This window comes from Leifsonia sp. NPDC058248, assembly GCF_042881905.1.
Lineage (GTDB): Bacteria > Actinomycetota > Actinomycetes > Actinomycetales > Microbacteriaceae > Leifsonia.
Genome location: NZ_JBHVXB010000009.1, coordinates 78,427 through 133,673, shown reverse-complemented (window position 1 = coordinate 133,673; position 55,247 = coordinate 78,427). Strand labels below are relative to the sequence as shown.

The 55,247-nt window shown below is 68.1% G+C and carries 55 protein-coding genes and 1 tRNA gene; 34 read left to right on the top strand and 22 right to left on the bottom strand.

Features of this window, described 5'->3' with window-relative positions; genetic code table 11:
• Window positions 1-182: 182 nt before the first annotated feature.
• The 4 genes from ACFVV5_RS15445 to ACFVV5_RS15430 form a co-directional block, all read right to left on the bottom strand.
• Window positions 183-701, bottom strand: coding sequence for a DUF2127 domain-containing protein (locus tag ACFVV5_RS15445; RefSeq protein ID WP_387245852.1), 519 nt, complete (start codon window positions 699-701; stop codon window positions 183-185).
• 46 nt (window positions 702-747) lie between these two features.
• Window positions 748-2,361: a phospholipase D family protein gene (locus tag ACFVV5_RS15440; protein WP_387245850.1), complete on the bottom strand. Its 1,614-nt coding sequence runs from the start codon at window positions 2,359-2,361 to the stop codon at window positions 748-750.
• An 82-nt stretch (window positions 2,362-2,443) separates the two neighbouring features.
• A complete protein-coding gene (locus ACFVV5_RS15435; protein WP_387245848.1) occupies window positions 2,444-2,647 on the bottom strand; it encodes a hypothetical protein in 204 nt (67 codons plus the stop codon).
• Between the two features lie 29 nt (window positions 2,648-2,676).
• Complete coding sequence (locus tag ACFVV5_RS15430; RefSeq protein ID WP_387245846.1) at window positions 2,677-3,108, bottom strand: VOC family protein; 432 nt, start codon at window positions 3,106-3,108, stop codon at window positions 2,677-2,679.
• Window positions 3,109-3,126: 18 nt separating this feature from the next.
• Here ACFVV5_RS15430 and ppk2 point away from each other — a divergent pair, with 18 nt between their 5' ends.
• The 3 genes from ppk2 to ACFVV5_RS15415 all read left to right on the top strand — a co-directional run bounded on the left by ppk2 (window position 3,127) and on the right by ACFVV5_RS15415 (window position 5,085).
• Window positions 3,127-4,032, top strand: coding sequence for a polyphosphate kinase 2 (ppk2, locus tag ACFVV5_RS15425; RefSeq protein ID WP_387245844.1), 906 nt, complete (start codon window positions 3,127-3,129; stop codon window positions 4,030-4,032).
• 137 nt (window positions 4,033-4,169) lie between these two features.
• A complete protein-coding gene (locus ACFVV5_RS15420; protein WP_387245842.1) occupies window positions 4,170-4,910 on the top strand; it encodes a DUF2510 domain-containing protein in 741 nt (246 codons plus the stop codon).
• Window positions 4,911-4,994: 84 nt separating this feature from the next.
• Window positions 4,995-5,085, top strand: a tRNA-Ser gene (locus tag ACFVV5_RS15415).
• 61 nt (window positions 5,086-5,146) lie between these two features.
• Here ACFVV5_RS15415 and ACFVV5_RS15410 read toward each other — a convergent pair.
• Window positions 5,147-5,695, bottom strand: coding sequence for a TetR/AcrR family transcriptional regulator (locus ACFVV5_RS15410; protein ID WP_387245840.1), 549 nt, complete (start codon window positions 5,693-5,695; stop codon window positions 5,147-5,149).
• A 108-nt stretch (window positions 5,696-5,803) separates the two neighbouring features.
• Between ACFVV5_RS15410 and ACFVV5_RS15405 the strand changes: the two genes are divergently transcribed.
• The 11 genes from ACFVV5_RS15405 to ACFVV5_RS15355 all read left to right on the top strand — a co-directional run bounded on the left by ACFVV5_RS15405 (window position 5,804) and on the right by ACFVV5_RS15355 (window position 17,518).
• On the top strand, window positions 5,804-7,078 hold the full coding sequence (locus ACFVV5_RS15405; protein WP_387245838.1) for an MFS transporter: 1,275 nt from the start codon (window positions 5,804-5,806) through the stop codon (window positions 7,076-7,078).
• 17 nt (window positions 7,079-7,095) lie between these two features.
• Window positions 7,096-8,694: a beta-N-acetylhexosaminidase gene (locus ACFVV5_RS15400; RefSeq protein ID WP_387245836.1), complete on the top strand. Its 1,599-nt coding sequence runs from the start codon at window positions 7,096-7,098 to the stop codon at window positions 8,692-8,694.
• Window positions 8,695-8,703: 9 nt separating this feature from the next.
• The gene (locus tag ACFVV5_RS15395; protein WP_387245834.1) at window positions 8,704-9,597 is read left to right on the top strand and encodes an ROK family protein; all 894 of its coding nucleotides are present in this window, start codon (window positions 8,704-8,706) and stop codon (window positions 9,595-9,597) included.
• Window positions 9,598-9,829: 232 nt separating this feature from the next.
• Window positions 9,830-10,240 carry an ester cyclase gene (locus tag ACFVV5_RS15390; RefSeq protein ID WP_387245832.1) on the top strand — a complete coding sequence of 137 codons (411 nt, stop codon included), beginning with the start codon at window positions 9,830-9,832 and terminating at the stop codon, window positions 10,238-10,240.
• 304 nt (window positions 10,241-10,544) lie between these two features.
• Window positions 10,545-11,009, top strand: coding sequence for a DUF1801 domain-containing protein (locus ACFVV5_RS15385; protein WP_387245830.1), 465 nt, complete (start codon window positions 10,545-10,547; stop codon window positions 11,007-11,009).
• Window positions 11,010-11,046: 37 nt separating this feature from the next.
• On the top strand, window positions 11,047-12,201 hold the full coding sequence (locus ACFVV5_RS15380) for an acyl-CoA dehydrogenase family protein (protein ID WP_387245955.1): 1,155 nt from the start codon (window positions 11,047-11,049) through the stop codon (window positions 12,199-12,201).
• Between the two features lie 46 nt (window positions 12,202-12,247).
• Window positions 12,248-13,030: an electron transfer flavoprotein subunit beta/FixA family protein gene (locus ACFVV5_RS15375; protein WP_387245828.1), complete on the top strand. Its 783-nt coding sequence runs from the start codon at window positions 12,248-12,250 to the stop codon at window positions 13,028-13,030.
• Window positions 13,031-13,032: 2 nt separating this feature from the next.
• On the top strand, window positions 13,033-14,016 hold the full coding sequence (locus ACFVV5_RS15370; RefSeq protein WP_387245826.1) for an electron transfer flavoprotein subunit alpha/FixB family protein: 984 nt from the start codon (window positions 13,033-13,035) through the stop codon (window positions 14,014-14,016).
• Window positions 14,017-14,019: 3 nt separating this feature from the next.
• Window positions 14,020-15,267, top strand: coding sequence for a cytochrome b/b6 domain-containing protein (locus tag ACFVV5_RS15365; protein ID WP_387245824.1), 1,248 nt, complete (start codon window positions 14,020-14,022; stop codon window positions 15,265-15,267).
• A 2-nt stretch (window positions 15,268-15,269) separates the two neighbouring features.
• Entirely contained in the window at window positions 15,270-17,057 is a 1,788-nt protein-coding gene (locus tag ACFVV5_RS15360; RefSeq protein WP_387245822.1) for an acyl-CoA dehydrogenase, read from the top strand.
• A gap of 53 nt (window positions 17,058-17,110) precedes the next feature.
• The gene (locus tag ACFVV5_RS15355) at window positions 17,111-17,518 is read left to right on the top strand and encodes a nitroreductase/quinone reductase family protein (protein ID WP_387245820.1); all 408 of its coding nucleotides are present in this window, start codon (window positions 17,111-17,113) and stop codon (window positions 17,516-17,518) included.
• A gap of 15 nt (window positions 17,519-17,533) precedes the next feature.
• On the opposite strand, the gene ACFVV5_RS15350 is transcribed toward ACFVV5_RS15355, so the two are convergent.
• On the bottom strand, window positions 17,534-17,746 hold the full coding sequence (locus ACFVV5_RS15350; RefSeq protein WP_387245818.1) for a hypothetical protein: 213 nt from the start codon (window positions 17,744-17,746) through the stop codon (window positions 17,534-17,536).
• 367 nt (window positions 17,747-18,113) lie between these two features.
• Between ACFVV5_RS15350 and ACFVV5_RS15345 the strand changes: the two genes are divergently transcribed.
• The 3 genes from ACFVV5_RS15345 to ACFVV5_RS15335 all read left to right on the top strand — a co-directional run bounded on the left by ACFVV5_RS15345 (window position 18,114) and on the right by ACFVV5_RS15335 (window position 20,224).
• Window positions 18,114-18,842 (top strand): hemerythrin domain-containing protein, encoded by a 729-nt coding sequence (locus ACFVV5_RS15345; RefSeq protein ID WP_387245816.1) that lies wholly within the window; start codon window positions 18,114-18,116, stop codon window positions 18,840-18,842.
• A gap of 72 nt (window positions 18,843-18,914) precedes the next feature.
• Window positions 18,915-19,331, top strand: a complete 417-nt coding sequence (locus tag ACFVV5_RS15340; RefSeq protein WP_387245814.1) for a hypothetical protein — start codon at window positions 18,915-18,917, stop codon at window positions 19,329-19,331.
• Between the two features lie 8 nt (window positions 19,332-19,339).
• Window positions 19,340-20,224, top strand: a complete 885-nt coding sequence (locus ACFVV5_RS15335; RefSeq protein WP_387245812.1) for a fructose bisphosphate aldolase — start codon at window positions 19,340-19,342, stop codon at window positions 20,222-20,224.
• Between the two features lie 12 nt (window positions 20,225-20,236).
• Here ACFVV5_RS15335 and ACFVV5_RS15330 read toward each other — a convergent pair whose 3' ends face one another.
• From ACFVV5_RS15330 to ACFVV5_RS15320, 3 genes are all read right to left on the bottom strand, one after another.
• Window positions 20,237-20,878 (bottom strand): winged helix-turn-helix transcriptional regulator, encoded by a 642-nt coding sequence (locus tag ACFVV5_RS15330; protein ID WP_387245810.1) that lies wholly within the window; start codon window positions 20,876-20,878, stop codon window positions 20,237-20,239.
• Window positions 20,879-20,883: 5 nt separating this feature from the next.
• Window positions 20,884-21,318 carry a VOC family protein gene (locus ACFVV5_RS15325; protein ID WP_387245808.1) on the bottom strand — a complete coding sequence of 145 codons (435 nt, stop codon included), beginning with the start codon at window positions 21,316-21,318 and terminating at the stop codon, window positions 20,884-20,886.
• Between the two features lie 187 nt (window positions 21,319-21,505).
• Entirely contained in the window at window positions 21,506-24,379 is a 2,874-nt protein-coding gene (locus ACFVV5_RS15320; RefSeq protein ID WP_387245806.1) for an alkaline phosphatase family protein, read from the bottom strand.
• 238 nt (window positions 24,380-24,617) lie between these two features.
• On the opposite strand from ACFVV5_RS15320, the gene ACFVV5_RS15315 reads away from it, so the two are divergent.
• The 3 genes from ACFVV5_RS15315 (at window position 24,618) to ACFVV5_RS15305 (ending at window position 29,408) form a co-directional block, all read left to right on the top strand.
• Window positions 24,618-27,368 carry a glucosidase gene (locus tag ACFVV5_RS15315; protein ID WP_387245804.1) on the top strand — a complete coding sequence of 917 codons (2,751 nt, stop codon included), beginning with the start codon at window positions 24,618-24,620 and terminating at the stop codon, window positions 27,366-27,368.
• A complete protein-coding gene (locus ACFVV5_RS15310) occupies window positions 27,365-28,876 on the top strand; it encodes an alpha-amylase family glycosyl hydrolase (RefSeq protein ID WP_387245802.1) in 1,512 nt (503 codons plus the stop codon). The genes ACFVV5_RS15315 and ACFVV5_RS15310 overlap by 4 nt, the downstream gene beginning before the upstream one ends.
• A gap of 130 nt (window positions 28,877-29,006) precedes the next feature.
• Window positions 29,007-29,408: a hypothetical protein gene (locus tag ACFVV5_RS15305; protein ID WP_387245800.1), complete on the top strand. Its 402-nt coding sequence runs from the start codon at window positions 29,007-29,009 to the stop codon at window positions 29,406-29,408.
• Here ACFVV5_RS15305 and ACFVV5_RS15300 read toward each other — a convergent pair.
• Window positions 29,405-30,097, bottom strand: coding sequence for an ABC transporter ATP-binding protein (locus ACFVV5_RS15300; RefSeq protein WP_387245798.1), 693 nt, complete (start codon window positions 30,095-30,097; stop codon window positions 29,405-29,407). The genes ACFVV5_RS15305 and ACFVV5_RS15300 overlap by 4 nt on opposite strands.
• Window positions 30,094-31,161: an FtsX-like permease family protein gene (locus ACFVV5_RS15295; protein WP_387245796.1), complete on the bottom strand. Its 1,068-nt coding sequence runs from the start codon at window positions 31,159-31,161 to the stop codon at window positions 30,094-30,096. Before ACFVV5_RS15295 ends, ACFVV5_RS15300 begins: the two co-directional genes overlap by 4 nt.
• A gap of 166 nt (window positions 31,162-31,327) precedes the next feature.
• Here ACFVV5_RS15295 and ACFVV5_RS15290 point away from each other — a divergent pair, with 166 nt between their 5' ends.
• Both ACFVV5_RS15290 and ACFVV5_RS15285 read left to right on the top strand, forming a co-directional pair.
• Window positions 31,328-32,515, top strand: a complete 1,188-nt coding sequence (locus ACFVV5_RS15290) for a sensor histidine kinase (protein ID WP_387245794.1) — start codon at window positions 31,328-31,330, stop codon at window positions 32,513-32,515.
• Window positions 32,512-33,138: a response regulator gene (locus ACFVV5_RS15285; RefSeq protein ID WP_387245792.1), complete on the top strand. Its 627-nt coding sequence runs from the start codon at window positions 32,512-32,514 to the stop codon at window positions 33,136-33,138. The genes ACFVV5_RS15290 and ACFVV5_RS15285 overlap by 4 nt, the downstream gene beginning before the upstream one ends.
• A 35-nt stretch (window positions 33,139-33,173) precedes the next feature.
• On the opposite strand, the gene ACFVV5_RS15280 is transcribed toward ACFVV5_RS15285, so the two are convergent.
• The 5 genes from ACFVV5_RS15280 to ACFVV5_RS15260 are packed head-to-tail and all read right to left on the bottom strand — an operon-like array spanning window position 33,174 to window position 36,404.
• Window positions 33,174-33,821 (bottom strand): class I SAM-dependent methyltransferase, encoded by a 648-nt coding sequence (locus ACFVV5_RS15280; RefSeq protein WP_387245790.1) that lies wholly within the window; start codon window positions 33,819-33,821, stop codon window positions 33,174-33,176.
• Between the two features lie 33 nt (window positions 33,822-33,854).
• A complete protein-coding gene (locus ACFVV5_RS15275; RefSeq protein ID WP_387245788.1) occupies window positions 33,855-34,292 on the bottom strand; it encodes a VOC family protein in 438 nt (145 codons plus the stop codon).
• A 5-nt stretch (window positions 34,293-34,297) separates the two neighbouring features.
• Entirely contained in the window at window positions 34,298-35,092 is a 795-nt protein-coding gene (locus ACFVV5_RS15270; protein ID WP_387245786.1) for an alpha/beta hydrolase, read from the bottom strand.
• Between the two features lie 45 nt (window positions 35,093-35,137).
• Window positions 35,138-35,527: a VOC family protein gene (locus tag ACFVV5_RS15265; RefSeq protein ID WP_387245784.1), complete on the bottom strand. Its 390-nt coding sequence runs from the start codon at window positions 35,525-35,527 to the stop codon at window positions 35,138-35,140.
• A gap of 40 nt (window positions 35,528-35,567) precedes the next feature.
• Entirely contained in the window at window positions 35,568-36,404 is an 837-nt protein-coding gene (locus tag ACFVV5_RS15260) for an undecaprenyl-diphosphate phosphatase (protein ID WP_387245782.1), read from the bottom strand.
• Window positions 36,405-36,568: 164 nt separating this feature from the next.
• On the opposite strand from ACFVV5_RS15260, the gene ACFVV5_RS15255 reads away from it, so the two are divergent.
• The 4 genes from ACFVV5_RS15255 (at window position 36,569) to ACFVV5_RS15240 (ending at window position 40,424) form a co-directional block, all read left to right on the top strand.
• Window positions 36,569-37,357 (top strand): hypothetical protein, encoded by a 789-nt coding sequence (locus tag ACFVV5_RS15255; RefSeq protein WP_387245780.1) that lies wholly within the window; start codon window positions 36,569-36,571, stop codon window positions 37,355-37,357.
• A gap of 74 nt (window positions 37,358-37,431) precedes the next feature.
• Window positions 37,432-38,613: a DegT/DnrJ/EryC1/StrS family aminotransferase gene (locus ACFVV5_RS15250; protein WP_387245778.1), complete on the top strand. Its 1,182-nt coding sequence runs from the start codon at window positions 37,432-37,434 to the stop codon at window positions 38,611-38,613.
• Window positions 38,603-39,262, top strand: a complete 660-nt coding sequence (locus tag ACFVV5_RS15245; RefSeq protein WP_387245775.1) for an acetyltransferase — start codon at window positions 38,603-38,605, stop codon at window positions 39,260-39,262. Before ACFVV5_RS15250 ends, ACFVV5_RS15245 begins: the two co-directional genes overlap by 11 nt.
• A 1-nt stretch (window position 39,263) precedes the next feature.
• On the top strand, window positions 39,264-40,424 hold the full coding sequence (locus ACFVV5_RS15240) for a TDP-N-acetylfucosamine:lipid II N-acetylfucosaminyltransferase (protein WP_387245773.1): 1,161 nt from the start codon (window positions 39,264-39,266) through the stop codon (window positions 40,422-40,424).
• Window positions 40,425-40,444: 20 nt separating this feature from the next.
• On the opposite strand, the gene ACFVV5_RS15235 is transcribed toward ACFVV5_RS15240, so the two are convergent.
• Entirely contained in the window at window positions 40,445-41,872 is a 1,428-nt protein-coding gene (locus ACFVV5_RS15235) for an MFS transporter (protein WP_387245771.1), read from the bottom strand.
• Window positions 41,873-42,151: 279 nt separating this feature from the next.
• Between ACFVV5_RS15235 and ACFVV5_RS15230 the strand changes: the two genes are divergently transcribed.
• Window positions 42,152-43,585: a protein kinase gene (locus ACFVV5_RS15230; protein ID WP_387245769.1), complete on the top strand. Its 1,434-nt coding sequence runs from the start codon at window positions 42,152-42,154 to the stop codon at window positions 43,583-43,585.
• 27 nt (window positions 43,586-43,612) lie between these two features.
• Here ACFVV5_RS15230 and ACFVV5_RS15225 read toward each other — a convergent pair whose 3' ends face one another.
• Together ACFVV5_RS15225 and ACFVV5_RS15220 are read right to left on the bottom strand one after the other, a co-directional pair.
• A complete protein-coding gene (locus ACFVV5_RS15225; RefSeq protein ID WP_387245767.1) occupies window positions 43,613-44,491 on the bottom strand; it encodes a hypothetical protein in 879 nt (292 codons plus the stop codon).
• Window positions 44,492-44,507: 16 nt separating this feature from the next.
• On the bottom strand, window positions 44,508-45,116 hold the full coding sequence (locus tag ACFVV5_RS15220) for an NADPH-dependent F420 reductase (RefSeq protein ID WP_387245766.1): 609 nt from the start codon (window positions 45,114-45,116) through the stop codon (window positions 44,508-44,510).
• A gap of 94 nt (window positions 45,117-45,210) precedes the next feature.
• Here ACFVV5_RS15220 and ACFVV5_RS15215 point away from each other — a divergent pair, with 94 nt between their 5' ends.
• Window positions 45,211-45,873, top strand: coding sequence for a histidine phosphatase family protein (locus tag ACFVV5_RS15215; protein ID WP_387245764.1), 663 nt, complete (start codon window positions 45,211-45,213; stop codon window positions 45,871-45,873).
• Between the two features lie 13 nt (window positions 45,874-45,886).
• Here ACFVV5_RS15215 and ACFVV5_RS15210 read toward each other — a convergent pair whose 3' ends face one another.
• Complete coding sequence (locus ACFVV5_RS15210; protein ID WP_387245762.1) at window positions 45,887-47,746, bottom strand: glycoside hydrolase family 15 protein; 1,860 nt, start codon at window positions 47,744-47,746, stop codon at window positions 45,887-45,889.
• Window positions 47,747-47,838: 92 nt separating this feature from the next.
• Between ACFVV5_RS15210 and ACFVV5_RS15205 the strand changes: the two genes are divergently transcribed.
• Entirely contained in the window at window positions 47,839-48,906 is a 1,068-nt protein-coding gene (locus tag ACFVV5_RS15205; protein ID WP_387245760.1) for an NAD(P)H-dependent flavin oxidoreductase, read from the top strand.
• A gap of 16 nt (window positions 48,907-48,922) precedes the next feature.
• Here ACFVV5_RS15205 and ACFVV5_RS15200 read toward each other — a convergent pair whose 3' ends face one another.
• On the bottom strand, window positions 48,923-49,663 hold the full coding sequence (locus ACFVV5_RS15200) for an SDR family NAD(P)-dependent oxidoreductase (protein ID WP_387245758.1): 741 nt from the start codon (window positions 49,661-49,663) through the stop codon (window positions 48,923-48,925).
• A gap of 53 nt (window positions 49,664-49,716) precedes the next feature.
• Between ACFVV5_RS15200 and ACFVV5_RS15195 the strand changes: the two genes are divergently transcribed.
• On the top strand, window positions 49,717-50,289 hold the full coding sequence (locus ACFVV5_RS15195; protein WP_387245756.1) for a GIY-YIG nuclease family protein: 573 nt from the start codon (window positions 49,717-49,719) through the stop codon (window positions 50,287-50,289).
• A gap of 28 nt (window positions 50,290-50,317) precedes the next feature.
• Window positions 50,318-51,202 (top strand): AraC family transcriptional regulator, encoded by an 885-nt coding sequence (locus tag ACFVV5_RS15190; protein ID WP_387245754.1) that lies wholly within the window; start codon window positions 50,318-50,320, stop codon window positions 51,200-51,202.
• Here ACFVV5_RS15190 and ACFVV5_RS15185 read toward each other — a convergent pair.
• A complete protein-coding gene (locus ACFVV5_RS15185) occupies window positions 51,185-52,468 on the bottom strand; it encodes an MFS transporter (protein ID WP_387245752.1) in 1,284 nt (427 codons plus the stop codon). The two genes, ACFVV5_RS15190 and ACFVV5_RS15185, sit on opposite strands and share 18 nt — an antisense overlap.
• A 142-nt stretch (window positions 52,469-52,610) precedes the next feature.
• Here ACFVV5_RS15185 and ACFVV5_RS15180 point away from each other — a divergent pair, with 142 nt between their 5' ends.
• From ACFVV5_RS15180 to ACFVV5_RS15170, 3 genes are all read left to right on the top strand, one after another.
• Window positions 52,611-53,300 carry a hypothetical protein gene (locus tag ACFVV5_RS15180; protein WP_387245750.1) on the top strand — a complete coding sequence of 230 codons (690 nt, stop codon included), beginning with the start codon at window positions 52,611-52,613 and terminating at the stop codon, window positions 53,298-53,300.
• A gap of 73 nt (window positions 53,301-53,373) precedes the next feature.
• The gene (locus ACFVV5_RS15175) at window positions 53,374-53,952 is read left to right on the top strand and encodes a DUF308 domain-containing protein (protein ID WP_387245748.1); all 579 of its coding nucleotides are present in this window, start codon (window positions 53,374-53,376) and stop codon (window positions 53,950-53,952) included.
• Between the two features lie 62 nt (window positions 53,953-54,014).
• On the top strand, window positions 54,015-55,127 hold the full coding sequence (locus ACFVV5_RS15170; protein ID WP_387245746.1) for an AI-2E family transporter: 1,113 nt from the start codon (window positions 54,015-54,017) through the stop codon (window positions 55,125-55,127).
• Window positions 55,128-55,247 lie beyond the last annotated feature (120 nt).

The following is a 55,247-nucleotide window of genomic DNA, read 5'->3' as shown; positions in this document are numbered from 1 at the left end:
CAAGAGGAATCCGGCTGCAGTGAATAGCAGTGGACCGGTGACGTTCCATTTCGCGAGCCGATCAGAGACGACGGACCAGCCCAATACGAGGAGCGCGATAACAGCTATCGCCAGGTCGCTCATCGCATCGCTCACCTTCTGGATCTGGAGCCTACGCGCTCGGCAGGGAGGCTCGCTTGCGGTCAGCTCTGAGCAGGGCGGCGGAAGACCCAGTCGAGGGTCCCGCGCCAGGTGTTGCGCAGTTCGCGGTTGCGTCGCCATTCGCGCCAGGTGAGCCAGATGATCACCGCGTCGAACACCGTGAGGACGGCCACGCCCAGGGACGGATGGGTGAACAGCTCGTAGACCTGGAAGACCAGGAACGCTCCGAGCGCGGCCATTGCCCACGGGTAAACGCGTCGCGTCCCGATCAGCAGGGCGACCACGATCGCGACCTTGACCACGCCGTGCATCAGCAGATACGCGGCGATGAACAACTCACCCCCAGCGTGGAGACGGGAGGCCCCGTGGATGATCAGGTTTGCGATGAGGTCGTGCGGATCCTCGGATAGTTCCTCGGCCGTCGCGGCATTGGCGGCTCCGAGCAGTTGGGCCGGGGTGACGAAGAGCAGCAGCGTTCCACCGATCACTTCGACGAGGCCGTCGAGGCCCTTGAACACGACGCCGACGAGGAAGACCAGGTCGAGGATGCGTTCTCTCATCTCGCTTTCCTCCCACGCCCGTCAATGGCTCGCTGCATCGGTGCGGCTAGAACCGGGTTGTGCCTCGTAGCCGGCGGGGGCGGCCGTCCGGGTCGATGAGGATGCGGTTGACGGGGTCGGCCCAGAGTCGTTGGATGCGTGAGACGGGTTCGGGAACGTGGTGGCGCACGCGACCGTCGGGTCGGGGTGAGTGGTGGGCGGTTTCGTGCCAGTGGTCGAGAGCGTCGGCGGCGGTGTTCCAGAGTTCGAGGCCGGCCGCGGGGTCGAGAAGCCGGGGGTCGTTCCGGTCCACGCTGAGGTGCTCGGCCCAGAGTCGGAGGCGGAGGTCGCGTGCGAGCCCGTCCTCGTGGTCGTCGCCGGCGCGTGTGCCGGATGGTTCCTGCGCGTGAGCGCTGGTGTCGATGACGGCGCAGGTGAGTTCGCTGTCGGTGGTCCACGATCGACGGTTGAAGTTGTCGGAGCCGCACGTGAGCCAGGTGTCGTCCACGATGCAGACCTTGGCGTGAACGTAGATCGGAGTTCCGGCGCTGTTCTCCAGGTTGAACACCCCGACTCGGTGCGGCGCGGTCTGGCGGAGCATCCGGAGCGCGCGCAGTTGCCCGATCCGGCTGGGCGGTCCTGCGAGGGGGCCGTTGGAGGCGGGGTAACGGGGCACCACGACGATCACGTTCAATGACGGGTTGCGTTCGAGGGCTTGGGCGATACCGGCGGCGACCTCTGTCGACCACATGTATTGGTCCTCGATATAGATCAGCGATCGGGCGCGGGCGAAGGCTTTCGCGTATGCGCGGGCGATACTGCGCTCACCCGTGGGAGCGAACGGGAACGGCGGTCGCTTGCGGCCGTAGGTTCGCAGCACCTGCACCGCGTGAGGGCCGATCGGTGGGGGTGGCGGGGCAGCCTCGGGGAGCGGCTTGGGATGGCGGGGCATGCGGGCCAGTCGTTGCTGCAGCATCCGGTAGGGCGTGCGTCTGTCGAGCGGGTTGGGGTCGTTCCATCGTTCAGCGAACGTGGCCAGCAGGTCGGCCACCACCGGGCCACGCAGCTCGAGTGTTGCGTCGTGCCACGGGGGTCGTCTCCCGTACCGGGGATCCATTTTCAGCGCTTGCGGGTCGCCCGCGTGGTCGGCGTCGTCTCGACGGCTGTGGCAAAGGTCGATCCCGCCGACGAAAGCGACATCGCCCGACGGGTCGTCATGGTGCCGGATGACGAAGAGTTTCTGGTGATGGGAGCCGAACTTGCGCACTCGCTGATCGAGCAGGGCCTCGCCACCGGCGTCGTTGATCCGACGACCGAGGTGCTCGTTCGATCGGCCGCTGATCGGGGCCGAGACGCGTTCTCCGTGGGACCTCCAGACAAGACCGCGCACCTCCACTCCCGCGTGGGCCAACTCTGCGAGCAGATCTCCGATCGACGGTCCGTCCTTCAACAGCCGCTCGTCGGCGTCGCCACGCCAGTCGGTGAACCAGACGCGGTCTCCGCGCTGCAGGCCCGACAGCTCCTGATGGAGCCGGGCGAAATAGGTCGCTCCATGGATCAGCGGCTTCACGAGGTTGCCCTCCGACCAGGACGGCGAACCGGCCTCGCCGGCCTGCACGTCTGTGGCCGGATTTCCCCGTTCGGCGCGGCTCAGGAACCACGCGCCCGAAGCATCATTCACGCGATGCACTCTACGGCAACAGCACTGGCCTACTCGGGCCAGGTCAGCGTGCCTCTGGCCGAGCCAGGGGGTGCGGCGCTGATCAGCGCGTTCGGCGGCGGCGGCGGACGATCGCGATCGCGATCAGCACCAACCCGATCAGGAGAACGATCGGACCCATGGTGGCCCACAGGGACGAACCGCTCATCGCCGAACCTCTCAGGACGTTGAGCCCCTGCAGGGTCCACACCAACCCGATCGCGGTCAGGATCACTCCGGGCACCAGAAACAGCCAGCTGCGCTTCACGATCTCACCTTACGTCCGTCGGCGACGCATCACTGCAGGCAGAACTCGTTTCCTTCCGGGTCCCGCATCATGATCGCAAATTCCTCGAACGGCCCCCATGACCCGCTGAGGGTCTTCTCCTCCGTCGCACCCAGGGCGACGAGCCGATCGCGTTCGGCCTCCAACTCGGCCTGGGAAGCGCGGCGGTCCTCGAACGGTGTGAGGTCGATGTGCATCCGGTTCCGCTGCCGCCGCTCGTGGTGGTACCGGGTGAAGTAGAAGCGCTGGTGATCCGGATTCTCGTCCCAGGCCTCCGCGCGCTCCGCGAGATCATCGTCGTCCAGTCCTGCCTCCCGCAATGCCGCCTCGTCTTCGGGAGACCACGCGGTCCACTCGGGGTAGCCCATGACAGCACACCAGAACCGGGCGAGCGCGGCGGGATCCTCGGCATGGAAGGTGATGTTGGCGATGCGAGGGGTCATAGGTAGAGAGTAGGAACCATGGCCGACGAGATACCGACGAACCTCCGCGAGTACATCGAATACCTGCGCGAGACCGGGTACACGGTGCAGGGCGGGCACACTCCCGATCCCGACCTGATCGACCCCGAGGGGAACCCGGTCTACACCTGGCAGGAGGGATACCCCTACTCGGAGCGGATGACCCGCGAACAGTACGAACTCGAGAAGTACCAGCTGCAGGTGGAGTTGCTGAAGTTCCAGTACTGGCTCGAGGACAACGACCGCCGCGCCGTCATCGTCTTCGAGGGTCGCGACGCGGCCGGCAAGGGAGGGACCATCAAACGGTTCACCGAGCACCTCAACCCGCGCACCTCCCGGGTGGTCGCGCTGTCGAAGCCGAACAGCCGTGAGCGGGGCGAGTGGTACTTCCAGCGGTACGTGCAGCATCTGCCGACTGTCGGCGAGATCGTGATGTTCGACCGCTCCTGGTACAACCGGGCGAATGTCGAGCGGGTGATGGGGTTCTGCACCGACGAGGAGTACGAGACCTTCATGACGCAGGCTCCCGCGTTCGAGAAGATGCTGATCGATTCGGGCATCCACCTCACGAAGTTCTGGTTCTCGGTGTCCCGCACGGAGCAGCGCACCCGCTTCGCCATGCGCCAGCTCGATCCGGTGCGGCGGTGGAAGCTCTCCCCGATGGACATCGCCTCACTCGACAGGTGGGACGACTACACGGCGGCCAAGGAGGAGATGTTCCGCCGCACCGACAAGCGACATGCGCCGTGGACGATCGTGCGCTCGAACGACAAGAAGCGCGCACGCGTCAATGCCATGCGCTACTTCCTGGGCCAGTTCGACTACGACGGCAAGGACCCGCTGGTCGCGAGACGCCCTGACCCGCTGATCGTCATGCGCGGCAAGCGCCTCGACGCAGACGAATAGGCGGACCGCCCGACCAGCGCGCCTGCCCGCCGGCGGTCCGAGGGCGACCGATAGGATGCTCGGAAGATCCAAAGGTCTCCGGCGTTACGATCGAGCCGAATGGTCGCCGCCGGCGACAAGAAGCGGAGGCGCGCGCGATGAGCAACACCGACGGACAGGTCCCGGCCGGCTGGTACGCCGACCCGGACAACACTCTGCAGCTGCGCTGGTGGGACGGCGCGCAATGGACGGAGCACTACGCTCCCAACCCGCGGCCGCCCGTGGCGCCGCCCGTGCCGCCGGCCCCGCAACCGACGCCGACGGCGCTCCCCGCCCAGCCGTACGTTGACACGACCGTGTACACCCAGGCCACCGCGGCGCCGGAGCGTCCGAAGCTCGCCGCCGACGCGCGGATCTACAACCCGTGGATCTGGCTGATCGTGGTGCTCCCGTTCCTGAGCATCCTGATCCTGCCGTTCTGGAACCCGCTGAGCGGTCTCTCGATCGTGCAGACCCCGGACGGTCAGTTCCGCGCGTTCGCCGAGCCCGGCTTCTTCGCCAGCCCGTTCTACTTCGTCCTCATCGCGGTCAGCTTCCTCGCGAACGTGCTCGTCGTGGTGTTCGCCTATCTCGACCACCGCGATCTCCTCCGCAAAGGGGTCGAGCGGCCCTTCCACTGGGCGTGGTCGTTCTTCACTTTCCTGTCGTCCGGCTTCCTGGTGTACGTGATCGGCCGCTCGGTCATCGTGCGCAAGGTGGCGCCCGGCAAGGGCCTCGCTCCGATCTGGCTGGCGATCGCGCTCTACGCCCTCTCGATCGTGATCGGGATCATCTGGGCATCCGCCATCTTCTCGTCGCTGGCCGGCCTGATGCACAACTACGGGGCCTCCGGGGTCTGACGCGCGCACCTGAGAATCAGGTGACCGGAGCAGCCGCACGCGTCCGTTATGATTGCTGTCGTGCGTCTGCAATCCGGGCGCTCAGGAGACGTCGCATAGTTCGGCCTAGTGCACCACCCTGCTAAGGTGGAGTGCCCTTTACAGGGCACCGTGGGTTCAAATCCCACCGTCTCCGCACTGAGGTTTTCGTCGCCATCGGCAGAGGATTGGGCCGTTAAGAGCGCAGGCGAGCCGAGCTAAACGCCTTCGAGACCGTGTTGCAGGACCGCGTAGATCGTCTTCGCTTCGACGGCGAAGTTGGGCTGATCGGGGTTCTGCGCGCGGTTGAGACGCATGCCGTCGAGAAGGTACCGGAGGAGTCGCAGGGCGGTCTCGGGGTCTGCGAACTCTTTTTCGAGAAGCGGCCGAAGTCTTTCGGTGACCTGCTCGTTTCGCTTCACGAACCATTCATGTGCCGGGTGGGTCGGGTCGAGAGCTTCCGTCTCGAGTGCATCGAACATCCGCTGGTCGTCGGGCCGCTCCGCGTAATAGTTGATCGCTGAGTCGATCACGTCGGCGAGCGTGAGGTCAGTCGCATCCCCTGCCCCGATGGCTGCGAGGTCGGTCTCGTCGCGGTGCTCGAGCACGGCCTCGAGGAGGCTGTCCAAGGTTGGGAAGTGGTGGATGAGCCCGGGTGCGCTCATCCCGCATTCACGCGCGACCTCGCGGAGGCTGAGGTCGCGGTATCCCTTGCGCACGATGAGGTCCTGCGCGGTCGACACGATCTCTTTCCTGCGTGCTTCCACGCTGAGTCGTCGAGCCACGTCGTCCCTTCCGCGGAGAATTTGCCTTTGCCAAGGGTATCCCTTACGCTCCCTATATCTTACACCTGTCAGATATAGAAAGGTTGTTCAATGTCGAACCCTGCCATCGCGGCGGAGCAGAGTCTGCTCCCCGACAAGGCGCCCAGGCGCGAGCGACTCACCGGACCGGTGCGACGCCTGGTCGGTTTCATCGTGCCCGTGTACGTGGGGGTGTACCTCGTCGTCGGCGCGGTGCCCAACATCCTGCTGCCACTGCAGGTGCAGGGCATCGATGAGACGCACAAGGCGGCCAATCTCGCGATCGTCACCGGCGTCGGCGCCTTCGTGGCAATGATCGCCAGCCCGATCGCAGGTCTGATCTCCGATCGCACGCGCAGTCGCTTCGGCCGGCGCGCCCCGTATCTGGTCTTCGGTTCCATTGCGACCGGCCTCGCCCTCGTGGGGATGGGCTTCGCCAACGGAGTCGCCCAGCTCGTCATCGCCTGGGCGATCGTGCAGCTGACCCTCAACTTCGTGATCAGTCCGTTGACCGCACTGATGCCCGACCGCGTGCCGACCGTCATCCGCGGCTTGTTCTCTTCACTCCTCGGCCTGGGAACGATGATCGGTGTCATCGCCGGCCAGGTCGCCGGTGCGTCGTTTGCGCAGAACATCCAGGCCGGCTACTTCATCCTCCCCGGCATCATGCTGGTGGTCATCGCCCTGTTCGTCGTCTTCTGCCCGGACCAGTCAACGCGCGACCAGGTGAACGAACCCTTCTCTCTGGGCGTGTTCCTGCGCACCTTCTGGGTGAGCCCCCGCAAGCACCGGGACTTCTTCTGGGGCTTCCTCGGCCGCATCCTCCTTTACACCGGATACTTCGCTGTCACCGGGTACCAGCTCTATGTGCTGCAGGACTACATCGGCCTCGGCTCGAAGGCCGCCGGAGTTGTCGCACTTCTCGGCATCGTGAACCTCCTCGGTGTGATCGTGACGATGAGCTTCTCCGGCCCGTTGTCCGACCGCCTCGGTCGTCGCAAGGTCTTCGTCATCGTCGCATCCGTCGTGATGGCTGTCGGTATGGCCATCCCGCTGGTCTCGCCGACTCTGATCGGCATGATCCTGTTCACGCTTGTGAGCAGCTTCGGGTTTGGCGCCTACATGTCCGTCGACGGCGCTCTGATGGCAGACCTGCTCCCGTCGGCGAACTCGTACGCCAAAGACCTCGGCGTGCTGAACATCGCCGCCACCCTCCCGCAGACAGTCGGCCCGTTCCTGAGCGGTGCGATCGTCGTCGTCGCCGGCTACGCCGCGTTGTTCCCCGTGGGTATTGCGCTGGCGCTTCTCGGCGCGCTCGCCATCCTCCCGATCAAGTCCGTCCGCTAGCCGTCAGGTCCTCCGTAATGCCTTCCCTCATTCCTCTGCCGCGGCGCGTCGACGCCGGTCAGGGCACATTCGCTTTGCGAACCGGCGATGCCGTGGTCGCGCCCAACGACCTCCTGTCACTGGCACAGCTGTTCGTTCGTGACGTCCTCGTCGACACGGAGCTGGGTCTGCGCCCCGCGCCGGTCGGCGAGAAGGGCGCGATCGAAATCGTCATCGACGGCTTCGGGCTCGAGGAGCTCCCGGCTCCGGCCGGCGTCCGCGCCGATGGTCGAGGGGATGCGGATGAGCGTTACGGACTGTCCGTCGCGGCGGACGGCATCCGGGTCTGGTCGCCGACCGCCGAGGGCATCCACCGTGGTCTCACGTCGCTGCGGCAGCTCATCGCCGCTGCGACGCGCGAGGACGAGGTGTGGGCGATCCCGGCCGTCAGCATCGTGGACGTTCCGCGCTTCGCCTGGCGGGGACTTTCGCTGGATGTGGCGCGCTGCTTCCATCCGGCCGAAACCGTACGCCGCGTGATCGACATGTGCTCGCTGTACAAGCTGAACGTCTTGCACCTTCACCTGACCGACGATCAGGCGTGGCGCATCCCGATCTCCGGCTGGCCGGAACTCACTCCCGGCCAGTCGGAGCACTACACCAACGAAGAACTCGACGAGCTCGTGGCCTACGCTGCCGCACGGTTCGTCACCGTGGTGCCCGAAGCAGACATGCCCGGCCACGTCTCGGCCGTGTTCACCGCGTACCCCGCGTTGCGCACCGCGCCGCCGGTGTTCGAGTCCACAGCCGTGCCGATCGGCACTCTGGACCCGGACCACGACCTCACGTGGCGTTTCGTCGAGGATGTCGTGACAGAACTGGCCGCTCGGTTTCCGACGAGCGCGCACCTCCACCTCGGCGGTGACGAAGCGTTCGGGATGCCCGATGAGGCCCACGCGCGCTTCGTCGACCGCGCCGCGCGTCTCGTCAAAGAGCGGGGTCGCCGCGTCATCGGCTGGCAGGAGATCTCGCGGGCCGACATCGGCGGCGACGACATCGTGCAGTACTGGATCGACCTCGGCGACCTCGGCGGCAACCTCGACTCCGAGGGAGCGATGGCGATGATGCCGCCCGAGTTCATGCCCGTCCTATTCGAGATGCTCGCCAAAGCCGAGGGTGACACCAGGCGGGCCATCGACAAGGGCGCATCGATTCTCGTGTCGCCTGCCAGCCGCGCCTACTTCGACCGACCACACGCCGCCGCATCCGCGGACCCCGAGCAGGAGGAGCGCCGCGCGCGCCTCGGCCTGCCCGTCTACCCGGCCGCGACGCTGCGCGACTTCATCGAGTGGGACCCCGTCGATGTCACCCCCGGCGTCGACGACGAGGAGCGACTCGTCGGCGTAGAGGCTGCCGTCTGGTGCGAGACCGTGCGCGACCGGGACGACCTCGAATTCCTCCTGCTGCCCCGGCTGCCCGGTGCAGCCGAAACCGCCTGGGCGGAACGGGGAGCCACAGACTGGGACGACTACGCCGGCCGGCTCGCCGACCAGTCCGCCGTGTGGCACAGCCGTGGCTGGACCTGGTTCCAGTCCTCCGAGATCGACTGGCGCCCCATCGCCGTCACCGTCGGGTAGGGCCGTCCCGTGAGAGTAGGACTCGACATCGGCGGCACCAAAGTGGACGCGGTGGCCGTGGATGACCGCGGCAGACCCGTCGAACGGATGCGCGTGCCCAGCGGCTTCGGACCGGTGGCGGTTATCGAGACCGCCGCCACCGCCGTCGCCGGCATCAGCGCGCTCACCGGAGTCCCCGTCAATCGGTTCGACTCCGTCGGCATCGGGATCCCCGGGATGGTGAACCGTGCATCAGGCCGCGTGGATCACGCGGTCAATCTCGGCATCGAACACCTCGAACTCGGAGCGGAGCTGATCGACCGACTGGGCATCGACGTTCGCATCGAGAACGACGTGCGAGCCGCTGCGCTCGGCGCGAGCAATTCTCTGGGTGGGCACGGCACGATGGCTTACCTCAACGTCGGCAGCGGTATGGCCGCAGCGATCGTCATGGATGGCCGCCTCTGGACGGGCGGCACCGGCATCGCCAGTGAGATCGGTCACCTTCCGGTCGACCCCGCGGGCGTGCTCTGCGGCTGCGGCCAGCGAGGCTGCCTCGAAACGGTCGCGAGCGGCTTCGGCGTTGCCCGCCAATGGCATGCCGGCGACCCACTGCCGGTCCGATCCGTATTCGACGCGGCGGACGCCGGCGATCCGAAAGCCTCCCGCATCAGAGCGGGTCTTGCGGAAGGAATCGCATCCGCCGTGCGCACACTCGTGCTGACCGTCGATGCGGACACCGTGGTCATCGGGGGAGGCGTGAGTCGCATAGGACAGCCGCTGCTCGCCGATATTCAGGGCGTGCTCACGCGTTGGGGCCGCGAAGCTCCCTTCCTCGGACGACTGGACCTGCCCGGTCGCGTCCAGTTGCTTACGGAAGGCTCCCCGGTCGCGGCCATCGGGGCCGCCCTCATCGAGCGCTGAGCGCCACGCGGAGCTCAGATTCGGCTGGATTCCGGGCTGAGGACGAACGGCTTTCGCGCCAAGGACACGCGATGGATTCGATGCACCCTCTTTTCGCCGGGGCCCAGGCCCGGTGGCCTCGGTAATCAGCTATGAATCAGCCGGGATGCGTGGACCGCGCGGGCCGCCTTCCGAGCCATCGGAGTAGACAGGAAGAGCGCCAGCTTGTGGCGCGTCGAAGGGAGTGACGATCATGCCAACCGAAATCGCCGAAGGCGGACAGGCCACGATCGATGCGATGCAGCGAATGCGGGACGCGTCGTTGCCCGAGGAGGAGCGTTTTACGTCGGACTTCACAGATCACGATCCTGCAGCCGGCCAACCCGTCGGCCCGACCGGGATGGCCTGGTTCTGGGAGCAGTTCGGCAAGGCCTTCACCGACCTCGATCGCGAGATCATCGAGACGATCGTGACGCCGACCAAGTTCATCACGATCATGAACCTGTCGGGTACGCACACGGGTGAATTCCTCGGTCACGCTCCGACGGGAAAGCGGTTCACTGTGCGCAATGTGCAAGTGGTCGGCTTCCGTGACGGCAAGATGTCCGACCGCTGGGGGTCGACCGACGAGCTCGGCATCCTGTCGCAACTCGGTCTCCTCTAGCCAGGGGCGATCGGCTCCGGGCGCGGAGTGTTCAGCCGGCGGGCCGGACTACTCCTCGCGCTTGGACGCGGCGTGAAGCAGATGCTCGAGCCCAGTCGCGCCGTTCGCAATTCCGGACTTTGTGTGGCGGATGAGGTTGCCAGGCGACCCAACGCGAAGAAATCCCTGATCGGATCCGGGGCTTGCCCATCGCGACGTAGAAAGTTCCGGAATTACGAACGGCTGCGAGTCGGTGGATGAGCGCGAAGCCCCCCAGGGATGTCGGGGGTGGGGCAGGTGCCGCTGCGCGAGCACAATGGAGGGCATGACAGCCGAGGGCGACCGCTCAGTCGAGGACTACATCGCTTCACTTGATGAGCGGACGGCGAAGGACGCCGGGACGCTGATCGAAATGATGCGGCGGATCAGCGGGCAGGAGCCGACGTTGTGGAACGCCGGCACGATCGGGTTCGGCACCTACCACTACAAGTACGACAGCGGGCGCGAAGGCGACGGTCACACCATCGGCTTCTATCCGCGAAAAGCCCGGACGACCGTGTACCTGATGGATGGCACAGCCCGGCATCCGGAGCTTCTGGCTCAATTGGGCAAGCATTCCGAGACGGGGTATTGCATCTACATCAAACGGTTGAGCGACGTGGATCTGCGGATCCTCGAGCAGATCGTTCGAGAGTCCTATGCGTTCATCGAGTCGAAGTCGCACGACGGCCCGATACGTCAGATCCTCTGGAAAGCCGAACCGCCTACGATGGAAAAGCACGCACGGTAATACTTCTCAACGAAGCGGGGTACTGGTGACGATCGAGCTGACCACATACGGATTGAGCGAGGAGCACGTCGAGCTCGCGAACATGGTGCGCGAGTTCGCCGACGAGGTGGTCGCGCCGGTCGCGTACGAGGCCGACCGAACGAAGACCCTTCCGCTCGACGTTGTAGCGCAGATGGGCGACCTCGGCCTGTTCGGGCTGCCTTTCGCCGAGCAGTACGGCGGTCAGGGCGGCGACTACCTCGCCCTCTGCCTGGCCATCGAGGCGCTCGGCCGCGTCGATCAGTCGATCGCCATCACGCTCGAAGCCGGGGTCAGTCTCGGCGCGATGCCGATCTACCGGTTCGGCACCGAGGAGCAGAAGCAGGAATTCCTCCCTTCGCTACTGTCCGGCAAGACGCTCGGCGGGTTCGGTCTCACCGAGCCCGAAGCCGGTTCCGACGCCGGCGCGACCCGCACGACCGCCGTCCTCGACGGCGACGAATGGGTCATCAACGGATCCAAGCAGTTCATCACCAACTCCGGAACGGCCATCACGCGCTTCGTCACCATCACGGCGGTGACGGGTCAGCGCGAGGGCGGCGGCAAGGAGATCTCGACGATCATCGTGCCCAGCGGCACTCCGGGTTTCACGGTCGAGCCTGCGTACGACAAGGTCGGCTGGCATGCGTCGGACACGCATCCGCTGACCTTCGCGGATGCTCGCGTGCCTGTTTCCAACCTGCTCGGCGAGCGAGGTCGGGGCTTTGCCGCCTTCCTGCACATCCTCGACGAAGGGCGCATCGCCATCGCGGCGTTGTCGACCGGAGCCGCGGAAGGATGTCTCGAAGCCGCCGTGGACTACGCGAAGAAGCGGACGGTCTTCGGGGAGCCTCTGTCGAGCCGGCAGGGGATCCAGTTCCTTCTCGCCCGGATGCAGGCACGGGTGCACACCGCCCGGCTCGCGTGGTTGCAGGCAGCACGCCTCAGGGATGCGGGCCTTCCGTTCAAGACCGAGGCGGCGATCGCCAAGCTCGCCGCCAGCGACGCCGCAATGGACAACGCCCGGGATGCCACGCAGGTGTTCGGGGGAAACGGCTTCATGAACGAGTACCCCGTCGCGCGCCACTTCCGGGACTCCAAGATCCTCGAGATCGGGGAGGGCACCAGCGAGGTCCAGCTTCTCGTGATCGCACGGTCTTTGGGCGTCGCATGACCCGCGGCCGGACGAGAGTCGATCCTTCTGTGTGCGGGGCAGTCCGGTGAGGATCGTCGTGCTGGTCAAGGAGGTCCCCGACACCTACGGAGACCGCAAGCTGAACCTGCAGACAGGGCTCGCCGATCGCGAGGCGTCGGAACGGGTTCTGGATGAGATCAGCGAGCGCGCGCTCGAAGTCGCGCTGTCCCACGTGGACGCGCATCCGGAGACCGAGGTCGTCGTCGTATCGATGGCCTCTGAAGCGGCGTCGGCCACGCTCCGCAAGGCGCTTTCGATGGGCGCCGCGAGCGTTCTGCAGGTCGTCGACGAGCAGCTCGCCGGTGCGGATCTCGGGGTGACTGCTCGCGTGCTCGCCGCGGCCGTGCGCCGGGTCGGCTTCGATCTCGTGATCACCGGCAACATGTCGACGGACGGATCCGGCGGCGTGCTTCCTGCGATGCTCGCCGAGCACCTGGGAGTCCCCGCGGTGACGGGACTGTCATCGGTCGTCCTCTCGGACAACGCGGCATCCGGGACGCGGACGACCGATCACGGGTCCGCCACGGTCTCGGCGCAGCTACCGGCGGTGATCTCGATCACCGAGGCGCTTCCGGATGCCCGATTCCCCAATTTCAAGGGCATCATGGCGGCCAAGAAGAAGCCGTTCGAATCCGTGACGCTCGCCGAGCTCGGCGTCGAGGTCGATCCGACATCGGCTCCGCAGTCCATCATGACGGCGGTGGAAGCGAAGCCGCCGCGAGGGGCGGGCATCACGATCGAGGACGACGGGAACGCCGGCGAGCGGCTGGCCGCGTTCCTCATCGAGAACCGTCTGGTGGAGGGATGACGATGGCGGAGTTCGCTTCGGACGCGGTCCTGGTCCTGCTGGAGACCACACCGGCGGGGGAACTGTCCTCCTCGTGCGCCGGCCTGTTGGGCGCCGCCGCCACGATCGGCACCCCGGTCGCCCTGCTGGTGACGGATGAGTCGCGGCTCGACGCTCTCGCGGCTACTGCCGGGAAGCTGGGCGCGGCATCCGTGCTCGTCCACAGCGACGAGGCGACCGAGCTGATCGCGCCGGCCGTCGACGCGCTGGACGCGGCATTCGAGCTCGTGCGGCCCGCCGCCGTTCTGCTTTCGAATTCGGTCGACGGGCGCGACGTGGCGGGAGGTTTCGCAGCGAGGCGGTCGCTCGCGGTGGCGGTGGATGCCGTCGGCCTGGATCGCGACGAGGAGGGCGTGGTCGCACACCACTCGGTCTATGGCGGCGCGTTCAACGTCACCTCGGCATCGACCTTCGGAGCGCTCGTCATCACGATGCGACAAGGCGCCGGCGAGGAGCGTGCCCAGGCAGTGGCCGCCCCGGCCGTGTCGCGCCTGACGGTCACACCCTCGGGAACGCGTGCGGCGACGATCGAGTCGTTCGAAGAGGCATCGGGCTCCTCGAGTCGGCCGGAGCTGCGCGGCGCGGCGAAGGTCGTAGCGGGAGGGCGCGGTCTCGGTTCGGCCGAGAAGTTCGCGCTGGTGGAGCAGTTGGCCGACGTGCTCGGGGCGGCGGTGGGGGCATCCCGTGCCGCGGTGGATGCGGGATATGTCCCTTACGCGTACCAGGTGGGGCAGACCGGGGTCTCGGTGTCGCCGCAACTGTATGTGGCCTTGGGCATTTCGGGTGCGATTCAGCACAGAGCAGGGATGCAGACGGCGAAGACGATCATTGCGGTGAACAAGGATGCGAATGCGCCGATCTTCGCGATCGCGGATTTCGGCGTGGTGGGCGACGTGTTCACGGTGGTTCCTCAGTTGATCGCGGCGCTCGAGGCGAAGAAGGGGTAGCGGGTGGCGACCGACTCGCATGCCGTGCGCCGCGGGCTTCCCCGGGTGCCCGGCGATCCACCCTGGCCGCTGGTCGAAACGGCCGCCGCCGCGCCTGCCGCTGCGGCGCCTGCCACTGCCGCCGCGCCTGCCACTGCCGCCGCGCCTGCGCTACGCCGGGGTCTGCCCCGGGCGACGGGCGCCGAACCGCCGCCACCCGCGGTCGCAGTCGTGGCGGCTCAAGCCGAGCCGGCTGCAGAGCCCGCTGTGCCGCCCGCGGCAGTGCCGGCAGCGGCGCCGGCGGAAGCACCCGCTCCACCGCCGCGTCCCGTCGAGCGCCCGGCCGAGCCGAGTCGCTACGGGCCGTACACGGGAATCCAGTTGGTGGGAGTGGTGGCGGTGAGCGTCGCCGGTCTCATCCTGATCGCTGCGGTCTTGGTCGCGCTGGCCCAGCTTCTGGTGTCGCTGCCCTCCGTACAGGACTTCCTCGCGTCCTACCCGGGGGCGAATCCGCTCCCGGCCGATGCGCCCGTCGGTCTTCCGGCCTGGCTGGGCTGGCAGCACTTCCTCACCACGTTCTTCCTCGTCCTCATCATCCGCTCCGGTCTGCAGGTGAGGCGTGACAAGAGGCCGGCCGTGTTCTGGTCGCGTCGCAGCTCGCGGCGCCGGATCAGCCTGACGCTGTGGTTCCACCAGTCGCTGGACATCCTCTGGATCGCGAACGGGATCGTGTTCGTGATCCTTCTGTTCACGACGGGGCAATGGATGCGCATCGTGCCGACCTCGTGGGCGGTGTTCCCCAACGCGGTGTCCGCGACGCTGCAGTACGTCTCTCTGGACTGGCCGACCGAGAACGGCTGGGTCAACTACAACGCGCTCCAGCAGCTCGCGTACTTCACGGTGGTGTTCGTGGCCGCACCGCTCGCGATCATCACCGGAGTCAGGATGAGCGGCGTGTGGCCGAAGGGGGCCGCGACTCTGAACCGGCTCTACCCGGTGGAGTGGGCACGCAGAGTGCACTTCCCCGTGATGATCTTCTTCGTGGCGTTCGTCGTCGTGCACGTGGCGCTCGTGTTCGCGACCGGTGCGCTGCGCAACCTGAACCACATGTATGCCGCCCTGGGGTCGACCGATCCCGCCGCGTACGCCGACAACTGGATCGGCTTCTGGATCTTCGTCGCGTCGCTGGTGGTCATCGGCGCTGCCTGGGCCGCCGCACGTCCCCTGGTCCTCGCTCCCATCGCGAGGCTGTTCGGAAAGGTCAGCGGATAACGATGAACCGTAACGAGTCCACCATTCTGGATCCGAACGATCTCGAGTTCGTCCTGTACGACTGGCTGAAGGTGGACGAGCTGACCGCGCTCCCGCGCTATGCCGAGCACAGCCGGGAGACCTTCGACGAGGTCATCGATCTCACCCGCAGGATCGCGGAGGAGTACTTCCAGCCGCACAGCCGAGCCTCGGACCTCGACGAGCCGCACCTCGTCGACGGATCGGTCCGGATCGTCGCGGGTGTCAAGACCGCGCTCGATGCGTTCGCCGGGGCCGGCCTGCTCGGCGCGACGATGGACGAGCAGGTCGGCGGGTTCCAGCTGCCCCACGTGGTCTACCGCGCCGCCTCGATGTGGCTGCAGGCCGCGAACATCGGGACGTCCGCCTACCCCTTGCTGACGACGGCGGCCGCCAACCTGATCCGCGCCTACGCGGCTCCCGAACTGGTCGAGCACTATCTCCCGCCGATGGCGGACGGGCGGTGGTTCGGCACCATGAACCTTTCAGAGCCCGGGGTCGGCTCATCGCTCGGCGACCTCGACACGGTGGCACAGCGTCAGGACGATGGGACCTACCGGCTCCGCGGAGAGAAGATGTGGATCTCGGGCGGAGATCACGAGCTCAGCGAGAACATCGTCCATCTCGTGCTCGCGCGCACCGGTGGGGCGGGGACGAGAGGTCTTTCGCTCCTCATCGTGCCGAAATGGCTCGGTGAGCCGGGAGCGCTGACCCAGCGCAACGACATCGCACTCGTCGGTCTGAACCACAAGATGGGTTTCCGCGGAACGGTCAACACGGCGCTGTCCTACGGATCGGGCGCTTACCCGGTGGGAGATGGCGTCGGTGCCGTCGGCTACCTCATCGGAGAGGAAGGCCACGGTCTGGCATACATGTTCCACATGATGAACGAGGCGCGGCTCGCGGTCGGCGCGTCCGCGGCCGCACTGGCCGAGACCGGATTCCTTCACGCCCGTGAGTATGCGCGGAACCGCGTGCAGGGCCGTGATCTCGCCGCGAAGGATCCGACGCTTCCTCCGGTTCCGATCGTCCGGCATCCGGATGTTCGGCGAATGCTGCTGGAGGCGAAGGCCTACGCCGAGGGCTCGATCGCGCTCGTGCTGTACACGACGCGACTTCTCGATCTGGCGCAGACCGCCGCAGACGGCGCGGCGCGCGCGGAAGCCGATCTCCTCGTGGATGTGCTCACCCCCATCGCCAAGAGCTGGCCATCGCAATGGGGCGTGAAGGCCGATGACCTCGCCATCCAGATTCACGGGGGAAGCGGCTATGTGCGCGACTTCCCGGTCGAGCAGTTCTATCGCGACAACCGGCTCAACGACATCCACGAAGGGACCCACGGCATCCATGCGCTCGATCTGCTGGGCCGCAAGGTGCGGCTCGCTGACGGGGCCGGGTTCGCCCTGCTGCTGGAGGCGATGACGGACACTGCGCGTCGGGCGGATGCGCTGGGAAGCGACCTCGCACCCCTGCTCGCCGATCGCGTCGCACGTCTTGGGGACATCACCCGTGCCTTGTGGGTCGGCGGGGACCCCGTGAGTGCACTGGTCAATGCGAGCGAGTACCTCGACGCGGCCGGCGACCTGGTCGTCGCGTGGCTCCTGCTCGACCAGGTGCTGGCGCTTCAGGGCAGGACCGATCCGTTCGCCGAAGGCAAGCGGCTGACGACCCGGTTCTTCTTCCTCCACGTGCTGCCCCGCGCCGACGCGCAACTGGATCTGCTCGCTTCGGGCGACCGGATGCTGGCCGACCTCGACGAGTCCCTCATTTAGCGGTCGATCTCGTCATCCGGAAGGTTCCGGGCCGCGCGGGCGTTGTCCTCGTCATGGGTTGGAATGATGATGTCATCAGCGCGTTCCGCAGCAGCAAGGGCACCGAGAACTACTGGGGCCCGAAGCTGGTCATCTTGCACTCGATCGGGGCCAAGTCCGGCGAGACGCGCCTGAACCCGGTCGTCGGCTTCCGCCACGGCGGAGGGTGGCGGGTGGTGGCGTCGAAGGGCGGCTCGCCCGAGAACCCCGCGTGGTACCACAACCTGCGAGCGAATCCGTCGATCGAGATCGAGGCTCTCGTGGATGGCGAGATCGAGACGGTACCCGTGACGGCGACGGAACTCGTGGGGGACGAGTGGCGGCAAGCGTACGACGCGATCACGGCCGAGGAACCGCAGTTCGGGGGCTACCTCGAGAAGACGGAGCGCCGCATCCCGGTCTTCCAGCTCACCCGTCGCTAGCCCACCGCGAACGGTTCACCGCGGGAGAGGAACCGTCAGCTGGACGGGGTCGGCGACGGCGTGGAGGTGGGTTTCGGCTGCTTCAGCTGCGAACAGGCGCAGCCAGGCGAACTCGAGCGCGACGGCGGCACTGTTGGACTGCTCGGATGCGTCCGCCAGCGTGGTCTTGTCGGTGATCTTCTCCTCGGCGGCGGAGAACTCCGACTCGGCCTGCTTGACGCGGTCCACCGTCGCGGCCGGAACCAGGGGAGTGGTCGTCGGCGCGGGAGTGGCGGCAGGGGTGGCCGTGGCCTGGCGAGGTCGGAGCCGGCATCCGTGACATCGCCGACCGTGGGGGCGGTCTGGTTCAGCACGTCGCCGTACCGATCGAGGGCCACGATGTAGGTCTTGCTCGACTGACAGAATTTCTGGAAGGATGCCGATCTCGCAGACCATGACAACCCCCACAAGGATGCGTACCCGGATTCGGGATCAGTATGCACCTCGCCTGCCGCGCGCCGAAAGACCGCTGGGCGCCCGGCTCACCCGGGTCTTGTCGGTCGGCCGTACTCCGAATAGAGTTCGATCGCCAGTTCGTCGACGAACGGAGAGCCTCATGCCCGCAACCGCCCTGCCCTCGAGCGGAGACGCATCGAAGGGGCCGGCAGGAAGCACCAAGACCTGCGACGCCCGCGGAATGGCCGAGATCCACCGACTGTTCCGTGCGGGATTCGCCGAGGCGCCGACGCTGGTCACAGGCGTCGCGGAGGGCGATAAGGCGCACGCGGATGTCGTCGGCGATCACCTGGCGATGCTGTCTGTCGAGCTCCATGCACACCACGAAGGCGAAGACACGCACCTGTGGGGCACGCTCGAGCAGCGCGCACCCTCGTGCGCTGTCCACGTCGAGCGGATGAAGCAGCATCACGCCGAGTTGCTCGTGCACCTGAATGAGATGGATGCCGCGTTGCCCGCCTGGCGCGCGAGCGGACGACAAGGCGATGCTGTCGCTGTGCGATCCTCCCTCGACGGCATCAATGCGGCTCTCGCTATTCATCTTCCCGACGAGGAGGCGAACATCGTTCCCGTGATGGAGACGACGCTGACTCCGAAAGAGGTCGACTGGTTCGCCGACCACGGGCGCAAGGCGACCCCGAAGGGCAAGAGCTGGGAGACGCTGGGCGCGATCCTGGCTGCCCAGCCCGACGGAGGCACCGAATGGCAGCGTGAGAACCTGCCGGCGCCGGCCCGGCTGTTGTGGCGCACGGTCGGCAAGAGGAGGTATGCGAAGAACCGCAAGGAACTCACCGGCGGTGTCGTGGGTGAGGACTCCTCGCCCAGATGAGCAGGATTCGAGAAGCGGAGGCAAAGCCTGCAACCCGACAATGGTGAGAGCTCAGAGAGAGGGAGGCCACCCATGGCTACGACCACATTCAGCAAAGAGGAGAAGGCCGCCATCAAGGCAGCCGTCGCCGAGAAGAAGGCTGCGCAGGAAGGCGCGGATGCCGCGGCCGCGTGCGATGCAGCGATCGCCGCGATGACCGGCACCGACAAGGACCTCGCGGAGGCCTTCCACCAGCTGGTCAGGGAGAACACCTCGCTGGCAGCGAAGACCTGGTACGGGATGCCCGCTTATGCGGACGCCGACGGCAAGACCGTCGTCGCCTTCAAGCCGGGCTCGAAGTTCAAGATCCGCTATGCCACACTCGAGTTCCAGCAGGCGGCGACTCTCGATGACGGCAACCTGTGGCCGGTCGGTTTCGCCCTCACCACGATGGATGACGCCGACAAGAAGAGAATCGCAGCCATTTTGAAGGCTGCCGTCGACCACTGACCGATGCGATGAACGACGAACAGCTGGAGAAGATCGCCGCCGGAGCCGGCTTCGTCGCGGCGCTCGATCAGAGCGGCGGGAGCACTCCGCAGGCTCTGCGACGCTACGGCATCCCGGATGACGCGTATTCGACCGATGCCGAGATGTTCGACCTGGTGCACGAGATGCGAACCCGGATCATCACCAGCCCGAGCTTCGACGGAGACAGGATTCTCGGCGCGATCCTGTTCGAGAACACCATGGATCGCACGATCGACGGTCGGCCGTCCGCCGAATACGTGTGGGCGATCAAGCGGATCGTGCCGTTCCTCAAGATCGACGCGGGGCTGTCCGCCAGCCAGGACGGCGCTCAGACGATGAAGCCCATCCCGGACCTGAGCGGCCTGTTGAAGCGCGCGCTGACCAACGGAATGTTCGGCACGAAGATGCGGTCGTTCGTCACGTTGCCCGGCGCCGGGGTGGACGCCGTGGTCGAGCAGCAGTTCGCGGTCGCTCGGGAGGTGCTGGCGGCCGGTCTGGTGCCCATCATCGAGATCGAGATCGACATCCACAGTCCGCGCAAGCGCGAGGCGGAGGATCAGCTCAAGGGTGCACTCCTCGAGAAGGCCGGCGAGCTCGATGCCGACCAGTCGGTGATGGTGAAACTGACCCTTCCGGAGACCGACAACCTCTACCGACCCGTGCTCGACCACCGCAACGTGCTCCGGGTGCTCGCCCTCTCCGGCGGATACACCAGGGCGGAGGCGGATGAACGTCTCGCACGCAACAACGGCGTCATCGCCAGCTTCTCCCGAGCCCTCACCGAAGGGCTGTCCGTGCGGCAGAGCCGCGAGGAGTTCGACGCGACTCTGAACGAGTCGATCGCCGCCATCGCCGCAGCGTCGCACACCTGAGCCGCACCCGCGTCACGCAGCCAGGTGGAACGTGCTTGCGAAGCGGCCCAGGAGGTCCCCCCGCCCGCGCAGCACCTCGACCATACCGGTCGCGATCGCCCGATCCGGGGCGAGCTCACCGGAGATGAGCCGGCGGATGCCCGGACCGGCGGCGAAGGCGAGGTCGACGGGTCCGTCGCCGCGCGTCACGTCGAGGGTGGGGCCGTCCACCCGGATGAGCAGCTCGGCGGGACCGAAGCGTGCCGCGTACGCGGTGGCAGGCAGCTCCGCCGCCACCTGCCGGCGGAAGGCCGTGCGGAGCTCCATGGTCATCGAGTCGGGGGTGATGATCTGCTCGTCCCGCGGATCGCGCAGCGCCTTGAAGCCCCAGGCGCCGAGCGCGAGCATGACGGGCTCGAGCTCGCGGCCGTAGGGCGTCAGCTCGTAGACGATGACGCGTGAGCGGGGCATCCGGTGGATGATGCCGGCCGCTTGGAGCTCCTTCAGGCGCGCAGCCAGGATATTGCTCGGGATGCGCGGGAGCCCCGCGGCCAGCTCACCGTAGCGGCGCGGTCCGACGAGCAGATCCCGGACGATGAGCATCGCCCAGCGCTCGCCGACGAGCTCCAGCGCCCGGGTGATACCGCCGTACTGCCCGTAGTCGCGTGCGGCCATCGACCTCAGGCCTGCTGGTTCGCGTAGGCCTCGGGGCCCTGCGCGGCGGCGGTCGGGTCCATGTAGCCGAACTCGAGGATGTTGCCGTCGGGGTCGGTGAGCTGCCGCTGGTACATGAAGCCGTAGTCGGCGGCCGGGCGCGGCTCGGTGCCGCCCGCGGCGATGCCGTCGGTGATCGCGGTGTCGACCGCTTCGCGAGTGTCGACGAAGATCGCCGTCGACACGGACGGAGCCGTCGCAGGGTCGCCGAGCGGCAGGTCCGTGAAGGTCTGGAAGTACTCGCGCACCAGGATCATGAAGTAGCTGTGGTCGTCCTCGACGACAACGCAGGCCGCGTTGTGGTCGGAGAACAGCGGGTTGATGGTGAATCCGATCGCCGTGTAGAACGCCTTCGCGCGCTCCAGGTCGGTCACCGGCAGGTTGACGAACATCGAGGTCATCGTGGTCTCCTCAGTTGGGTCCGATAAGTGGACGTCACAACACTTGCAAAAAACAAGTGCGGAGTCAAGACCCCCGATCGACGGATGCGGCTCAGAAAGCGACGAACGCGCCGGCCCCGGCGGAATTCCCGTCGGGCCCGGCGCGTCCAGGCGATCAGCGATCGGCTAGCAGCCGATCAGAGTGTGATCAGTTGTCGTCGTGATTGACAGAGCCCGCCGGGATGCCCGGGACATTGTCAGGCCCGTAGATCTTGGTGTCTCCGGGGTACGGGGACGTCCAGTGGTGGGTCTGATACCAGGTCCAGCGGTTCATCAGATCCGGGTTGTCGTAGTCGGGGACCGCGTCGTGACCGGCGGTTCCGGTGAAGTGCTGCTTCTCCGACCACTTCTGCCACTGGGCGGCGACCGTCTTCTCAGACGCCGGGATCACGGCCGCCTTGGCAGCGGCGGCATTGACCGCATCCGCCGCAGCGCCCTTGGCGCCGAGCGTGTCGTACCCGCAGGCAGGCGCGGTCACCACACCCTCGGTCAGGGGCACCTGGTTGAGCACCGCGTTGTACGGCGTCAGGTTGGCCTTGTTGGTGAACGCGTCGGTCATGGGCGATGCCGCGGCGATCTTCTGGTTCAACGGCTGGGCGCCGAGGATCTGCTCGATGGTCCGCACCATGCTGATCTGCGAGTAGTACGTGCTGACCGTCTTGCCGTGGACCGCGTACGGGCTGATCACCTGAACGGGAGCGCGGTGACCGTCGACATGGTCCGCGCCGTCCTGGGTGTCGTCCTCGGCGACGAAGATCGCCGAGTCCTTCCAGTACGGAGAGTGCGAGATCTCGTCGACGATCTTCCCGACAGCGAGGTCGTTGTCGGCGACCTGTGCCTCCGGGTCGGCGGTGCCGCCCGTGTGGTCGCTCGACAGCCACACCATGTTGAGGTTGGCCGGGCCGTTCTTCTCGAAGTCCTGCTTCCAGGTCTCGTACCGGTAGATGTCCGGCACCGCGAGGTCGAACGGCGCCGCGTTCGGGTCCGTGATCGCGTTGAGCGACGGAATCGCCGAGCTGGCGTGCAGCTGGAGCGACGGGGAGAACAGCTGGCTCGAGTCGCCCCCTGCCATGACGTCCTTCGCCGTGCAGTAGTACTGCTGCCAGGTCGCCCCGGCCGGCTTGCCTTCGCCGTACTCGAACTCACCGAAGTTCTTCGCGCTCTTGCCGGCCGACTGAACCGAGTTCCAGAGGAAGCCGGAGCGCTGGTGACCCAGCACGTCCTCCTCGGTGTCGTACGAGCGGGTGTACTCGCCTGCGCTGGTCTCGGTGTACGCCGGGTTGTCGCCCTGCATCAGCCAGTTGTGGCCCTCAGCCGAGTTCGTCCCGATGTCGTAGATGTTGTCGTACAGGCCGAACTGCGTCGCGAGCGCGTGCTGGTTCGGGGTGACCTTCTGACCGAACTGCGTGAGCGACGGGTCGCCGTTGCCCTGCTTCATGTCGCCGTAGAACTGGTCGTAGCTGCGGTTCTCCTTGACCAGGAGGAACACGTGCTTGATGGCCGACGGGTCCCCGATGCGCTTCGGGAGGGCATCCACCGGCTGGTTCGCGCCGTCGTCGCCCTGCGCCTGCTTGACCGAGCTGCCGTTCCAGCCGTTCTGGACGAACACCTGCGCGGTGTACTTCTGGATCTCCTTGTCGCTCGGCAGTGTGAACCGGGTGAGGGACGCGGTGGTCGCGTGGGTCGCGTGACCCGTCGCCGCGGTGGTGCCCTGCCCCTTGTTGAAGGTCAGAGCGGGTCCGCGCGCGTCGATTCCGCGCGTGTTGGTGACCACGATCTTGCCGTTCACCGCGCTGACGTTCTCCGGGAAGTAGTCCGTCGGCAGGAGGCCGATGTAGCTGGCCGGGTCGCGCGGGTCCTTCCGGTCGACCTTGTACACCGCGATGGCGTTGGCGCTGCCGAGCGAGACCAGCAGGTGGTCGCCCTGCATGGTGATCGCGGTCGGCTGGTAGCCGGTCTTCGACGATGCCCACGGCTGGGTGACGAAGGTCTGCACGACCGAACCGGACTTCGTGTCGACGACCGAGACGGTGTCGCTGTTGGTGTTCGCGACGTACAGGGTGGTGCCGTCGAGGTACATCGCCGTCGGGTGGAGCTGCACCGCGATCGACGAGACCGGCGTCGACGGGTTCGCCGTGTCGATGACGCTGACCGTTCCCGTCGTGGAGGTGCCCAGCGTGGTGTTGGCCGGTACCTGCGTGCCGTAGGAGTCCATCGTCGTGTCTCCGGCGACGGCCCGGCGGCCGCCCTCGTTCGAGACATAGAGAGTGTTGCCGACGAACTTCACCTGGCGGGGAGCGATGCCGACCTCGAAGGTCTGCTTGATCGTGCCCGCGGCCGCGTCGATCGCGACCACCGTGTTCTGGCCGTTGACGGCGGCGTAGAGGGTCGAGCCGTCGGCGGAGAAGGCCATACCGGCCGTCAGCGCCTGGAGGCCGCCCGCGGTCGGGATGCTGATCTTCGTTCCGGCTCCGAGCGAGCCGTCCGCGTTGAAGGGGTAGCGGACGATACCGGTGGCCACCGGGGAGAAGAGGAACTTCCCGTCGGGGGAGAAGACCGGGCCCTCCTGGCCGACGGTGCCGTCGGAGATCTTGAGGTAGGCCAGGTTCCCGAAGCCGGCGTTGGTCGCCGCGGTCGCGAACGACGCGGCCGCGAGGGTGCCCGCTGCCGCGACCGGCTTGTAGGTGTTGAGGTCGAAGACCTGCAGGTCGACCGAGCGGTCGGTGCTGGTCCCGACGAGGTAGCGGCCGTTCGGGCTGACGACCGACCCCATGAGCTTGCCGAACGGCGTCATGACACGGTCGCCGATGGGCTTGATCATCTGGTCGGAGGAGATCTGCTCCCCGCCCTTGTACTGGGTTCCGACCTGCTGGTCGCCCAGCGCGATCGTCGACGCGGTGGCGATGCCGCCGCCCAGCAGAGCGAGCGTGCAGCCCGCGGCGGTGACCGCGAGAATGCGATGGCCTTTGGCCAGCGCAGCGAGACGGCGCAGAGGCCTGCGTCGAGGTGAATTGCCTTGCATGTACGTACCCCTATCGATTCGTGATGCTGTGGACGGAGTCCCGCCATGACGTTGTGCGGGGGGATTCGTCCGGCAGTGCGGCCCCATCAGGAGGCCCACGAATGACACTGGCGTGGCCCCCGCGCGGGGGTCAACCTAACAGTCTATGAATGGCGGGTTACATCCCCGGATGTTTATCGGCGCACTCTTCGCTCCGCGAATCGTTTGTGGGAGGGTTGGGAAACCGGGAAGGACGACCATGAGCCAGACGACACCTCGCAAGGCTTCACGGAGCGCGACGGCGGAACACGCCCGCCTCGCCGAGGCGACGGGCGCTGCCGAAGACGATCTCTTCACCGCGAACCCGTGGTACGAGTGGGGTCCCTATCTGTCGGAGCGCGCGTGGGGGACGGTGCGGGAGGACTACAGCGACAACGGTGACGCCTGGTCGTACCTGCCGCACGATCACGCCCGGTCGCGCGCCTACCGCTGGAACGAAGACGGCATGGCCGGCCTCTCCGACATCCACCACGACCTGTGCCTGGGATTGGCGCTCTGGAACGGCGCGGACCCGATCCTGAAGGAGCGGATGTTCGGGCTCACCGGACCTCAGGGCAATCACGGTGAGGATGTCAAGGAGTACTGGTGGTATCCGGATGCACTGCCGAGCCACGCCTGGCTGCGCTGGCGCTACCACTATCCGATGCAGGCGTTCCCCTACCAGCGTCTGATCGACGAGAACGCTCGGCGGAACAGGGAGGAGCCGGAGTTCGAGCTGCTCGACACGGGCGTCTTCGACGACGACCGCTACTGGGGCGTCGACGTCGCCTACGCGAAGGCGTCACCGACGGACGTGCACATGCGGATCACGGTGACGAACCACTCCGCAGAGGAGGCGACCCTCTCGGTGCTGCCCACGCTGTGGTTTCACAACAGCTGGCGGATCGACGGTGTCGAGCCTCCTGAGCTCTCGCTCGGCGCCGACGGCGCGATCGCCGTGACGCATCCCCGATTGTCCGGCTACCGGCTCGCCGCGGCAGCTGGACCGGACGGTGTCGCACCGCAGGCGCTGTTCTGCGACAACGAGACGAACACGGAGCGACTGTTCGGGTCGCCCCTCCCGACCCCGTATCCGAAGGACGGGATCAACGATCACGTCGTCTCCGGGGCGAACACGGTGAACCCGGAGCAGCGCGGGACGAAAGCGTCGTGGTGGTATCAGCTGACCGTGCCGGGCGGTGGCGAGTCCGAGTTGCGGGTGCGGCTGTACCGCGACGAGCCCGCAGCGACCCCGGCCGCGTCGTGGGACGGCGCCGGCTTCGACGAGCTGATGTCTACGCGGGAACGGGAGGCCGACGAGTTCTATTCCGCCATCGCCCCGGCCGAGACCACGCCGGAGCAACTGCAGATTCTTCGCCAATCCAGCGCCGGACTCGTCTGGTCGAAGCAGATGTACCCCTACCAGGTCAACCGGTGGCTCGACGGCGATCCCGGAGAGCCGGCACCTCCGGAAGGCCACCGCACCGGACGGAACGTCAACTGGCGTCACCTCGACTCCTTCGACATCCTCGCGATGCCCGACCCGTGGGAGTACCCCTGGTTCGCCGCGTGGGATCTTGCTTTCCACACCATCCCGTGGGCCCATCTCGACCCGGCCTTCGCCAAGTACCAGCTGCAGGTGCTCCTGCGGGAATGGTTCCAGCATCCGAACGGTGCCCTGCCCGCCTACGAATGGAACTTCGACGACGTCAATCCTCCCGTTCACGCCCTGGCGGCGATCCGGGTGTTCATCATCGACGGCGGCACAGACCTGGTGTTCCTCAAACGGATCTTCAACAAGCTGCTGCTCAACTTCACGTGGTGGCAGAATCGCCAGGATCCTGACGGGAACAACCTCTTCGGCGGCGGCTTCCTGGGCCTGGACAACATCAGTCCGATCGACCGCTCCCACGTCCCTCCGGGCTATTCGCTGGAACAGGCGGACGGCACGGCCTGGATGGCGTACTACTCGGTCGCCATGCTCACGGTGGCCACCGCTCTGGCCGAGCACGACCCCGTCTACGAGGACATGGTCGTCAAGTACCTGGAGCAGACCGTGCTGATCGTGGACGCTCTGGAGGACTCCGGCTTCTACGATGCCGCCGACGGGTTCTTCTACGATCGGCTCATCGATCCCTCCGGAACACCGATCCCGATCAAGGTACAGACCCTGGTCGGGGTCATCCCGGCTCTGCCCGCCATCGCGATCCCGGCCGGTGACGCCGACTATGTCCGTCGCCTGCGAAAGCGGTTCGCGCGCCGGCTGGAGCAGAACGATCGTCATGAGATCCTCGACTGGCGGGTTCGTGGCGCCGGCCCTTCCCGGCGCCTGTTGCTCTCGGTGATTCCGAGGGAGAAGCTCGCGCGCGTGTTCGCCACCCTTTTCGACGAGGAGGCGTTCCTGTCTCCTCACGGACTGCGCTCGATCTCGAAGCGGCACACGACCCCGTACAGCATCCCGGGCATGCCCGGCGCGACCATCGAATACGAGCCCGCCGAATCGCGCACGGCGATGTACGGAGGGAACTCCAACTGGCGCGGCCCGGTGTGGCTCCCGGTGAACTATCTGGTGATCCGTGCCCTGCTGCAGTATGACCAGTTCTTCGGCCCGGATTTCACCGTCGAGTATCCGACCGGATCCGGTCGGCAGCTGACGCTTCGCGAGATCGCGGGCGACCTGTCCGACCGGCTCGTCAGCATCTGGCTGCCCGGACCGGACGGGGCGAGGCCGGTCAACGGCGGAGACGACCGATTCCGCGACGACCCGGCCTGGCGCGACAATCTCGCCTTCTTCGAGTACTTCAACGGTGACAACGGCGCCGGTCTCGGCGCCATGCATCAGACCGGCTGGACTGCTCTGGTCGCCGACTTGCTCATCGATCCGCCGCAGGACACGCAGCGGTTGATCTTCCCGGACACGGACACGGACACGGACCCGGAGCCGGCCGATCCCGCGAAGGAGCCCGAATGAAGTCGTCGGAGGCCGGCCTGCCGGCGCTGGCAGCGCATCCGTTCATCTACGAGATCGACACCTGGCCGTGGCTCGCGTCGGTCAGCGCTCGCGAGGGGCGCCCGGTCGATCTCGGATCGGTTCCCGTGCGCTACTGGCAGGAGCTGGCCGAGCTCGGGTTCGATGCGATCTGGCTGATGGGCGTGTGGCGCCGCAGCCCGGCCGGAATCGCCGTCGCCCTGGCGAATCCGGGGCTGCGCGACGACTTCGAGGCCGCGTTGCCCGATTGGAAGCCGGAGGATGTGGCCGGGTCGCCTTACTGCATCCGGGACTATGTCGTCGACGACCAGCTCGGTGGACCGGATGCCCTGGCAGCCGCGCGCCGAGCGATGGCCGGCGTGGGACTCCGGTTGATCCTCGACTTCGTGCCCAACCATGTGGCGCCGGATCATCGGTGGACGACGAGCAGACCCGAGCTCTTCGTCACCGGCACCACCGAGGACCTCGCCGCCGCCCCCGGGGCTTTCGTGGACGTGGCCGGCCGGGTCCTCGCCAACGGCAAGGACCCGTACTTTCCTGCGTGGCCGGATGTGGTGCAGCTCAACGCGTTCCATCCGGCCCTGCGGTCGGCTGTCGTCGACACCCTCAGCTCCATCGCGGACCAGTGCGACGGTGTGCGGTGCGACATGGCCATGCTCGTCATGAACGATGTCTTCGCCCGGACCTGGGGGGGCCGCGTCGGACCGGCTCCGAGCGACGATTACTGGCCGACGATGATCTCCCGGATCCACTCGACCCATCCCGGATTCCTCTTCATCGCGGAGGCGTACTGGGGCATGGAATCGGACTTGATGGAACAGGGGTTCGACTACTGCTACGACAAGGAGCTGTACGACCGCCTGGCGGCCGGCGACGCCGACACCGTGAGGCAGCACCTCCTCGCCGACATCGGCTATCAGAACCGCCTCGTGCGGTTCATCGAGAACCACGACGAACCGCGCGCCGCCTCGACCTTCGGGCCGGAGCGCGCCCAGGCGGCGGCCGTCGCGATCCTCACGCAGACGGGCGCGCGTCTCGTCCACGACGGCCAGCGTGAAGGCCGACGGGTCCGGCTCCCGGTGTTCCTGGGGCGGTATCCCGACGAACCCGTCGATAGCGCGCTGGTCGAGTTCTACACGTCACTGCTCCGCTCGCTGACCGACGAGACCTTCCGGTCGGGGCGCTGGCAGCTGAGCGAGCGCCACGGGTGGCCGGACAACGATTCGTTCCGGAGCCTCCTCGCCTGGAGCTGGGAGGGCGCCACCCGGTGGCTCGTCATCGTCAACTTCAGCGACCGACCGGCATCGGGGCTCGTCACAGCACCGTGGCCGGACGTCGCCGGTCACTCCTGGCGCCTCGTCGACCCGACGCACGACACGACGTTCGTGCGCTCCGGCGACGATCTGGTGAACGGTCTGTTCGTCGAACTCGGCCCGTGGAGCTGGCACCTGTTCCGTGTCGACGACGACGCGAATCCGGACCCGACGTAGCGCAGCGCGACTGAAGCGAAACGGTTGTCTTGGCGGCGGACCTTACGGCATACTCAGAGCCAACACGCAGGTGCAAGCCTGCGCCGACCATGAGGCGGCGCAGAGATTTGGTCGAAAGGCGATCGGGATCATGAGCACTGTCAAGGCAACAGGTTGGGTCGGCTGGGGACGTTTCGCGGGCATCCTCATTCTCATCGGCGGAATCTTCAGCGGGCTCCAAGGGCTCGTGGCCATCGTCGGACCGAACGCCTACTACGCGGTCACGAAGGGGTCGCTCTTCATCTTCAACGTAGCGGGCTGGGGCTGGTGGAACCTGATCGTCGGGGTGCTCCTGATCCTGACCGCGTTCGCGCTCTTCACCGGCGCCACCTGGGCCCGCGTCGTCGCCATCGTCCTCGCGTCCCTGAGTGCGATCGGCCAGCTGCTGCTCGTGCCGGCACAACCCTGGTGGGCATTCATCGTCATCGCGATGGACGTCCTCATCATCTACGCACTCACGGCACACGGGAGCGAACTCCGCGCCGAGCGCTAGGCGACATCGCTCACGGGCTGGAGCCTGCCGTCGACGAGGTGGACCACTCCGTGCATCCGCGGAAGATGGCTGCGGTCGTGCGTGACGAGCAGCGTCGACGTGTCGAGGCGGTCGGTGAGCTGCAGGATCAGGTCGATGATGCCGGCCCCGCGCTCCTGATCGAGGGCGCTCGTGGGTTCGTCGACGAGGAGCACGCTGGGGTCGTTCATCAGGGCGCGCGCGATGTTCACGCGTTGGCGCTGGCCGCCGGAGAGCTGGTGGGGGCGTTTGCGGCGCTGATCGGGGAGGCCGACGGCGTCGAGGAGTTCGAGGGCTCGCTCCGCGGCCCGCGCGCGGTTGCGCCTGCGGTGGCTGCCGCCGAGCTCGTTCATCACCGACAGCTGCTCCTGGGCCGTGAGCGACGGGATCAGGTTCGACTGCTGGAAGACGATGCCGATGCTGTTCCTGCGGAGCTCGGCGGCTTCGCCGGCGTCCAGCCGGGTGACGTCGACGTCGTCGATGATGACCTCGCCGGCGTCGGGTCGGATGAGGGTCGCTGCGACGGCGAGCAGGCTGGACTTTCCGGAGCCGGACGGCCCCGTGATTCCGGTGACGGTGCCGGGGCGGGCGGTGAGGGAGACGTCGTCCACGGCGGTGACGCGGCTGTCGCCGTCGGGGAAGGTGAGGGTGACGTTGTTCAGGCGGATCATCGATTGCTCCCGAGGGCGGTGAGGGGGTCGGCGGAGGTGACGGACCGGAGCGCGAATGCGGCCCCGGCGAGCCCGAGCGCGATCATGATCACGCCGGGAAGGAGGGTGGTGAGTGGGCTGAGGAGGAACGGCAGCGCGCTGCCGGCGAGAGAGCCGAGAAGGGCGACGAGGCCCAGACCGAGCCCGATGCCGAGGAGGAGCACGATGAGTGCTTGGCCGAGGGCGTCGCGGATCAGCGACCCGGTGGTGGCGCCGAGCGCTTTGAGGACGGCGATGTCGCCCTTCCTCTGCATGGTCCAGACGGTGAAGAAGGCGCCGATGACCAGTCCCGAGATTCCGAAGAGCATGGCCACCATCAGCAGGAGGGAGCCGATCTCGGACCGGAAAGCGCTCAACGCCGTCAGCGATCCGAGCGTGCTTTCGGAGATGGTCGCGTGCGCCGCGTCCGCGGCGGCCCAGTCGGGGTCGCCGGTCACGGCGAGGACGGTGGCGTAGGCGTCGGGATTCCCGGTGGCCGCCGAATAGGCCCGCCAGTCGTGCAAGGTCAGCTCCACGACGGGCGTGTGGCTGTACCAGGTGTCGCCGCCCACGTTCTCGACGGTGTAGGCGGTGCCTGCGATCGTGACGTCGTCGCCGACGGTGACGCCGAGGGCCTTCGCGGCCGGGATGGACAGACCGAGTCGCCCATCCTGTGACGGTGCAGTGTCGTCGAAGCCCGGCTGCACCCCGAAGACAGCGATCGCCGCGCGGGTGTCGCCGGCCTCGGCGCGGGTTTGGCCGATACCGATCGGCTCGGCGGCGGTCACGCCCGGCGTCGCCGCCCATTCCGTTGCCTGCTTCGCGCTGATGGCGGAATCCGAGAAGCCGGCGGAGTCTCCGGTCGAGGGTGCGGAGAACACGATCCGGTCACCCGGCAGGGCGAGCACGGCTGAGATGTTCTGGGTGGCGAGACCGCCGGTGAGACCGCTGAGGAAGCCGACGAGCACGGTGATGAGGGCGACGACCGAGCCGATGAGGATGAATCGGCCCCGGGCGAAGCGGAGGTCGCGGAGGGCGACGAACATGGGAGAGTCCTTTCCGGTCACCGGATCAGGTGACGTCTTCCACTGTTCCGTCTGCCGCGGTTCTGGTCATCGCCTGTCGGAACACCGTTCCGAGCCCGAACGGAGGAGGTCGCACTCGTCCTTTCGGACGATGAAGGCGGGCGAGCCGACGCGTAATGTTCAGCTCATGACAGCTACCCCATTGACCCCGGTCTTTGTGGGGCTGCGCGCCGGTCTGCACGCACTCTTCGTCGCGCTCATCGTCCTGGTCGTCGCCCGCGCACTGCTTGCGCCGACCGACAACAGCGGGGCCGTCATCGTCCTGTCGCTGATCCTCGCCGCGACGTACGGGATCGGCGCCTTCCTGGCCCGTCCGGCACGGCGGGCCGGCCGCACGTGGAGGCTCGTCTGGCTGGCTGCCCTCACGATCGAATGGGCAGTGCTCCTGTGGCTGATTCCGGAAGCCGCCTACCTCGTCTTCCCGTTGTTCTTCCTCTACCTCCACCTGCTCGGACGGTGGTGGGGCTCGGTCGCGATCCTGATCTCGACCCTCGTGGCCATCACCGCTCTGGGCATCCACGATGGGTGGACGGTGGGCGGGGTCGTGGGCCCGTTGGTCGGAGCCGGGGTCGCGCTCCTGATCGGCTTGGGCTACCAGGCGCTCGCCCGCGAGGCGGCGCAACGCGAGCGCCTGATGAGCGAACTGCTGGAGACCCGGGGACAGCTCGCGGCCACCGAGCATGAGTCCGGCGTGCTCGCCGAACGCGCGCGGCTGGCCAGGGAGATCCACGACACGCTCGCCCAAGGGCTGTCCAGCATCCAGATGCTGCTCTACGCCGCCGAACGCGCCGACCCCGACCGTCCCGGTGTCGAGCACATCCGGCTGGCGCGCGAAACGGCGGCGGCGAACCTCGCCGACGCCCGCCGGTTCATCCAGGAGCTCACCCCTCCCGAACTCGACGACCACGGCCTCGGGGGCGCCCTCCGCCGCCTGGCGGAATCCCAGTGGTCTGCGCAGGGCCTCGACGTGAGCGTGCGGGTCTCCGACACGGTCGCGCTCCCCATGCACCTGCAGACCGCCCTGCTGCGGATCGCGCAAGGAGCGATCGCGAACGTCATCCAGCACGCACACGCGACCACCGCGGCGATCAGCCTCGAGGTCGACCACGACGAACTGCGGTTCACGATCGTCGACGACGGCACGGGGTTCGATCCGCTCGCCGCGACAGCCTCGCGCACCGGAAAGTCGGACTCGTTCGGCCTGCAGGCCACCAGGGAGCGGGTCCAGCAGCTGGGCGGAACGCTCACCGTGGACTCCGCCCCCGGTCGTGGCACCGCGCTCGCCGTGACGCTCGACCCGGTGGTGGAACCATGATCCGCCTGGTGATCGCCGACGATCACCCGATCGTCCGCGCGGGGCTCGTGGCACTGTTCGCGTTGGAGGACGACTTCGAGATCGTCGCCGAAGCGGACACGCCGGATGCTGCGGTCGCGGCCGTCGAGTGGGAGAACCCCGACGTCGTGCTCATGGACCTCCAGTTCGGTGCGAGCGCGCAGGTGACGGGAGCCGACGCGACCCGCCGCATCCGGGCCCTCGACGCAGCCCCCTACGTGCTCGTGCTGACCAACTACGACTCCGATTCCGACATCCTGGGCGCCGTCGAGGCCGGCGCGAGCGGCTACCTCCTCAAGGACGCCCCTCCGCACGAACTGATCGCCGCCGTGCGCGCGGCCGCCGCCGGGGAGAGCGCGCTGGCCCCGGTCATCGCGACCCGGCTGCTCAACAGGCTCCGTGCGCCACGGGTGAGCCTCAGCTCCCGCGAGATCGAAGTGCTCGAGCTCGTCGCCGCAGGTCGCTCGAACACCGAGGTGGCTGCCGAACTGTTCATCACCGAGACCACGGTGAAGTCGCACTTGGCGCACATCTTCACCAAACTCGACGTGACCTCCCGCACCGCCGCCGTCTCCGTCGCGCGGCAACGGGGGATCCTCCGCTGAACGACTGAGGTCGGGCGGCGGCGTCGGGGCGGGCCTCATCCGGGTCGCGTGGCCCGGATCCGTTCGACCATTCCGGCTTGGAGGCGCTCGCGTTCGACGATCTGGAGCCCGGCCGATCGCGCCTCGTTCACATGCCGCCGCGTGAGGTGCTCGCCCTCCGTCGCGATGGTGAACCGCTCGATGAGCCATTGGCCGGCGTAGATCGGCGGCCAGGTGCTGCCGATGTGGTCTACGAGGAGGACGGAACCGCCGGGACGGACGACCCTCGCCATCTCCCGAACGGCGGTACCGGCTCGTGGAATCGAGCAGAGCGCGAGCGCGCACACGATCGTGTCGAAGCTCGCGTCGTCGAACGGCAGCGCCTCCGCGTCGCCTTCGAGAAGCTCGACGGCGCGTCCGAGCTCAGCCGCGCGTCTGCGGGCGATCGCGAGCATCTCGGGGCTGAGGTCGACGCCGGTGACGCTGACGCCGCGGTCGTAATGGGACAGGTTCCGTCCGGTGCCGATGGCGACTTCGAGAACCCGGCCGGATGCTCGCCGGCCGATCCATTCGCGCGTGCCCGCGAGGAGCCGGCGCTCGGTCCGATCCATCTTCTGGTCGTACGTGGACGCCAGCTTCCGCCAGGCCCGCCGCTGCCGCTGGGTCGCGGGGAGAGTGCGGGGTCCGAGATCGTCGCTGGACACGCCCCGACTCTACGCGCGCGGGGCGAACGGTGGTCAGCCCTTCTTCAGTTCCTCGGCGAGCATCACGATGATGCCGCTGGGACCGCGGACGTAGGTCAGCTTGTAGACGTCCTCATAGGTCGCCACCCCACGAAGCGGACGGTAGCCGTGCCTCGCCGCGATCTCAAGCGCGCCGTCGATGTCGTCGACGGAGAACGCGACGCGGTGCATGCCGATCTCGTTGGGACGAGTGGGCTCCGTCTCGATCGCATCGGGGTGGATGTACTCGAAGAGCTCGAGGCGACCCTGACCGTCCGGCGTCTGGAGCATCGCGATCTTGGCGTGGTTGCCATCGAGGCCGACGGCGGTGTCGGCCCACTCACCGCTGACCTCGTCACGGCCGAGGACCGTGAGACCGAGGTCGGTGAAGAAGGAGATCGTTGCTTCGAGGTCGCGAACAGCGATGCCGACGTTCTCAAGTTTGATGGACATGCGCTTCATGCTACCGAGCCGACGAAGGCGCCCGCCCGGCGGATGACGTCCTCGACGGTCGCGGCATCCGGACCGCCCATGAAGCCGTGCGACGCGCCGGGCACGACCTGCAGTTCGGCGCGGATGCCCGTCTCCCGGCACTGCTGAACCAACCGGCGCGCGTCGTCGAGCAGGGAGTCGGCGGAACCGACGGCCACGAACGCCGGCGGCAGCCCGCGCACGTCGGCGGCGAGGTCGGGCGCATCCTGCAGGCGGCCGGCGCCGGCCCAGCGTGCGAACGCCCACTCCGACAGCTCCAGCCCCGGTCCTCCCGCGGCTTCGGCATCGAATCCTCTCAACGTGAGGTCGACGTTCGGGTTGGTCAGGACGAGCGCCGCCACCCGTGAACGGCGCGCGGCGACGAGCGCCACCGCCCCGCCCGCCGAGTCGCCCCACAGCACGACGTCTCCGACGCCGGATGCCCGCAGCGCCGCGACACCGGCGACGGCGTCCTCTCCAGATGCTCTCAGGTCGGCTTCGGGCGCCAGACGATAGTCGACCGAGAGCACCGTGAGGCGCAGGATGCCCGCGATCCGCCGGCAGTAGCCGTCCTGCAGGTCCCGATCGCCGAGGACCCCGTAGCCGCCGTGCAGGAAGACGACGCCGGCATCCGGATGCGCGGTGGTCTCCGGCCGGTACCACCGCACCGGCACCGATCCGACGATCTCGTCGGTGACGGTGCCTTCGAAGGGCAACCGTGGGCGAGCGGATGCCCGTGCCGCAGCCTCGCTCCGCAGCCGGTCGATGTCGGGTTCACTCACGAGAGCCAGCCTGCCAGTTCGCGCGTCGTCAGGCTCGGGTCGGCACTAGGCGTCCTGAGGGCCGCCACCCTGCTGGAGGAGCACGAACCCGTTGCCGTCGGGATCGGCGAACTGCGTCTGGATGCCCCAACCCTGACGCTCGGCGTCGGCGACGTCGACGCCGCCCTTGCGCAGCGCCGCGATCACCGCTTCGATGTCGTCGGTGTGCAACACGAGGCCCTGCTGCCAGCCGGGACCGGCCCGGCCGGGGAAGGGCGGGTGCAGGGTGAAATCGACCGAGCTGCCGACGGGGGCGACCGAGAGCCAGCGCTGGTCGCCGAACGTGTTGTCGGCCCGTACCTCGAAGCCGAGGACATCGCGGTAGAACGCCAGCGCGCGATCCTGGTCGGCGACGGGGATGGTGACGGTCCGGATGGTCAGTTCAGGGGCAGCCATGACGACAGTCTAGGAGGAGGGAATCCTGCGGGTCCTGTGGTCAGGTCGCCGTGATGACGCCCGTCAGGAGCAGGGCGGACACCAGGACCGCCAGGCCGATCCGGTACCAGATGAAGACGGTGATCGGATGCTTCGCCACGAAGCGGAGCAGCCAGGCGATCGCAGCGTACGCGACGAGGAGGCTGACGATCGTCGCCAGGATCGTGGGCAGCCAGCCGACCGAGTCGCTGATCGCTCCCGCCTGGGTGACGCCCTCGTAACCGCCGGCCGCCACCAGGGCGGGGATGGAGAGGAAGAACGAGACCCGGGTGGCTGCGACGCGGTTCAGCCCGCGGAAGAGGCCGCCGCTGATGGTGGCGCCCGACCGGGAGACGCCGGGGACGAGGGCGATGACCTGGAAGAGCCCGATCACGATGGCATCGACGAGGGTGACGTTCCGCTCGTCGCGCTTCTGGGTGGCGACGCGCTCGGCCGCCCACATCACGATGCTCCACAGCACGAGGGCGGCGACGACCACCCAGAGATTGCGCAGGCCGCCCGAGATGAGGTCTTTGGCGAGGAAGCCGACGATGCCGATGGGGATGGAGCCGACGATGATGTACCAGGCGAGCCGGTAGTCCGGGTCCTCGCGGGCCTCCCGGTTGCCGAGCCCGCGGATCCAGGCGAGGAAGAGCCGCGCGATGTCCGAACGGAAGTAGATGATGACAGCGAGGATCGCGCCGACCTGGATGATCGCGGTGAACGCGGTGACGCCCTTGTTGTCCACCGTCAACCCCAGCAGCTTCTCGACGATGGTCAAGTGGCCCGTGCTGGAGACCGGGAGGAACTCGGTGATCCCTTCGACAATGCCGAGGATCAGAGCTTGCAGCAGGTTCATCGATCGCCTTTCGTGGTGACATCCCAGCCTGCTGACCGGCCACTAAGAATCCGCTAAGCCGGACCTGCCACAGTACTCATCACCCCACGTATGCTGCCGGGAGACGGGGAAATTGTGAAGACCTTCGCGAAGATGACCGGGCTGAGAGCGACTCGGGTGCTGCCGTGACCGACGCACGCGACGACGAGCGCTATGACCGGCCGCCGGCCCGGTCGGCCGAGGCGCAGCTCAGCACGGAGGAAGTGCGCGTGCTGTGGGACTTCATCCACGGCGACATCCTGAGCGACCCCATCCGCCGCCGGCTGCGCGAGCACTGGGGCATGTGCGTGCGCCACTCGTGGGCGTACGCGGTGGTCGAGATCGAGTTGTGGGAGGCGGGCGCCGGCGCTCGCGGCGGCCATCAGCCCTTCGACCTCTCGATCCTCTACACCGACCTCCTGGAGTCGATGGTCGACCGGCTCGGCACCGGCCGGCACGGTCGCATGCAGATGCTCGACCGGCACGGCGAATGCGTCATCTGCGCGGAGGTGCGCGGCGGCGCACCTCCCGGGATCCTCGTCACGCACGCCGGGCTGGACCTTCGGCGGCTGACCGCCGAAGCGAACCGGATGCGCTTCACCGAACGATGGATGATCGAGACGCGGCCGAACTGGGCGGCCGGCGTCTGCCCGGAGTGCGCGACCGCGGCAGGGGTGACACCCGTGGCGGGGACGCTTCCGTGCCGCATGCACCTCCGGAGCTCGGGTGTGTTCAGCGATGCATCGTGGGAGCTCACGCGAACCAGCCTGGCGGAACTCGCCGTGCAGGTGCGTGCGCTGACCGACTCGATGACCCAGAGCGGCCGGCCGGCCACAGAGGCCGTTGACGCGTCGTGGGTGAAGGCGGTCAGCTGGTTCGACGGCTGGGACTTCCCGCTCGCCCTCGCGACCCGGGGCGACGCCGACCGCGCCTGAAGTCGGACGGACCCGTCGCGTAAGCTGGGTAACCGGCCATGGCCCTCGAAGGTCGTGCGCAGTGAGGAGTTGGCATGGAGTCCGGACTGAGTCGGACCGCGGTGGATTCGGCGGAGTGGCAGGCGATTCCGGTATTCGAGCGGCCTCTGCATGTCGGGCAGCCGAACATCGGCGACCGCGCGATGTTCGACGGGCTGGTCGACCAGATGTTCGAGCGCCGGTGGCTCTCGAACGACGGCCCGCTCGTGCAGGACTTCGAGCAGCGGATCGCGGACTTCGCCGGCGTCAAGCATTGCGTCGCGATGAGCAACGGCACGGCCGCGCTCGAGATCGCCATCCGGGCTCTCGGTCTCTCCGGCGAGGTGATCGTTCCGTCGTACACGTTCGTGGCGACCGCGCACGCCCTGCAGTGGCAGGGGATCACGCCGGTGTTCGCCGACATCGACCCCCTCACGCACAATCTGGACCCGGAGTCGGTGCGCCGGATGATCACGCCGCGCACCACGGGCATCATCGGCGTGCACCTGTGGGGCCGGCCTGCGCCGGTGCGCGAGCTCCAGGAGATCGCCGACGAGCACGGCCTCCAGCTGATGTTCGACGCCGCACACGCTTTCGCCACCACCTTGGGCGGCAAGCGGATCGGCGGATTCGGCCGTGCAGAGATCTTCAGCTTCCATGCGACGAAGTTCTTCAACACCTTCGAGGGCGGCGCCGTCGTGACCGACGACGACGAGATCGCCGCGGCCGCCCGACTGATGCGCAACTTCGGATTCGCCGGGCACGACAACGTCGTCTCGGACGGGACGAACGCCAAGATGACCGAAGTGTGCGCGGCGATGGGATTGACCAACCTGGCGGGCGTCGATGCCGTCATCGAGACCAATCACCGCAACTACACCGCTTACCAGGACGCTCTGAGCGGCATTCCCGGGGTCCGTCTCACGCAGTACGACGAAGCCGAGGAATGCAACTTCCAGTACATCACCGTCGAAGTCGACGACGGCCCGGTGTCGCGCGATGAGATCGTCGCCGCTCTGATCTCGAAGAACGTCCTCGCCCGCAAGTACTTCTGGCCGGGCTGCCATCGTATGCAGCCGTACCGCGACCTCTACCCGGATGCCGGCGCCCTGCTGCCGAACACCGAGAAGGTGGCAGCGCGCGTGATCGTGCTGCCGACGGGCACCGCGGTCGACGAGGACGCGGTCGCGTCGATCTCCGAGATGATCCGCGTACTCACCGGCGGCCATGCGCTCTGAACTCGACCTCGGCTTCTCGAGACTGTACCTCTTCGGCGCCGGGGGACATGGGCGCGAGATCGCCTGGCTCGCCGAGAGCGCCTGGCGCGACGTGCCCGAGATCGTGTTCCTGGTCGACGACCCGCGGTATGCGAGCGGAACGGTCGACGGTCATCCGGTCAGGCTGCTCGGCGATGAGGAGCTCGGGCCGGACTCGCGATTCGTGGTGGCGGTCGGCGACCCGGCGTCGCGTCGGCGCATCGCCGGTGTCATCGAGTCCCGCGGAGCATCCGCTGCCACCATCGTGCATCCGGGGGTGGAGCGTTCGGCGCGCGTCGCGATCGGCGAGGGCGCCGTCGTCTTCCCCGGTTCGGTTCTCACGACCAACGTAACGATCGGCCGCCACGCGCATGTCAACGCAGCGTGCACCGTCTCCCACGATTCCCGCGTCGGCGACTTCTCGACGGTGTCTCCGGGCGTCCACGTCGCGGGCAATGTCCGGATCGGAGACGGCGTCTTCGTCGGGGTCGGGGCGAGCATCATCAACGGCACACCGGATGCGCCGCTGGTCGTCGGCGATGGCGCTGTCATCGCTGCAGGCGCCTGTGTCATCCGCTCGGTCGATTCCGGCTCGCTCGTCGCCGGTGTGCCCGCCGTGAGAAAGCGCTGACGTGCCGGCGCGACGACCGCTGAAGATCGTGCACATCGGGCCCGATTCACAGTTCCTCCAGTTCGCCGCGAACGTGTTCGAGTCGGTCGCGCCGGGAGCCAACGAGTACCTCGTCGTGGGGTCTTCAGACGACGAGACGCTGCGCCACCCCATTGCGCGCGGCGCAGTGCACGTGGTGTCGCCGTCCCGTCGCGGTGTCGTCGCCCTGCTCGCCCGGCGCCGGGAATGCGACCTCATCGTTGCGCATTCGATGACACCCCACGCTGCGGCGGCCTTCGCGCGCGCCCGTCCGCAAACCGTTACCGTCTGGAGCGGATTCGGCTTCGACTACTACGGGAATCACGAGCTGCTCGGGCCGCAGACGCGCGAGCTCGCAGCCGGCCTCGCCCAGACGGAGGCGGCAACGCGAGTGCCCCTGCGACGCGCGTTCGGCTCGGCCTGGTACCTGTTCGCGCGCCGGCTGACGCGCAGAGCGGCGGCGCGCGCGGACTACTTCTCGGCTCCCGTGCCGACCGACGAGCCCGTCTTCCGGTCGCAGTTCCCGCAGTTCCACGGGCAGTACAGCCAGCTCAACTATGCGAGTCTCGAAGAGACCTTCGCCACGGTCGGCGCCGATCGTGAGAAGGGCGGCGGGGTGCTGGTGGGCAACTCGGCGACTCCGAGCAACAACCACCTCGAGGCCTTCGAGCTGCTCGCCGGGCGTGACCTCGGGGGACGCCGGATCATCGTCCCCCTGAACTACGGCGACCCCACGTACCGGGACGCGATCGCCGAGCGGGGGACGCAGCTGTTCGGGGCCGCCTTCCTGCCTCTCATCGAGCGGATGCCCCTCGACGAGTACAACGAGCTCGTCGCCGGTTGCGACATCGTGATCATGAACCAGCGGCGGCAACAGGGGCTCGGCAACATCGGCACCGCCCTGTACGCGGGCGCGACCATCTTCCTCGACGACGCGAATCCCGTCTACGAGTTCCTCCGGCAGGCCGGAGCATCCGTGCGGTCGACGTCCGAGCTGCGATCGGCCGGCCCTCTCCCTCCACCCCTCAGCGACGACGAGCTCGCCGCCAACCACCGGTTCCTCGAGTCCTTCTGGGGTGCGGAGCGGGTCCGCGAGAACGTCGCCGCGCTGATCGGCAAGCTGGACGCTGTCACCACGGCCTGACGGCGACCCGCGGACGACGGTCAGGGCTGAGCCGCGGCCGTCGCCGGCTTCGGCGTGAGGGCCTGACGGCCCGGGAGGAAGCCCGCGACGATCGTGCCGATGATCGCGACCGCCACGAGCGGCGAGAGCGCGAGGACGTACTGGTCGTTCGGCCCGTGCACGTTGAGCACCAGCAGGGTGCCGACGATCGCCGTGCCGAAGCTCGACCCGAGGTTGGAGATGCTGCGCGACAGGCCGGAGATCTCCCCTTGCTGCTCCTCCGGGAAGGCCGACTGCACCAGGTTGACGCTCGGGGTGAGCATGACGCCGACACCGATCCCGATCGCGAGCAGCCCAGGGGCGAACGGCCAGGCGCCGGGGACGGCGCCCACGATGAGAAGCAGGATCAGGCCTGCACCGGTGATCAGGAAGCCGGTGATGATCAGACTTCGTTGAGCGAACCGCTTCACCAGCGCGCCCGCGGCGAGGGACGACCCCAGGATGCCGACGGTCGCGGCGCTGAAGATGACGCCGGTCTGGATCGCGTCGTAGCCGCGGACCACCTGCAGATGGCTCGCGACGAGCATCGACGTGCCCATCAGCAGCAGCCATTGCAGGTTCTGGGTGATCATCCCGAGGTTGGAGACGCGGTTGCGGAAGAGCTTGGTGGAGAGCAACGGCTCCTTGCCTGTCGCCTCCCTCCGCCGTACCCACCAGAAGAACAGTGCGATCACGGCGGCGCCGCCGATCATGAGCCCGAGGCACAGCCACAGGTTGTTGTCGGCGGCGAGGATGCCGAGCACGAACACGATCAGTCCGAACCCCGACAGGATCGCACCGACCACGTCATACGGGCGGTCCGGATCCGCCGGCCGCGGATCCTTGATCCGCACTGCCAGGATCAGGATGACCACGATGATGAGCGCCTGGAAGAGGAACGCGGCCCGCCAGCTGATGGCACTGCAGATCCAGCCGCCGATCAGGGGACCGGTCGCGGCGCCGACACCGCCCGCGGCACTCACGATCCCGAACGCCCGCGCTCGGTCGGCGATCCCCGTCCAGTACATGGTCACCAGGATGTAGACCGGAGGGATGAGGAGGGCCGTGCCTGCGCCCTCCAGGATCGAGTTCCCCAGAATGAGAAGGCCGATGCCGGGCGAGAGGGCGCTGACGACGGCGCCGACACCGTAGACGGCGAGCCCGAGGACGAAGCAGACCTTGCGCCCGAGCTGGTCGGTCAGCTTGCCGAACGGGATCATCAGCGCTGCCATCACGAGCAGGAAGAGCGTGATCGAGATCTGGATGCCGTGGACCGTGGTGTCGAGGTCGTGGCTCATGTCGTTGAGCATCACGTTCATGTTCGAGCCGGCGAAGGAGCAGATGAACTGCGCGAGCGCGAGCGGGAGCAGCGCCCACCATCCGGTCGCCGTCTTCGGCACGGCCGGCGCTGACATCGAATTCCCTGTCATGGCACTCCTCCTTCGGCCGCCTCCGCGCAGACGTCGCCACGATTCGATTCAGATCATGGGGTGTGTTCGGCGGGTGCGGCGAGCGGGTATGTGCAAAAAACTAGCGGCGCGTCGGAGGCGGGTCGTCATCCAGGAGGGATGATGTTCGCGCCCGGCCGGCCCGGCGCGCCATGCGCTGCTGCGGCCTATGCACCATACAGAGCCCCTGGTCAACCCCCAATTCTCAGCTTGGTGATTCTCACACGATCAGCGACACTGACAAACGAGAGATAGGTGACCATGGCCTTCGCCGTTGACGACGATGTCGTCTCCCAGGTATTCGCAGAGCGATACCGGCTTGACTCCGTCGTGGGACGCGGCGGAATGGCCACCGTGTACCGGGCCTACGACGAGGCGCTGGGGCGCACGGTGGCGGTCAAGCTCTACCACGCCGGTGTCGGAGAAGCCGGACATCAGGAGGGCGAGCTCCAGGTGCTCGCGAGCCTCGACCACCACGGTCTGGTCGCGATGATCGACGCGGGGGTCGCCCGCGACAGCAACGGCCGGACCCGTCGCTTCCTCGTGATGCCGATGGTGCACGGGAGCAATCTGCAGACGAGGCTCTTCGAGGCTCCCATCTCGGGGCGCCACATCGCCGAGATCGGCTATGACATGGCCGAGGTGCTGGAGTACGTGCATGCCCGGCGGGTCATCCACCGGGACATCAAGCCCTCGAACATCCTGCTCGTCGACTACGGCAACGGCTCCTCGCGGGCGCGCGCCAAACTCGCCGACTTCGGCATCGCGCTGTTCGACGACATCGAACGGATGACGGCCGAAGGCCAGACCACCGGCACCGCCGCCTACCTGAGCCCCGAACAGGCGAGCGGCGCCCCGGTGACCGCCGCCACCGACGTGTACTCGCTGGGGCTCGTGCTCCTCGAGTGCTTCACGCTGAAGAAGGAGTTCCCGGGCTCGATGGTGGAGTCCGCGGTCGCACGGCTCTCGCGCGATCCGCACATCCCCGGCGAGCTGCCGACCCGGTGGCGCGAGCTGCTCGGAGCGATGACCCGGCGGGATCCGGCCGCCCGCCCCGAAGGCCGAGAGCTGGTCTCGGCGCTGAAGCAGATCGTCATCGCCGAAAGCGGCCGCCACAAGGAGGCGGAGACCCTCTTTCCGGCGGGAGGTCCCGTCACCGTGGAGATCACGGCGCCGGATGCCCTCGACACCCTCCCGACGGAGGCGCTCCACCGGGCGACGGCGATGGCGGCCCGGATGCTCTCAGCGCCGATCTCGATCGTCAGCGTCGTCGACCACGACCGCACCTGGTTCACGTCGCACTACGGGGCCGAGGTCGCCCGCATCGCGCGGGAGGTCGACCTGTCCAAGGCGACCGTGCCCCAGGAGGAGCCCGTGATCGTCGAGGACGCGCGCAACGATCCCCGGGCCAAGGGAAGCCCGCTGGTCGAGGGGCCGCTCGCCGTGCGCTTCTACGTCGGCGTCCCGCTCAAACGCCAGGACGGCGAGACCATCGGCACCCTGTCAGTGCTGGACTTCGAGCCGGGGACGGCTTCGGCGTCCGACATCGCGAACCTCCAGGACCTCGCCGCGATCATCGTCGCCCAGCTCGAGCTCCGCCGCGAGGGCATGCGCAAGGCGGGGGAGAGCAGCGGGAGCATCCCGACGCCTGTGCCGGCTGCTCTCGTGCTGCGCGACACCGCGCTCAATCCCTGAGCGGAGCGGCGACCGCCCGCGTCGGGGTCAGGCCAGGCCGAGCTCGTTGCGCCAGTGCGCGAGGAACTCGGCGCCGGCGGTGTCGTGGATGGCGTCGCCGATCGTGATCACCTCGTAGGGGCGGTCCAGGATGCCGTCGGAGGGCCGCACGTCGACGTGGGCCACGTCGAAGCCGGCGTTGTGCACGAAGTCGGCCATCAGGTAGTCGCTGCGGGAGTCGCCGATGGAACGCCAGCGACGGGGCAGCTCGCCCCGTGCGGCGAAGTAGTCGAACGCGCGCTGGGCGCCCCGGTCCTTGTCGAGCAGCACCGACTCGATGTCGGTGGAGATGATCGTCGGGTCGATGCGGAAGGGGACACCGCCTGCGGCATCCGGTGCGCTGCGCTCGCCGTACCGCAGGCCGATCCCGAGGCCGGTCAGCAGGTCGAAGGCGGCGTCCTGGAAGCGGCCCTGCGCCTCGGCATAGGTCGCGGCGTCCACGTCGGTCCGCTGCTCCACCGAGATCATCGCGCGCTTGGTCTCGTCGAAGAACATCGTGTCGGCGAAGCGGTCGCGGACGAGCATCCGGATGCCGTCGACCGCGTCGGCGCCGAACGCCACCGTCTCGTCGACCGTCACCTCGCCCATCCCGTCGCCGGTGATCGCCGCCCAGGCGCCGCCCTTCTCGAACACGCCGAACATGCGCGCGCCGTGCTCCTCGAGTGCGTCGCCGAGGCCGGCATCGCAGAGCGGGGCGACCACCTGGTTGCGGATGAAGTCGCCCGAGCGGCCCGTGATGAACGCGATCGGCACGCCGGCGGCAGTCATCGCGACCAGGTCGGTGACGATGCTCCGGATGTTGATGGTGCGGGTGATCGGGCTGGCGATCGGCCCGTCGACGTCGAAGAGGAGTCCGAGATTGTGCACACCCCATTCTCCCGCGCTAGCTGACGACGGCGATCCCGTACGTCGTCGTGCCGAGGGCACGGCCGATGTCCATCGAGAGGAAGAAGTAGTGCTCGGTCGCCCGGGCGGTCGAGATGTCGCCGAGGTCGATGCGCGCCTTCGCGGGCCAGCCGAGGTCCTCGAGCAGGCCGGCGACCACCTTCTTGGCGTCCGGATCGTCGCCGGAGAGGAAGACGGCGGTCTGCGGGATCGCGCCCGGGTGGGCCATGAGCGGGGCGCTCACGGTGTTCAAGGTCTTGACGACTCTGGTCTGCGGGAACGCGGCCTGGAGGGCCGCCCCGAGGCCGGCGTTCGGGTAGAGCAGGTCGAAGGAGTCGCCGAGAGCGTTGCCGACGTCGATCAGCACCTTGCCGGCCAGAGCGGCGGCTCCGATCTCGCGCAGGATGGCGGGGGTGTCCCGGCCGGGAACGGCGGCGACGACCACGTCGGCGCCCTCGACGGAGGCCGTCGTCGTGAGCACCGGAACGGGCAGGCCCGGCCGATCGTCGGGGTCGCGTGATCCGAACACGACGTCGTGACCTGCAGCGACGAATCCTTCGGCCAGGGTGTTGCCGACCCGGCCGGTACCGATGATGGCGATCTTCATGTGAGGTCCTCCCGTCACAGCATGGCCCCAGCCGGACGAATGTCAACGCGCGATCGCCTGCGTTGTCACCCGACGGTCGTAGTCTGAGTGTCCTATGCGACTTCTCCTGATCCGCCACGGCCAGACCCCCGACAACGTCCGGGGCGCCCTGGGCACCAGCGTCCCGGGCCCGCGCCTGACCGCCCTGGGCCGCAAGCAGGCCAAAGCGCTGCCGCAGGCCCTGCACGACGAGCACATCGACGCGATCGCGATCAGCACGCTGGTGCGCACGAAGCTGACGGCGGCTCCCCTGGCCGCAGCGCTCTCTCTACACCCGCTGGTGTTCGACGGACTGCGGGAGATCGAGGCGGGGTCGCTCGAAGGCAAGAGCGACAAGTCGTCGGTGGGGACCTACCTGAGCACCTTCATCGCCTGGGCATCGGGAGACCTCGACGTGCGCATCCCGGGCGCGGAGGACGGCCACGGGTTCTTCGCGCGGTACGACGGCGCGATCGCGCAGGCGATGACCGCGGCCGGCGACGACGGCACGCTGGCCGTGGTGAGCCACGGGGCGGCGATCCGCACCTGGGTCGGCCTGAGGGCGGGCAACATCGACGCGGACTTCGCACGCGAGCACATGCTGTCGAACACCGGACTGGTCGTGGTCGAGGGCGACTTCGCGCTGGGCTGGCGGCTTCTCGAATGGGAGAGCGAGCCGATCGGCGGTGAGGCGCTGGCCGACCACGCCGTCGAAGATCCCACCGGCGAATCGTTCTGACCGTCGCTGGCAGCTAGCCGCGCCGCCGACCGCGCGCAGTCGCCTCATCCAGCCGGTCGTTCAAGGTGATCGCGGCGTCGATGAGAGCCAGGTGGGTGAACGCCTGGGGGAAGTTGCCGATCTGTTCGCCGGTCGGAGCGATCTCCTCCGAGAACAGGCCGAGGTGGTTCGAGTAGGTGAGCATCTTCTCGAAGGTGAGCCGTGCGTCATCCAGGCGGTCCGCACGCGCCAGTGCATCCACGTAGAAGAAGGTGCACAGCGAGAAGGTGCCCTCGGAGCCCTGGAGGCCGTCGGGTGAGGCGCTCGGGTTGTAGCGGTACACCAGGCTGTCGGAGACGAGTTCCTCCTCGATCGCCCGCAGCGTGTCCTGCCACATCGGGTCCTGGGGCGACACGAAGCCGACCTGCGTCATCTTCAGCAGGGACGCGTCGAGGACGGTCTCGCCGTATTGCTGCACGAACGCACGGCGCTCCTTGTTCCAGCCCTTCTCCATGATCTGGTTGTAGATCGCGTCGCGCTCCGTCATCCACCGCTCGATGGGCGCGGGCCGGCCGTACTGGGTCGCGAGCCGGATCGCACGGTCGAAGGCCACCCAGCACATCAGCCGGCCGTAGGTGAAGTCCTTGCGTCCGCCGCGGGTCTCCCAGATCCCCTCCTCGGGCTGGTCCCAGTGGTCGGCGAGCCAGTCGAGGATGCTGAGCAGGGCCTGCCACCCGGGCTGACCGATCTGGATGCCGCGGCTGTTGGCGTTGTACAGCGCCTCGAGGGCTTCGCCGTAGATGTCGAGCTGCAGTTGATCCGCCGCGCCGTTGCCGATCCGCACCGGGAACGAGCCGCGATAGCCTTCCCACCCGTCGAGGGTCTCCTCGGACAGGTTCGGGTCGCCGTCGATGCGATACATGATGTTCAACGGCCCGGTGTCGCTGTCCGTCTCCTCGGTCACCCGGTCGCGAAGCCAGAGGCCGAACGCCGTCGCCTCGTCGACGAAGCCCATCCGGACCAGGGTGTTGACGGAGAACGACGCATCGCGCACCCAGGTGTAGCGGTAGTCCCAGTTGCGCTCGCCGCCGATCTGCTCCGGCAGCCCGGCCGTCGGCGCCGCGACGAGGCCTCCGGTCGGCGCGTAGGTGAGGAGTTTGAGGGTGATCGCCGACCGCTCGAGCTCTTCGCGCCACCTCCCGGTGTACGTCGACTGACCCACCCAGTCCTGCCAGAAATGCGAGGTGCCGTCGAAGAGCCGCCCGGCGACATCACTCGACACGGCCTGAGGCGGCTTGCCGCTGCCCGTGCCGGTCTCGATGACGACGCCGCGCAGCTGCCCTTCCTTCAGGGCCACCGAGACGCGCAGGTCGCCGTCCGGCGTCGACTCGACGCGCCCCAGCCGCTCGTCCGACGGATCCCGGACGAGATTCGCCGTCATGGTGATGTCGGCCGCCGTGAAGACCGCGCCGTCGTCGGTGGCCGTCACCGTGTGGGTCTGCCGGCCGTAGTCGAATCGCGGAGCGACCTCGATGTCGAACTGCATCGAGCCGCGCACGCAGCGGAGCGCTCGCACCAGCCGGTGGCGGTCGCCGGCCCCGCCTTCGGCGATCGGCATGAAGTCGAGCACCTCGCCGACGCCGCCCTCGGTGAGGAACCGGGTGATCAGGATGGCCGTGTCGGGGAGGTACAGCTGCTTGGCGGTGTACGAGTCGTCGTGGGGCCGGATGCTGAAGTGACCGCCGTGCTCGGCATCCAGCAGCGAGCCGAAGATGCTCGGCGAGTCGAAGCGGGGGCTGCAGAACCAGTCGATCGTCCCATCCGTCGAGACGAGTGCCGCTGTTTGGAGGTCGCCGATCAGGCCGTGCTCTGCGATCAGTGGATAGTCGCTCATGTTGCTCGAATGTACGTCTCGGCGCGAGCGCAGGCGTCATCCCATTCGGATGATCCGTTGGAGGAGGATTGCCTCAGACGTGAGGAGTCGCAATGACCATGGATCTGGCAGAGCTTTTCGGGGTCGCCGCTCCCATCGTGCTCGGGCCCTTCGGCGGTCTCTCGTCGGTCGAGCTGACGGCCGGGGTGAGCGAGCAGGGCGGGCTCGGGTCGTACGGCCTGTACGGGTACGACGCGACGCGGATCGCGGAGACCGTCGACGCCATCCGGGAGCGCACGGGGAAGCCGTTCGCCCTCAACCTGTGGGTCGCGCACGACGAGGTCCAGCCGGGCGAGGTGACGCCTCAGCAGTTCGCGGCCTACGTCGCGGCGCTCGAACCGTTCTTCCGGGAGGTGGGAATGGAGCCGCCCGCGCAGCCGGAACGCTACCTGCCGTCGTTCGACGAGCAGCTGGAGGCCGTGCTCGACGCGCGCCCGGCGGTGGTGAGCTTCGTGTTCGGGATGCCGGCTCCCGCGTTCGTCGACGAGGCGAGGGCGCGCGGCATCATGGTGGTCGCAACGGCGACGACGGTGGAGGAGGCTCGGGCCCTGCAGGCGGGCGGGGCGGATGCGGTCGTCGCGACGGGCGCGGAGGCTGCGGGCCATCGGGTGTCGTTCCTGCGTCGAGCGGAGGACTCCCTGGTCGGCACCTTCCCGCTCGTGCCGCAGGTCGTTGACGCCGTGAGTGTTCCGGTGATCGCCGCCGGCGGCATCGCCGACCGGCGCGGGGTGCGGGCCGCCTTCGCGCTCGGCGCCGCCGGGGTGCAGGTGGGCACCGCCTTCCTGGTGACCCGGCAGTCCGCCATCAACGACGCCCACCGACGGGCCATCCAGGAGGCCCCGGCGCACGGCACCGTGCTCACGCGCGCGATGAGCGGGAGGCTGGCGCGGGGCATCCCGAACCGTGTGGTGCGGAGCATCGAGCAGAGCGGCGTGATCGCGCCGTTCCCGGTGCAGAACTGGCTGACGGGCCGGTTTCGTGCGGAGGCCACGAAGCAGGGTCTCGCGGACCTCCAGTCGCTGTGGACGGGACAGGCCGGCCCGCTCGCCCGCAGCACGGAGCTGACCGAGGTGTACGCCGAGCTCCGTTCGGGGCTGCCGACCGAGACGGGTGAGCGCTGAGCGTGCCCCTCACCGGTCAGCCCAGGTACTGCCCGCCGTTCACCGCGATGCGCTCGCCGGTGATGAACGCCGCCTTGTCGGAGACCAGGAACGCGACGGTCGCTGCGACGTCGGCGGGGATGCCCATCCGCTGAACAGCCTGCTGCCGCTGCCAGCCGGCCTCCACCTCGGGCGTGAGCGTGCCGTGCCGCTCGACCGGGATCCAGCCCGGCGCGACGAGATTGACGGTGATGCCGTACCGGCCGAGCTCGCGCGCCCAGCCGCGCGTGAGCCCGAGCATCGCACCCTTTCCGGCCATGTAGGCGGACCATCCGGGGTCGCCGCGCTCGAACAGGTCGGAGCCGATGTGGACGATCCGGCCGCCGCCCGCCGCCTTCATGCCGGGCAGCACCGCTTTGGCGAGCAGCAGCGGGCTCTTGGCGAAGAACTCGAGGTGGGGCAGCACGTCGGTCCAGGCGAGGTCTTCGAGGGGGATCTCGGGCTGCGGCCCGGACGCGTTCGCGACGACCGCGGTCACCGGGCCGAGGGATGCGGTAATCCGCGCCACGAGGCCGGCGACGGCGTCCTCGTCGGTGACGTCGGCAGCGAAGGCCGCGGCTTCTCCGCCCTGCGCGCGGATCGCATCCACGGTCGCCTGCGCCGACGGCTCAACGAGGTCGTTGACCGCCACCGTCCAGCCGTCGGCGGCCAGCGTGCGGGCGATCTCCGCCCCGAGGCCGCGGCCCGCCCCGGTGACGAGCGCGATTCGTTCTGCCATAGTCGCCGATCGTAGCGGCCCGTCCGTCGGACGTGGCGACTACCGTTTCCCGCATGGAACGCAGCGAGCAGTGCGGGGTCGTCCTCGACACCGGTGAGCGCTGCCCGCAACCGGCGGCTCCGGATGCTCCGATCGCGCTCTGCACCACGCATCTGCTCGCCGCTTACGACTGGGTCGTCCGCGACGTCGGCGTCACCGATCTCCTGCCGTCGCCGTGCCTGGCGTGCGGTTCCCGCCTCGGGGCGCGCTACCCGTCCGGCTGGTTATGCGCGATCTGCGAGTGGCGCGTCGGTGACATCCCCGACCCCGAGGTCGTCGACTCCCGAGTGGACGTCGTCTACTACATCCGGTTCCGCGACCGCATCAAGATCGGCACGTCGGCCAACCCGCGCCGGCGGCTGGCCAGCCTCCCGCACGACGAGGTGCTCGCGTTCGAGCAGGGCGGCCGGATGCTCGAGCACAAGCGCCACCTCCAGTTCGCCGCGTACCGCATCCCGCGGACCGAATGGTTCGAGCTCCACGACGCCCTCGCCGAGCACGTGGTGCAACTCAGCGCCGGCGTGGACGATCCGTGGGCCCAGTACGACTACTGGCGCAGTCGGCGGATCGCCCTCGGCCGGGAATGAGCGCCGTGGTCGCTTGGTTGCCCCTTCCATGAGCATGGCGGAGACGGTTCTCGGCACGGCGCTCGCCGATGACGACGGGCTGGAGCATGTGCTCGCCCGCCTGGAGTGGACGCTGCTCGACTTCCGCCGCCTCGAACTCCCGCGCGGCCGAGGCACCGACATCGCGGGCGGCCGCGTGCGTTTCCACTACGTGGTCTCCGGTACGGTCGAGGTGCAGGGCGCGATGTCGCCTGTCGTGCTCGAGGCCGGTGACTTCCTGCTGCTGCCGGGGGCCGGTGCCCACCGCATCCGGTCGCTCGACGACGCGCTCATCGCATCCGGTGAGCTGGACCTCGCTTCGCCGGCGGCCGATCCGCTCCTCGCGGCGCTGCCCGAGGTGCTGGTCGCGTGCGGTTTCCTCGTGCGCGAACCGCACATGGCCTCGCTGATCGACGGCCTGGCCCGCGAGTTCGGCGACGTGCGCGCCGGAACGACGGTGATGAGCAGCCGGATCGCGACGATCGTCGCTGCCGCCGCGGTGCGGTCATGGGTGGAGAACGGCTGCGCACCCGACCAGTGGCTCGTGACCGTGCGCGATCCGTACATCGCGCTGGCGATCGCGGCCATGCGCGACGATCCGGGCTGCGCCTGGACAGTCGAGAGCCTCGCCCGCGTCGCCCGCGCGTCGCGCTCGGCCTTCGCCGAACGGTTCCACGCGCTGGTGGGTGTGTCTCCGGCGCGCTACCTGGCGAGCATCCGGATGGAGCAGGCGAAGGACCTCCTCGTGCGCGACGGCCTGAATGTGGCCGAGACGGCACTGCGGCTGGGCTACGGCTCGGAGGCGGCGTTCAGCCGGGCGTTCCGGCGCCATGCCGGGTCGAGCCCCGCCACCTGGCGCCGCGAGGTCGCGCGCGCCTCAGTCGCCGGCCGCTAGAGCGTCGGTCGCTCGAGCGTCGGTCACGGGGGTTTCGTTCGCCGCCGCTCCCCGCGTCGACGTCCGCTTGCGCGCGAGCCCGAGCAGCACTCCGCCGAGCACAGCGGCGACACCGCCGGCGAGGAACGCGTCGGTCACCCCGGCGCCGTCCACGAGCAGTCCGCCGGCCGCCGCACCGAGGGCGATCGCCATCTGGAAGCTGGCCACGACGAGTCCGCCGGCCGCCTCCATCCGGTCGGGCTCGACGCGTGCCGCCCAGGTCTGCACCAGCGTCGGGACGCCGCCGAAAGCGAAGCCCCACACCGCCACGGCCGCGAAGGCGAGCGGCACGACGTTCGGAAGGAGCGCGAACACGGTGACTGCGACTCCGATGGTGACGGGCATCGCGACCAGGGCGAACCGCAGACGGCGGTCGGCCAGGATGCCCGCGGCGAGGTTGCCGAAGAATCCGCCGACGCCGTAGGCGGCGAGGATGATGGCCAGCCCACCGGCGTCGAGGCCCGGGATGTCCGCAGCACCGAGCCGGATGTAGGTGAAGCTCGCGAAATGGCCGCCCGCGAGCAGCGCGATGCCGGCCAGGCCGATGATCATGACCGGCGAACGAAGAGTCTCCAACAGGGTGCGCGGCCCGGAGACGGCGGCGGCCGCCACCTTCGGCAGGCAGATGATCTGCACGATCGCGGAGAGCACGGACACCGCGGCCACCAGGAGGAACACCGTGCGCCAGCCCCACAGCGAACCCAGGTAGGCGCCGAGTGGAACGGCCACGACGGTCGCGACCGAGACGCCGGTGTTGACGATCATCATCGCGCGACCCAGGTGCTGGGAGGCGACGAGCTGCGCCGACACGGCGAGAGCCATCGACCAGAAACCGGCGATCGCCACACCGAGCAGCAACCGGGCGACGACGAGCAGCCAGAACGAGGGCGCGACCGCCACGAGCAGGTTGGAGAACGCGGCGAGAAGGGCGAGACCGACCAGCAGGGTCCTCCGGTCGAGACGCGGGAAGAGCATCCCGACGGTCGGACCGGCGATCATGCCGACGAGCGCGGTCGCCGTGACGGCCTGACCCGCTGTGCCCTCGCTGACGTTCAGGCCGGAGGCGATCGGCGACAGCAGGCTGGCGGGAAGGAACTCGCTCGTCACCAGAGCGAAGACACCGATCATCAACGACACGACGCCCGCCCACGACGAGCGGCGGGCGGTCGAGGGGGACCCGGGGGAGGCCGGGCCCACGGCGGGCACGGATGCGGTGTCGATTGCCATGGTCCCAGCCTGGCCTGTCGCGCGGCGCCGCACCTGATCCATCGGCTCGCCGGGATGATCGATCGTCCGGGCCTGCGACAGTGCTCAGAGCATCCGGTGCGAGGTTCCCCAACGGGGAGCCCTTTGGTACTGTCGATCGGGTATGCAGCCCGGAACCCCCCACAACGCTCACGGCCGCCGTTCGGCGCGCCCTCGCGTAGCGACCCCGATCGTCGCCGTCCGGCTGCCCCTGCACAACCGGATCGCCCTCGGACTCACGGCCCTCGCGCTGATCGCGGGGCTCTCGATCGCGCCGACCCAGCGGGCGCAGGCGGCGAGCATCCCCGTGGACGAGCGCTCGGCCGGGCAGACCATGCAGGTGATCGGCGGGGTCAGCGCCCAGACCGTGGTCCGCGACGGCGCGAGTGCGACCGACGGCGTGCAGACGCTCACCAGCAACGGGACGAACGCCGACTGGGCCAAGCTCGTCCTCATGTTCGGCGGCTGGCCGCAGACGGAGCAGAACGTCACCGTGATGCTGCGCTGGATGCGCCAGGAGAACGGCCCGCCCGACTGGTGGAACCGCAACAACCCCCTCAACAACGGCTACGGCTCGGGCGGGGGAGCGGGACTCGGCAGCTACGCGAACCTCACCGACGCGGCGCGGTATGCGGCGGAGAACCTGCAGCGCGGCTACCCGGGGATCGTCGCCGGACTGGCGGCGGGGACCTCGGCCGACGTGACGGCTCAAGCGATCTGGGCCTCGCCGTGGGCTTCGAGCCATTACGGCAACGGAACGCACTGGAGCACGCGACCCGTCGAAGTGGTCACCGCGCCCGCGTCGGCCTGGTAGCGCGCCCGGCCTGCTGACGCGAATCCGGATGCTCGCGCGTGAACTCCGCGCGCCCGCGTCTCGTGTTCTCAACATGACCAGTCCTGCCGTACCTGTCTCGAGCCCCACCGACGTCGCGCGAGCGCTGCGCACCCTCTACCTCGTGAGAGCCGCCTTCTCGATCGTCTGGGTGATCCTCGTGCTCACCCTCACGTTCTCCGTGACCGTCGCCGGAGGCCTCACCCCGGCGGCGGCGATCCTGCTGGTGGTCTACCCGGCCTGGGACTTCGTCGCGACGCTCTGGGATCTGCGCGTCTCCGGACGATCCGGAAGCCGGCTCCCGCAGCTCGTCAACGCCGGGATCGACGCCGTCGCCGTGATCGCGATGGTCATCGCACTGTTCGCCGGCCTGCAGGCCGCCATCGTCGTCTTCGGCGCGTGGGCGCTCGTCTCCGGAGCCGTGCAGCTGACGGTCGCCCTGCGACGGCGGTCGATCGGCGGCCAATGGCCGATGCTGATCAGCGGCGGCCTCTCGGTGCTCGCCGGTCTGTCGTTCATCCTGATGGCGGGGTCGCCGAAGGCGGGCATCGTCACCTTCGCCGGATACTCCGCGTTCGGCGCCGTGTGGTACCTGGTGGCCGTGGCGACGCTGTCGAGAACACGTCGGCGTTAGCGCGAGGCCGCCGGGCGGCTTCGCACTAGGGTGAGCAGCATCCACGTTCTGGGGAGACGACGATGCGTTCATCCAAGCAGCCACCGCTCGCCGCGGCGCCGGCGGTCCAGGCTCCGGCGGCCAAGGCTCCCGCCTTCCGTGATCGCAGTCCGGTCCAGTGGGGGTACCTCGTCTCGCTCGGCGCGATCGGCGCCGTCGCCACGGGCTTCGCCCTCTACGGGCTGCGCTCCATCCTGTTCATGGTGTTCTTCGCGGCTTTCGCGACGGTCGGACTCGACCCGCTCATCCGGTGGTTCCAGCGCCACAGTTTCTCGCGCCCGTGGGCGATCGTCACCGTCATCCTGCTGATCGTCGGGGTGATGATCGCGATCGTCTGGGTGGTCGTGCCGCTGATCGTGAGCCAGATCACGTACCTGGTGCAGGTGATCCCGAAGGAGATCGCCGTCCTGAAGAGCGAGGGCTGGTTCGACTCGGCGAATCAGACCAGCAACGGCGTGCTCGGCGACGTCACCAACTGGATCGCGAAGGAGGCCGAAGACCCGAAGGTGTGGGCCGCGGTCGGGAGCGGCGTGCTCGGCTTCGGCCTGTCGGTGATCGACGCGGTCACGTCGGGATTCTTCGTGCTGATCCTGACGATCTACTTCATCGCCACCTACGACGCGACCAAGCAGGCCGCGTACAAGCTGGTGGCCGCCTCCCGCCGTCAGACGTTCATCAACTACTCCGAGCGCATCCTGCAGAACTTCGGCCGGTACTTGAGCGGGATGGTCATCCTGGCCTTCTTCAACGCGGTCTACAGCACGCTCCTGCTGCTTGTCACCGGGGTGCCTGCGGCGTTCCTCATCGGCATCGCGGCGTTCTTCATCACGCTCATCCCGCTGATCGGAACTGTACTGACCACGATCGCCATGACGATCCTGGCGTTGCTCCACTCGCCGGTGTCGGCGGTGATCGTGCTGATCTTCATGCTGATCTACATGCAGGTGGAGGCGTACATCCTCACCCCGAAGGTGATGGGCAAGGCCGTGCAGATCCCCGGCTCGGTCGTGCTGATCTCGGCGCTCGCCGGATCGACCCTCTTCGGGCTGGCGGGTGCGCTGGTCGCGATCCCGATCTCTGCAGGCGTCATCCTGATCATCCGGGAACTCGTGATGCCGCGCCAAGAGCTGCGCTAACGCGCGCCGCTGCGCTGACGCGCGCCGCTGCTCTCGAGCCCGGACTTGGGGGGGGGGAAAAACCCGTTTAGAGCCACCCAAACCGGTCGACAAAGGGGGGGGCGAGGGGTGCGCCGAGAA

Bases quoted from the DNA above. Each gene is read 5' to 3' on its own strand.
- ACFVV5_RS15445 (WP_387245852.1), bottom strand. From the start codon at position 701: ATGAGAGAACGCATCCTCGACCTGGTCTTCCTCGTCGGCGTCGTGTTC.
- ACFVV5_RS15430 (WP_387245846.1), bottom strand. From the start codon at position 3,108: ATGACCCCTCGCATCGCCAACATCACCTTCCATGCCGAGGATCCCGCC.
- ppk2 (WP_387245844.1), top strand. From the start codon at position 3,127: ATGGCCGACGAGATACCGACGAACCTCCGCGAGTACATCGAATACCTG.
- ACFVV5_RS15420 (WP_387245842.1), top strand. From the start codon at position 4,170: ATGAGCAACACCGACGGACAGGTCCCGGCCGGCTGGTACGCCGACCCG.
- ACFVV5_RS15405 (WP_387245838.1), top strand. From the start codon at position 5,804: ATGTCGAACCCTGCCATCGCGGCGGAGCAGAGTCTGCTCCCCGACAAG.
- ACFVV5_RS15400 (WP_387245836.1), top strand. From the start codon at position 7,096: ATGCCTTCCCTCATTCCTCTGCCGCGGCGCGTCGACGCCGGTCAGGGC.
- ACFVV5_RS15390 (WP_387245832.1), top strand. From the start codon at position 9,830: ATGCCAACCGAAATCGCCGAAGGCGGACAGGCCACGATCGATGCGATG.
- ACFVV5_RS15385 (WP_387245830.1), top strand. From the start codon at position 10,545: ATGACAGCCGAGGGCGACCGCTCAGTCGAGGACTACATCGCTTCACTT.
- ACFVV5_RS15370 (WP_387245826.1), top strand. From the start codon at position 13,033: ATGGCGGAGTTCGCTTCGGACGCGGTCCTGGTCCTGCTGGAGACCACA.
- ACFVV5_RS15360 (WP_387245822.1), top strand. From the start codon at position 15,270: ATGAACCGTAACGAGTCCACCATTCTGGATCCGAACGATCTCGAGTTC.
- ACFVV5_RS15355 (WP_387245820.1), top strand. From the start codon at position 17,111: ATGGGTTGGAATGATGATGTCATCAGCGCGTTCCGCAGCAGCAAGGGC.
- ACFVV5_RS15345 (WP_387245816.1), top strand. From the start codon at position 18,114: ATGCCCGCAACCGCCCTGCCCTCGAGCGGAGACGCATCGAAGGGGCCG.
- ACFVV5_RS15340 (WP_387245814.1), top strand. From the start codon at position 18,915: ATGGCTACGACCACATTCAGCAAAGAGGAGAAGGCCGCCATCAAGGCA.
- ACFVV5_RS15335 (WP_387245812.1), top strand. From the start codon at position 19,340: ATGAACGACGAACAGCTGGAGAAGATCGCCGCCGGAGCCGGCTTCGTC.
- ACFVV5_RS15330 (WP_387245810.1), bottom strand. From the start codon at position 20,878: ATGGCCGCACGCGACTACGGGCAGTACGGCGGTATCACCCGGGCGCTG.
- ACFVV5_RS15325 (WP_387245808.1), bottom strand. From the start codon at position 21,318: ATGACCTCGATGTTCGTCAACCTGCCGGTGACCGACCTGGAGCGCGCG.
- ACFVV5_RS15320 (WP_387245806.1), bottom strand. From the start codon at position 24,379: ATGCAAGGCAATTCACCTCGACGCAGGCCTCTGCGCCGTCTCGCTGCG.
- ACFVV5_RS15315 (WP_387245804.1), top strand. From the start codon at position 24,618: ATGAGCCAGACGACACCTCGCAAGGCTTCACGGAGCGCGACGGCGGAA.
- ACFVV5_RS15310 (WP_387245802.1), top strand. From the start codon at position 27,365: ATGAAGTCGTCGGAGGCCGGCCTGCCGGCGCTGGCAGCGCATCCGTTC.
- ACFVV5_RS15305 (WP_387245800.1), top strand. From the start codon at position 29,007: ATGAGCACTGTCAAGGCAACAGGTTGGGTCGGCTGGGGACGTTTCGCG.
- ACFVV5_RS15300 (WP_387245798.1), bottom strand. From the start codon at position 30,097: ATGATCCGCCTGAACAACGTCACCCTCACCTTCCCCGACGGCGACAGC.
- ACFVV5_RS15295 (WP_387245796.1), bottom strand. From the start codon at position 31,161: ATGTTCGTCGCCCTCCGCGACCTCCGCTTCGCCCGGGGCCGATTCATC.
- ACFVV5_RS15290 (WP_387245794.1), top strand. From the start codon at position 31,328: ATGACAGCTACCCCATTGACCCCGGTCTTTGTGGGGCTGCGCGCCGGT.
- ACFVV5_RS15285 (WP_387245792.1), top strand. From the start codon at position 32,512: ATGATCCGCCTGGTGATCGCCGACGATCACCCGATCGTCCGCGCGGGG.
- ACFVV5_RS15275 (WP_387245788.1), bottom strand. From the start codon at position 34,292: ATGTCCATCAAACTTGAGAACGTCGGCATCGCTGTTCGCGACCTCGAA.
- ACFVV5_RS15265 (WP_387245784.1), bottom strand. From the start codon at position 35,527: ATGGCTGCCCCTGAACTGACCATCCGGACCGTCACCATCCCCGTCGCC.
- ACFVV5_RS15260 (WP_387245782.1), bottom strand. From the start codon at position 36,404: ATGAACCTGCTGCAAGCTCTGATCCTCGGCATTGTCGAAGGGATCACC.
- ACFVV5_RS15250 (WP_387245778.1), top strand. From the start codon at position 37,432: ATGGAGTCCGGACTGAGTCGGACCGCGGTGGATTCGGCGGAGTGGCAG.
- ACFVV5_RS15245 (WP_387245775.1), top strand. From the start codon at position 38,603: ATGCGCTCTGAACTCGACCTCGGCTTCTCGAGACTGTACCTCTTCGGC.
- ACFVV5_RS15235 (WP_387245771.1), bottom strand. From the start codon at position 41,872: ATGACAGGGAATTCGATGTCAGCGCCGGCCGTGCCGAAGACGGCGACC.
- ACFVV5_RS15230 (WP_387245769.1), top strand. From the start codon at position 42,152: ATGGCCTTCGCCGTTGACGACGATGTCGTCTCCCAGGTATTCGCAGAG.
- ACFVV5_RS15220 (WP_387245766.1), bottom strand. From the start codon at position 45,116: ATGAAGATCGCCATCATCGGTACCGGCCGGGTCGGCAACACCCTGGCC.
- ACFVV5_RS15215 (WP_387245764.1), top strand. From the start codon at position 45,211: ATGCGACTTCTCCTGATCCGCCACGGCCAGACCCCCGACAACGTCCGG.
- ACFVV5_RS15210 (WP_387245762.1), bottom strand. From the start codon at position 47,746: ATGAGCGACTATCCACTGATCGCAGAGCACGGCCTGATCGGCGACCTC.
- ACFVV5_RS15205 (WP_387245760.1), top strand. From the start codon at position 47,839: ATGACCATGGATCTGGCAGAGCTTTTCGGGGTCGCCGCTCCCATCGTG.
- ACFVV5_RS15200 (WP_387245758.1), bottom strand. From the start codon at position 49,663: ATGGCAGAACGAATCGCGCTCGTCACCGGGGCGGGCCGCGGCCTCGGG.
- ACFVV5_RS15195 (WP_387245756.1), top strand. From the start codon at position 49,717: ATGGAACGCAGCGAGCAGTGCGGGGTCGTCCTCGACACCGGTGAGCGC.
- ACFVV5_RS15190 (WP_387245754.1), top strand. From the start codon at position 50,318: ATGAGCATGGCGGAGACGGTTCTCGGCACGGCGCTCGCCGATGACGAC.
- ACFVV5_RS15185 (WP_387245752.1), bottom strand. From the start codon at position 52,468: ATGGCAATCGACACCGCATCCGTGCCCGCCGTGGGCCCGGCCTCCCCC.
- ACFVV5_RS15180 (WP_387245750.1), top strand. From the start codon at position 52,611: ATGCAGCCCGGAACCCCCCACAACGCTCACGGCCGCCGTTCGGCGCGC.
- ACFVV5_RS15175 (WP_387245748.1), top strand. From the start codon at position 53,374: ATGACCAGTCCTGCCGTACCTGTCTCGAGCCCCACCGACGTCGCGCGA.
- ACFVV5_RS15170 (WP_387245746.1), top strand. From the start codon at position 54,015: ATGCGTTCATCCAAGCAGCCACCGCTCGCCGCGGCGCCGGCGGTCCAG.